Origin of the sequence: Citrobacter telavivensis (genome assembly GCA_009363175.1) — a bacterium.
Taxonomy (GTDB): domain Bacteria; phylum Pseudomonadota; class Gammaproteobacteria; order Enterobacterales; family Enterobacteriaceae; genus Citrobacter_A; species Citrobacter_A telavivensis.
In genome coordinates, this window is record CP045205.1 from 399,673 (window position 1) to 456,664 (window position 56,992).

General features: G+C 54.1%; 56 protein-coding genes and 1 other annotated feature (3 of these 57 only partly in view). Of the genes, 21 read left to right on the plus strand and 35 right to left on the minus strand.

Annotated features, from left to right (window positions below; genetic code table 11):
* Nucleotides 1-22: the 3' portion of a hypothetical protein gene (locus GBC03_04090; protein ID QFS69448.1), read on the plus strand. It extends 272 nt beyond the left edge of the window; only the last 22 of its 294 coding nucleotides appear in the window; its start codon lies beyond the left edge, outside the window; it ends in the stop codon at nt 20-22.
* A gap of 35 nt (nt 23-57) precedes the next feature.
* Here the strand turns inward: GBC03_04090 and GBC03_04095 are convergent, their stop codons facing one another.
* Nucleotides 58-1,014 (minus strand): LacI family DNA-binding transcriptional regulator, encoded by a 957-nt coding sequence (locus tag GBC03_04095; protein ID QFS73909.1) that lies wholly within the window; start codon nt 1,012-1,014, stop codon nt 58-60.
* A 292-nt stretch (nt 1,015-1,306) separates the two neighbouring features.
* Between GBC03_04095 and GBC03_04100 the strand changes: the two genes are divergently transcribed.
* From GBC03_04100 to GBC03_04120, 5 genes are all read left to right on the plus strand, one after another.
* On the plus strand, nt 1,307-1,621 hold the full coding sequence (locus GBC03_04100) for a PTS sugar transporter subunit IIB (GenBank protein ID QFS69449.1): 315 nt from the start codon (nt 1,307-1,309) through the stop codon (nt 1,619-1,621).
* 12 nt (nt 1,622-1,633) lie between these two features.
* Entirely contained in the window at nt 1,634-2,965 is a 1,332-nt protein-coding gene (locus GBC03_04105) for a PTS sugar transporter subunit IIC (GenBank protein QFS69450.1), read from the plus strand.
* A gap of 20 nt (nt 2,966-2,985) precedes the next feature.
* Nucleotides 2,986-4,368 (plus strand): family 1 glycosylhydrolase, encoded by a 1,383-nt coding sequence (locus GBC03_04110; protein ID QFS69451.1) that lies wholly within the window; start codon nt 2,986-2,988, stop codon nt 4,366-4,368.
* Between the two features lie 12 nt (nt 4,369-4,380).
* Nucleotides 4,381-4,683 carry a PTS N,N'-diacetylchitobiose transporter subunit IIA gene (locus GBC03_04115; protein QFS69452.1) on the plus strand — a complete coding sequence of 101 codons (303 nt, stop codon included), beginning with the start codon at nt 4,381-4,383 and terminating at the stop codon, nt 4,681-4,683.
* Between the two features lie 202 nt (nt 4,684-4,885).
* On the plus strand, nt 4,886-6,265 hold the full coding sequence (locus GBC03_04120) for a carbohydrate porin (GenBank protein QFS69453.1): 1,380 nt from the start codon (nt 4,886-4,888) through the stop codon (nt 6,263-6,265).
* 157 nt (nt 6,266-6,422) lie between these two features.
* Here GBC03_04120 and nepI read toward each other — a convergent pair whose 3' ends face one another.
* On the minus strand, nt 6,423-7,616 hold the full coding sequence (gene nepI, locus GBC03_04125) for a purine ribonucleoside efflux pump NepI (protein QFS69454.1): 1,194 nt from the start codon (nt 7,614-7,616) through the stop codon (nt 6,423-6,425).
* Nucleotides 7,617-7,828: 212 nt separating this feature from the next.
* On the opposite strand from nepI, the gene GBC03_04130 reads away from it, so the two are divergent.
* Together GBC03_04130 and GBC03_04135 are read left to right on the plus strand one after the other, a co-directional pair.
* The gene (locus tag GBC03_04130) at nt 7,829-8,188 is read left to right on the plus strand and encodes a type II toxin-antitoxin system RelE/ParE family toxin (GenBank protein ID QFS69455.1); all 360 of its coding nucleotides are present in this window, start codon (nt 7,829-7,831) and stop codon (nt 8,186-8,188) included.
* On the plus strand, nt 8,172-8,495 hold the full coding sequence (locus GBC03_04135) for a helix-turn-helix domain-containing protein (protein QFS69456.1): 324 nt from the start codon (nt 8,172-8,174) through the stop codon (nt 8,493-8,495). Before GBC03_04130 ends, GBC03_04135 begins: the two co-directional genes overlap by 17 nt.
* A gap of 67 nt (nt 8,496-8,562) precedes the next feature.
* Here GBC03_04135 and GBC03_04140 read toward each other — a convergent pair whose 3' ends face one another.
* Nucleotides 8,563-9,015 (minus strand): DUF1198 family protein, encoded by a 453-nt coding sequence (locus GBC03_04140; GenBank protein ID QFS69457.1) that lies wholly within the window; start codon nt 9,013-9,015, stop codon nt 8,563-8,565.
* Between the two features lie 52 nt (nt 9,016-9,067).
* Complete coding sequence (locus GBC03_04145) at nt 9,068-10,402, minus strand: NCS2 family permease (protein QFS69458.1); 1,335 nt, start codon at nt 10,400-10,402, stop codon at nt 9,068-9,070.
* A gap of 175 nt (nt 10,403-10,577) precedes the next feature.
* Here GBC03_04145 and adeD point away from each other — a divergent pair, with 175 nt between their 5' ends.
* Nucleotides 10,578-12,344, plus strand: coding sequence for an adenine deaminase (gene adeD / locus GBC03_04150; GenBank protein QFS69459.1), 1,767 nt, complete (start codon nt 10,578-10,580; stop codon nt 12,342-12,344).
* 78 nt (nt 12,345-12,422) lie between these two features.
* Here adeD and uhpT read toward each other — a convergent pair whose 3' ends face one another.
* The 7 genes from uhpT to rbsK form a co-directional block, all read right to left on the minus strand.
* On the minus strand, nt 12,423-13,814 hold the full coding sequence (uhpT, locus tag GBC03_04155; protein QFS69460.1) for a hexose-6-phosphate:phosphate antiporter: 1,392 nt from the start codon (nt 13,812-13,814) through the stop codon (nt 12,423-12,425).
* 142 nt (nt 13,815-13,956) lie between these two features.
* Nucleotides 13,957-15,285 carry an MFS transporter gene (locus GBC03_04160; protein QFS69461.1) on the minus strand — a complete coding sequence of 443 codons (1,329 nt, stop codon included), beginning with the start codon at nt 15,283-15,285 and terminating at the stop codon, nt 13,957-13,959.
* Between the two features lie 9 nt (nt 15,286-15,294).
* The gene (uhpB, locus tag GBC03_04165; GenBank protein QFS69462.1) at nt 15,295-16,797 is read right to left on the minus strand and encodes a signal transduction histidine-protein kinase/phosphatase UhpB; all 1,503 of its coding nucleotides are present in this window, start codon (nt 16,795-16,797) and stop codon (nt 15,295-15,297) included.
* Nucleotides 16,797-17,387: a transcriptional regulator UhpA gene (gene uhpA / locus GBC03_04170; protein QFS69463.1), complete on the minus strand. Its 591-nt coding sequence runs from the start codon at nt 17,385-17,387 to the stop codon at nt 16,797-16,799. The genes uhpB and uhpA overlap by 1 nt, the downstream gene beginning before the upstream one ends.
* 153 nt (nt 17,388-17,540) lie before the next feature.
* Entirely contained in the window at nt 17,541-18,554 is a 1,014-nt protein-coding gene (locus tag GBC03_04175; protein ID QFS69464.1) for a DUF4432 family protein, read from the minus strand.
* An 11-nt stretch (nt 18,555-18,565) separates the two neighbouring features.
* On the minus strand, nt 18,566-19,879 hold the full coding sequence (gene fucP / locus GBC03_04180) for an L-fucose:H+ symporter permease (protein QFS69465.1): 1,314 nt from the start codon (nt 19,877-19,879) through the stop codon (nt 18,566-18,568).
* Between the two features lie 27 nt (nt 19,880-19,906).
* Entirely contained in the window at nt 19,907-20,827 is a 921-nt protein-coding gene (rbsK, locus tag GBC03_04185) for a ribokinase (GenBank protein ID QFS69466.1), read from the minus strand.
* 326 nt (nt 20,828-21,153) lie between these two features.
* Here rbsK and GBC03_04190 point away from each other — a divergent pair, with 326 nt between their 5' ends.
* On the plus strand, nt 21,154-21,939 hold the full coding sequence (locus GBC03_04190) for a DeoR family transcriptional regulator (GenBank protein QFS69467.1): 786 nt from the start codon (nt 21,154-21,156) through the stop codon (nt 21,937-21,939).
* 1 nt (nt 21,940) lies between these two features.
* Here GBC03_04190 and ilvN read toward each other — a convergent pair whose 3' ends face one another.
* The 3 genes from ilvN to ivbL form a co-directional block, all read right to left on the minus strand.
* Nucleotides 21,941-22,231, minus strand: a complete 291-nt coding sequence (gene ilvN, locus GBC03_04195; GenBank protein ID QFS69468.1) for an acetolactate synthase small subunit — start codon at nt 22,229-22,231, stop codon at nt 21,941-21,943.
* A 3-nt stretch (nt 22,232-22,234) separates the two neighbouring features.
* A complete protein-coding gene (gene ilvB / locus GBC03_04200; protein ID QFS69469.1) occupies nt 22,235-23,929 on the minus strand; it encodes an acetolactate synthase large subunit in 1,695 nt (564 codons plus the stop codon).
* 107 nt (nt 23,930-24,036) lie between these two features.
* Nucleotides 24,037-24,135 carry an ilvB operon leader peptide IvbL gene (gene ivbL / locus GBC03_04205; GenBank protein ID QFS69470.1) on the minus strand — a complete coding sequence of 33 codons (99 nt, stop codon included), beginning with the start codon at nt 24,133-24,135 and terminating at the stop codon, nt 24,037-24,039.
* A 524-nt stretch (nt 24,136-24,659) separates the two neighbouring features.
* Here ivbL and tisB point away from each other — a divergent pair.
* The 3 genes from tisB (at nt 24,660) to emrD (ending at nt 27,064) form a co-directional block, all read left to right on the plus strand.
* Nucleotides 24,660-24,749, plus strand: coding sequence for a type I toxin-antitoxin system toxin TisB (gene tisB, locus GBC03_04210; protein ID QFS69471.1), 90 nt, complete (start codon nt 24,660-24,662; stop codon nt 24,747-24,749).
* 117 nt (nt 24,750-24,866) lie between these two features.
* On the plus strand, nt 24,867-25,700 hold the full coding sequence (locus GBC03_04215; protein QFS69472.1) for an EamA family transporter: 834 nt from the start codon (nt 24,867-24,869) through the stop codon (nt 25,698-25,700).
* A 179-nt stretch (nt 25,701-25,879) separates the two neighbouring features.
* Nucleotides 25,880-27,064 carry a multidrug efflux MFS transporter EmrD gene (gene emrD / locus GBC03_04220; protein ID QFS69473.1) on the plus strand — a complete coding sequence of 395 codons (1,185 nt, stop codon included), beginning with the start codon at nt 25,880-25,882 and terminating at the stop codon, nt 27,062-27,064.
* Here the strand turns inward: emrD and GBC03_04225 are convergent.
* Both GBC03_04225 and dsdC read right to left on the minus strand, forming a co-directional pair.
* The gene (locus tag GBC03_04225) at nt 26,991-28,040 is read right to left on the minus strand and encodes a cellulase family glycosylhydrolase (GenBank protein ID QFS69474.1); all 1,050 of its coding nucleotides are present in this window, start codon (nt 28,038-28,040) and stop codon (nt 26,991-26,993) included. The two genes, emrD and GBC03_04225, sit on opposite strands and share 74 nt — an antisense overlap.
* Nucleotides 28,041-28,096: 56 nt before the next feature.
* Complete coding sequence (dsdC, locus tag GBC03_04230; GenBank protein ID QFS69475.1) at nt 28,097-29,053, minus strand: DNA-binding transcriptional regulator DsdC; 957 nt, start codon at nt 29,051-29,053, stop codon at nt 28,097-28,099.
* A 230-nt stretch (nt 29,054-29,283) separates the two neighbouring features.
* Between dsdC and dsdX the strand changes: the two genes are divergently transcribed.
* Nucleotides 29,284-30,621: a D-serine transporter DsdX gene (gene dsdX, locus GBC03_04235; GenBank protein ID QFS69476.1), complete on the plus strand. Its 1,338-nt coding sequence runs from the start codon at nt 29,284-29,286 to the stop codon at nt 30,619-30,621.
* 17 nt (nt 30,622-30,638) lie between these two features.
* Complete coding sequence (gene dsdA, locus GBC03_04240; GenBank protein ID QFS69477.1) at nt 30,639-31,961, plus strand: D-serine ammonia-lyase; 1,323 nt, start codon at nt 30,639-30,641, stop codon at nt 31,959-31,961.
* Here the strand turns inward: dsdA and GBC03_04245 are convergent.
* The 5 genes from GBC03_04245 to GBC03_04265 all read right to left on the minus strand — a co-directional run bounded on the left by GBC03_04245 (nt 31,958) and on the right by GBC03_04265 (nt 36,809).
* A complete protein-coding gene (locus tag GBC03_04245; GenBank protein QFS69478.1) occupies nt 31,958-33,061 on the minus strand; it encodes an anaerobic sulfatase maturase in 1,104 nt (367 codons plus the stop codon). The genes dsdA and GBC03_04245 overlap by 4 nt on opposite strands.
* A gap of 14 nt (nt 33,062-33,075) precedes the next feature.
* Nucleotides 33,076-33,438, minus strand: coding sequence for a DUF202 domain-containing protein (locus GBC03_04250; GenBank protein ID QFS69479.1), 363 nt, complete (start codon nt 33,436-33,438; stop codon nt 33,076-33,078).
* Nucleotides 33,428-33,775 carry a DUF202 domain-containing protein gene (locus GBC03_04255; GenBank protein QFS69480.1) on the minus strand — a complete coding sequence of 116 codons (348 nt, stop codon included), beginning with the start codon at nt 33,773-33,775 and terminating at the stop codon, nt 33,428-33,430. Before GBC03_04255 ends, GBC03_04250 begins: the two co-directional genes overlap by 11 nt.
* A 92-nt stretch (nt 33,776-33,867) precedes the next feature.
* A complete protein-coding gene (locus GBC03_04260) occupies nt 33,868-35,190 on the minus strand; it encodes a 6-phospho-alpha-glucosidase (protein ID QFS69481.1) in 1,323 nt (440 codons plus the stop codon).
* On the minus strand, nt 35,187-36,809 hold the full coding sequence (locus tag GBC03_04265) for a PTS alpha-glucoside transporter subunit IICB (GenBank protein ID QFS69482.1): 1,623 nt from the start codon (nt 36,807-36,809) through the stop codon (nt 35,187-35,189). Before GBC03_04265 ends, GBC03_04260 begins: the two co-directional genes overlap by 4 nt.
* Before the next feature lie 222 nt (nt 36,810-37,031).
* Between GBC03_04265 and GBC03_04270 the strand changes: the two genes are divergently transcribed.
* Nucleotides 37,032-37,748, plus strand: a complete 717-nt coding sequence (locus GBC03_04270; protein QFS73910.1) for a UTRA domain-containing protein — start codon at nt 37,032-37,034, stop codon at nt 37,746-37,748.
* Nucleotides 37,749-37,750: 2 nt separating this feature from the next.
* Here the strand turns inward: GBC03_04270 and GBC03_04275 are convergent, their stop codons facing one another.
* From GBC03_04275 to ibpA, 3 genes are all read right to left on the minus strand, one after another.
* Nucleotides 37,751-39,412 carry a putative transporter gene (locus GBC03_04275; protein QFS69483.1) on the minus strand — a complete coding sequence of 554 codons (1,662 nt, stop codon included), beginning with the start codon at nt 39,410-39,412 and terminating at the stop codon, nt 37,751-37,753.
* Between the two features lie 263 nt (nt 39,413-39,675).
* The gene (gene ibpB / locus GBC03_04280) at nt 39,676-40,104 is read right to left on the minus strand and encodes a heat shock chaperone IbpB (GenBank protein QFS69484.1); all 429 of its coding nucleotides are present in this window, start codon (nt 40,102-40,104) and stop codon (nt 39,676-39,678) included.
* Nucleotides 40,105-40,214: 110 nt separating this feature from the next.
* The gene (gene ibpA, locus GBC03_04285) at nt 40,215-40,628 is read right to left on the minus strand and encodes a heat shock chaperone IbpA (GenBank protein QFS69485.1); all 414 of its coding nucleotides are present in this window, start codon (nt 40,626-40,628) and stop codon (nt 40,215-40,217) included.
* Nucleotides 40,622-40,696: a sequence feature (ROSE (Repression Of Heat Shock gene Expression) occurs in the 5'-region of heat shock genes and acts as an RNA thermometer to modulate expression.), on the minus strand. It overlaps the preceding gene by 7 nt.
* Before the next feature lie 241 nt (nt 40,697-40,937).
* Here ibpA and GBC03_04290 point away from each other — a divergent pair.
* Nucleotides 40,938-41,270 carry a YceK/YidQ family lipoprotein gene (locus GBC03_04290; protein QFS69486.1) on the plus strand — a complete coding sequence of 111 codons (333 nt, stop codon included), beginning with the start codon at nt 40,938-40,940 and terminating at the stop codon, nt 41,268-41,270.
* Here GBC03_04290 and GBC03_04295 read toward each other — a convergent pair whose 3' ends face one another.
* Nucleotides 41,271-42,497, minus strand: a complete 1,227-nt coding sequence (locus GBC03_04295) for a DUF3748 domain-containing protein (protein ID QFS69487.1) — start codon at nt 42,495-42,497, stop codon at nt 41,271-41,273. It abuts the gene before it with no gap.
* 99 nt (nt 42,498-42,596) lie between these two features.
* Here GBC03_04295 and GBC03_04300 point away from each other — a divergent pair, with 99 nt between their 5' ends.
* Complete coding sequence (locus tag GBC03_04300; protein ID QFS69488.1) at nt 42,597-43,703, plus strand: FAD-binding protein; 1,107 nt, start codon at nt 42,597-42,599, stop codon at nt 43,701-43,703.
* Here GBC03_04300 and GBC03_04305 read toward each other — a convergent pair.
* From GBC03_04305 to dnaA, 10 genes are all read right to left on the minus strand, one after another.
* Entirely contained in the window at nt 43,700-45,037 is a 1,338-nt protein-coding gene (locus GBC03_04305) for an MFS transporter (protein QFS69489.1), read from the minus strand. The two genes, GBC03_04300 and GBC03_04305, sit on opposite strands and share 4 nt — an antisense overlap.
* 113 nt (nt 45,038-45,150) lie before the next feature.
* Nucleotides 45,151-46,299: a galactonate dehydratase gene (gene dgoD / locus GBC03_04310; protein ID QFS69490.1), complete on the minus strand. Its 1,149-nt coding sequence runs from the start codon at nt 46,297-46,299 to the stop codon at nt 45,151-45,153.
* Nucleotides 46,296-46,913, minus strand: a complete 618-nt coding sequence (locus GBC03_04315) for a 2-dehydro-3-deoxy-6-phosphogalactonate aldolase (protein ID QFS69491.1) — start codon at nt 46,911-46,913, stop codon at nt 46,296-46,298. Before GBC03_04315 ends, dgoD begins: the two co-directional genes overlap by 4 nt.
* A complete protein-coding gene (locus tag GBC03_04320; GenBank protein QFS69492.1) occupies nt 46,897-47,775 on the minus strand; it encodes a 2-oxo-3-deoxygalactonate kinase in 879 nt (292 codons plus the stop codon). Before GBC03_04320 ends, GBC03_04315 begins: the two co-directional genes overlap by 17 nt.
* A complete protein-coding gene (locus GBC03_04325; protein QFS69493.1) occupies nt 47,772-48,461 on the minus strand; it encodes an FCD domain-containing protein in 690 nt (229 codons plus the stop codon). Before GBC03_04325 ends, GBC03_04320 begins: the two co-directional genes overlap by 4 nt.
* A gap of 248 nt (nt 48,462-48,709) precedes the next feature.
* Nucleotides 48,710-49,522 carry a sugar-phosphatase gene (locus GBC03_04330; GenBank protein QFS69494.1) on the minus strand — a complete coding sequence of 271 codons (813 nt, stop codon included), beginning with the start codon at nt 49,520-49,522 and terminating at the stop codon, nt 48,710-48,712.
* Nucleotides 49,523-49,736: 214 nt separating this feature from the next.
* On the minus strand, nt 49,737-52,151 hold the full coding sequence (gene gyrB, locus GBC03_04335) for a DNA topoisomerase (ATP-hydrolyzing) subunit B (GenBank protein ID QFS69495.1): 2,415 nt from the start codon (nt 52,149-52,151) through the stop codon (nt 49,737-49,739).
* Nucleotides 52,152-52,179: 28 nt separating this feature from the next.
* The gene (gene recF, locus GBC03_04340; protein QFS69496.1) at nt 52,180-53,253 is read right to left on the minus strand and encodes a DNA replication/repair protein RecF; all 1,074 of its coding nucleotides are present in this window, start codon (nt 53,251-53,253) and stop codon (nt 52,180-52,182) included.
* Nucleotides 53,254-53,382: 129 nt separating this feature from the next.
* Nucleotides 53,383-54,483 (minus strand): DNA polymerase III subunit beta, encoded by a 1,101-nt coding sequence (gene dnaN / locus GBC03_04345; GenBank protein ID QFS69497.1) that lies wholly within the window; start codon nt 54,481-54,483, stop codon nt 53,383-53,385.
* Between the two features lie 4 nt (nt 54,484-54,487).
* Nucleotides 54,488-55,897 carry a chromosomal replication initiator protein DnaA gene (gene dnaA / locus GBC03_04350; protein QFS69498.1) on the minus strand — a complete coding sequence of 470 codons (1,410 nt, stop codon included), beginning with the start codon at nt 55,895-55,897 and terminating at the stop codon, nt 54,488-54,490.
* Nucleotides 55,898-56,504: 607 nt separating this feature from the next.
* Here dnaA and rpmH point away from each other — a divergent pair.
* On the plus strand, nt 56,505-56,645 hold the full coding sequence (gene rpmH, locus GBC03_04355) for a 50S ribosomal protein L34 (protein ID QFS69499.1): 141 nt from the start codon (nt 56,505-56,507) through the stop codon (nt 56,643-56,645).
* Between the two features lie 16 nt (nt 56,646-56,661).
* Nucleotides 56,662-56,992: the 5' portion of a ribonuclease P protein component gene (rnpA, locus tag GBC03_04360; GenBank protein QFS69500.1), read on the plus strand. The gene runs 29 nt beyond the window's last position; only the first 331 of its 360 coding nucleotides appear in the window; its start codon is at nt 56,662-56,664; its stop codon lies beyond the right edge, outside the window.
* On the plus strand, nt 56,985-56,992 hold the 5' end (the start) of the coding sequence (gene yidD / locus GBC03_04365; protein ID QFS69501.1) for a membrane protein insertion efficiency factor YidD. Its footprint extends 250 nt past the window's final position; only the first 8 of its 258 coding nucleotides appear in the window; its start codon is at nt 56,985-56,987; its stop codon lies beyond the right edge, outside the window. Before rnpA ends, yidD begins: the two co-directional genes overlap by 37 nt.

Here is a 56,992-nt window from a genome sequence, read left to right on the forward strand (position 1 = left end):
GGTGGAATGCCCGGACATGTAAGCGTGAAGCCCGCGCTTCACGCCCGATGATAAACTTTACCGCTGACGCACATCCGGGATGATTAAGTCGCCGCGCAGCACATACGATCCCAACATACTTTGCGTTTTTTCGTTCAGCCAACTGACAATCCGCGCCGCCATCGCATCCATAGAGTATTCGATTGCCGGGATGGTCGGGATCCCCGGCAGATGCAGCGAGCCGGCGAGGCTGAAGATCATAATGTCTTCCGGAACCGACTTATTAAACGCCTGCAATTGCGGGATCACCCGCTGAGCCTGCTGCTCATCCGCCACCAGCAGCGCGTTAAAGTTAAGCGTGGAAGCGTTATTTAACAGCTCCTGTAACGCCACCGAGGAAGAGGTCGCTTCCATAAAGACCAGGTTGCGATTAAACGGCAGGAAGTTCTTCTCCAGCGCATGTTTGTAACCGAGCAGCACCTGTTCGCAGAACCCCATGCCTTCAGGATGGATGAGGGCTATCTGCCGACGATTTTGGCTAATCAGATAGTTACAGGCCGTTTCGGTGGCAAAGGTGTGGTCAAACTGAATGCTGGTCACGTCGTCGCCTGCCTCCAGACAGTCCACCAGAATGACGTTCTCCTGCGTGATATGCAGCGGAAAACGCGCACCAATAATCAGCACATCGTCACACAAGCCGCAGCTTAACTCATCGAGGGCGCTCATCACCTCCGCTTTGGTATTGGCGAAACGAAGCAACAAATGTTTCTGATGCTGACTCAGGTGCTTTTCCAGCGCGTAAAGGTAGCCCGTCGTCTGGTTGATGTTGTCCTGCGCGCAAATCACGCCTATGCAGCCGGTGGACTGACTGAGCAGCGACTGGGCAATCACATTCGGACGATAGTTCAGCTCATCCACCGCCTTTAACACGGCAAGACGACTGGCTTCCTTCACACCACGCGATCCGCTCAACACGCGCGACACCGTGGCTTTAGACACGCCAGCCAAACGCGATACATCGTTGATAGTAGACATCATTCTCCCCTGACAGAGCCTGCCTGGCTCCTTCAATCCTGAGTTTAACATTGGCTTAAATATTCGCCACCAGCAGTATAGCGTTTTCCTTTTTTCATGGAAACCGATTTTCCGTTTCCACTCAAAAAGCGTGAAATAGCGACGAAACCGTGAGCCAAATCCAAATAATTAGCCTTATAAGAATAAGATCTTGACGGTTGTCACAGTTCCGTTTGCTTCGTATGGAAACCGGTTTCCGTATGATATCAAATCAGACTCGCAATAAGTTTTTACATTTTGAGGATGGTTAATAATGTTCAGGATTATGTTGTGTTGCTCTGCAGGGATGTCCACCAGTCTGCTGGTTCGTAAAATGGTCGAAGCCGCAGAAGAGCGGAAGCTGCCAGTACAAATTGATGCATATGGCGTTTCCGAATTTGACATTCAGTTTCCAAACTACCAGGTGGTGTTACTTGGCCCCCAGGTAAAATACATGCTTAACACGCTCTCAGAGAAGGCTGCCACCCAAAACATCCCCGTAAAAGCCATTGATATGCAGGATTACGGAATGCAACGCGGTGACAAGGTGCTGGATTTTGCTCTGTCGCTGATTGAAGCGGCACATTAGAAAGGTGTCATTATGAGTTCGTTATATCAGTCAATGGTTGCTGTCATAGAACAATCCATCACGCCTCTTGCCGGTAAACTGGGCCAGCAGAAATACGTGATTGCGATTCGTGATGGTTTTACCGCGGCGCTGCCGTTTATGATCATCGGCTCGTTCATGCTGGTGTTTATTTTTCCGCCGTTCTCTGCCGAAACCACCAACAGCTTTGCCCGTGGCTGGCTCGATTTTTCCGCCACATACCGTGAACAACTGATGCTGCCGTTTAACCTCAGTATGGGCGTTATGACGTTCTTCATCTCCGTGGGCATTGGCGCCAGTCTGGGCCGTCAGTTTAATCTCGATCCGATTATGTCCGGCCTGCTGGCGTTTATGGCCTTTTTACTGGTCGCCGCACCGTATGCCGACGGTAAAATCTCCACGCAGTACCTTTCCGGTCAGGGGATCTTTACCGCACTGATTACCGCCATCTACTCCACGCGCGTCTATGCCTGGCTGAAGCAGCACAACATCACAATCCGTCTGCCGAAAGAGGTTCCGACCGGCGTCGCCCGTTCGTTTGAGATCCTCATTCCGGTTCTGGTGGTCATTGCGACACTGCATCCGCTGAACCTGTTTATTGAAGCGCAGACCGGAATGATTATTCCGCAGGCGATTATGCATCTGCTGGCACCGCTGGTTTCAGCGTCTGACTCCCTGCCGGCGATCCTGCTTTCGGTTCTGATGTGCCAGATTTTCTGGTTTGCCGGTATTCACGGCTCGCTGATCGTCACGGGCATTATGAACCCGTTCTGGATGGCAAACCTGTCGGCAAACCAGGCTGCTCTCGCGGCGGGTGTCGCCCTGCCACACGTTTATCTGCAAGGTTTCTGGGATCACTACCTGCTGATCGGCGGCGTGGGCTCTACTTTACCGTTGGCCTTCCTGCTGCTGCGCAGTCGCGTTACCCATCTGCGGACGATCGGCAAAATGGGGATCGTCCCTAGCTTCTTTAACATTAATGAGCCTATTCTGTTCGGTGCGCCGATCATCATGAACCCGATGCTGTTTATCCCGTTCGTCTTCGTGCCCATGATCAACGCCGTACTGGCATACGCTGCGACCCGTCTGGGCTGGCTGGATCAGGTAGTATCACTGACGCCGTGGACCACGCCCGCACCGATTGGCGCATCGTGGGCGGCAAACTGGGCCTTTAGTCCGGTGGTGATGTGCCTGATCTGCATGGTGATGTCGGCGCTGATTTACCTCCCGTTCCTGCGCGCTTACGAACGCTCTCTGATGAAAACAGAAGAGCAAAAAGCCCAGGACGCCGTCTCCGTGGCGAACGCTGCCCGTAGCAACTCATAATGAATCAAGGAGTCAGAACAATGAGATACCGTTTTCCTGAAAACTTCTGGTGGGGCAGTGCCTGCTCAGCGCTGCAAACCGAAGGGGATAGCCTGAACGGCGGCAAAAGCCAGACCACATGGGATGTGTGGTTCGACCGCCAGCCAGGTCGTTTCCATCAGGGGGTTGGCCCGGCGAACACCTCGACGTTTTATCAGCACTGGAAACAGGACATCGCGCTGTTGAAGCAGTTAAAACATAACAGCTTCCGCACCTCGTTAAGCTGGTCACGTCTGATTCCTGATGGTACGGGCGAGGTGAATCCTGAGGCGGTGGCGTTCTATAACAACGTCATTGACGAACTGCTGGCGCAGGGCATCACGCCGTTTATCACGCTGTTTCACTTCGACATGCCGATGGTGATGCAGGAGAAGGGCGGCTGGGAAAACCGTGACGTCGTGGAGGCCTTTGGCCGCTACGCGCAGACGTGTTTCAAATTGTTCGGCAACCGCGTTAAGCACTGGTTCACCTTCAACGAGCCGATTGTGCCGGTGGAAGGCGGCTATCTGTATGACTTCCATTACCCGAACGTAGTGGATTTCAGGCGCGCAGCGACCGTGGCGTATCACACCGTGCTGGCGCACTCGACGGCGGTTCGCGCTTATCGCGCGGGCAACAACGATGGCGAAATTGGCGTGGTGCTCAACCTGACGCCTTCCTATCCGCGCTCACCGCATCCGGCGGATGTGAAAGCCGCACACTATGCGGATCTGCTGTTTAACCGCAGCTTCCTCGATCCGGTGCTGAAAGGGGAATATCCGGCGGATCTGGTGGCATTGCTGAAAGAGTACGATCAGTTGCCAGCCTGTCAACCGGGTGACGCACAGCTGATTGCCGATGGCAAAATCGACCTGCTGGGGATTAACTACTACCAGCCGCGTCGGGTGAAATGCCGTGATACCGCAGTCAATCTGAATGCGCCCTTTATGCCGGAGTGGTTGTTTGATTACTACGAAATGCCAGGCCGCAAAATGAACCCTTATCGCGGGTGGGAAATTTATGAGCCGGGTATTTACGATATTATTACGAACCTGCGTGATAATTACGGCAACCCGCGCTGCTTTATTTCTGAGAACGGAATGGGCGTAGAAAACGAACAGCGTTTTATTCAGGATGGGCAAATTAACGACAACTACCGTATTGAGTTTGTTTCTGAACACCTTAAATGGCTACATAAAGGGATCAGCGAGGGCTGTCAGTGTCTTGGCTACCATATGTGGACGTTTATTGATAACTGGTCATGGCTCAACGGATATAAAAACCGCTATGGCTTGGTACAGTTAGATTTAGACACGCAAAAACGTACGGTGAAAAAGAGCGGCGAGTGGTTCGCTAATACCGCCGAACACAACGGATTCGATTAAGAGATACAGACAATGATTGCATTAGAAGAAGCAGTAATGGACATTATCGTCAATGCCGGACAGTCCCGTAGTCTGTGCTTCGAGGCGCTGCACGCCGCGCGTGCAGGCAACATTGACGAGGCGAAAAGCCTGCTTCGGGAGGCTGACGGCTACGCTCGTCAGGCTCACCACATGCAAACCAAATTGATCGAACAGGATGCCGGGGAAGCCCGGCAACCCATGACGTTAATTATGGTGCATGCGCAGGATCACTTAATGACGTCGCTGTTAGCCCGCGAACTGTCAGAAGAAATTATTCATCTCTATCAACGCTAATTTAAATTAAATAATAAACGGAGACGTCACTACGATTAAATAAATACTACCTGTACCTCTATCTATAAATAACAGATCAACTTGTTTTGGTGATAGCGAATTACACCGAGGCGGGATGGTTATTATCTTAAAATAAATTAATGCGCACATCTATTCAGAATGCTTAATGCAAACTGAAGGATAAAACGTAAATGAGATAACCATGAACATGATAAAAAAACTTCCATTAGCCATGGCGGTCGTGGCCGCGCTTTGCCCGATTTCTGTACTCGCACAGGAATTTACTCAGGAACAAATCGACGCCATCGTCGCCAAAGCCGTAGATAAAGCCCTTGCGGAACGTCAGGCGAAAATGGACGCTGCTGTGGCGAAAAAAACCGATGTCATTAACGAGCCGCAAAGCGCCGCACAGTCACCCGACATGGCCATCCCGTTCGGTGTGAAATTCAGTGGCTATGCGCGTTATGGCGCGCAGTTCCAGAGTGGCGATCAGAAATACGTGGGCGTTGATGGTTCCTATAACGGTGCATCCGCCATTGGTCGTCTGGGTAACGAAGGCAACGGCGGTGAATTCCAGCTCTCCAAAGCGTTCAAAGGCGACAACGGCGCGATCTGGGATATCAACGTGATGATCGACCACTGGGGCGACGAGGTGAACCTCAAAAAAGCTTACGCGGGAGTCACCAACGTCCTGGAATCCAACCCGAACGCCTATATCTGGGCCGGTCGCGACTTCCACCAGCGTCCGCAACAGGGGATCAACGACTACTTCTGGATGAACCACGACGGCCAGGGTGCCGGGGTGAAGAACTTCGATATTGGCGGCATTCAGTTTGACGTTGCCACCGTAGCTGCCGTTGAATCGTGCAGCCCGGAAGTGATGGAAGATGAAGCCAACCCGTCACGCATTACCTGTACCGGCGGTTCCGGCACGGGTGATAAAGGGAACTACGCCGTTACCTCAAAAATTCACGGCATGAAACTCGGTCCGTTGGATCTGGAAATCTACGCCAACTACGGCTTTGACTCGAAAGCCGTCGACACCGACGATCGCCTGAAGGCCTGGCAGGGCGCGTTTGTGGTGAGTCATACCAATGACAGCGGCGTCAACAAAGTGATCGCCCGTTACTCTGATAACTCCGACAACAGCGTCTACAACAAAACCGACGACCTGACCGCGATTTACGCCAGCTTCGAAGGAAGCCACAAGTTTACGCAGCAGGCGCAGGTTGAATACCTGCTGGCATTCCATGACTACGATAACAGTGCTGACCAGAGTGAAAATCGTAAGAACTACGGTGCCATTGTACGTCCCATGTACTTCTGGAACGACGTGCACTCCACCTGGCTGGAAGCGGGCTATCAGCGTGTCGATTATGACAACGGCGGCGATAACAAAGGCTGGAAGCTGACGCTGTCGCAGAACATGTCGATTGCGATGGGGCCTGAATTCCGTCCAATGCTGCGCTTCTATGTCACCGGCGGCAAAGTGGATAACGACCGCACCGCACGCGTGAACGGCACAGATGACGAAACGCTGGACGATTTCAACGTCGGCGCGATGTGGGAAGCGTGGTTCTGATTGGCAATATCGCGTTATGCCTGATGGCGCCGTTAACGCCTTATCCGGCCTACAGTCACGTAGGCCCGGTAAGCAACGCGCCACCGGGCATAATGCCGGATGGCGGCGTTAACGCCTTATCCGGCCTACGTGAAGGAACCCTCAATGAGGGTTGAGGTCATTGCATACCCTTTATGCGAACTTTCGCTGCCACCAGAAGCGCCGTCAGCAGCATCAGGCTGCCGGAAAGCATCAGGGGCGACAGCAGGCCAAGGTTATCGAGTGCATAGCCTCCCACCGCGGCCCCACAGGTATTGGCAAGCTGGATCACGGCGACCTGGACGGATCCAGCCTTTTCTGCCTGATCGGCGAGCGATCGGGTGATCCACGTCGACCATCCCACCGGCACCAGCGCAAACGCCAGCCCCCAGATAATTGCAATGCTTGCCGCAACAATCTTGTCGCTGCCCCACAGCATCAGCACCAGCGCGCTCAGCGCCAGCACCAGCGGCGCACCGGCTAATGCCAGTTTGACAGAGCGTTTGAGAATCAAGGACGACAGCGACGTGCCGACAAAACTGGCAATACCAAAGCTCAACAGCACCAGCGTCAGGCCATCGACATCAAAGCCCGCCAGATTCATATATATCGGACGGATGTAGGTGAAGAACGCAAACTGCCCGGCAAAGGACATAAAGATGGCAATCATCCCCGCCATCACGCCCGGACGATTCAGCAGGCTGAACATGTTTTGCTTCTGATGCGAAGGCTCGCCGGGCAGCGGCGGCAACGATTTCACCAACCAGATAATACACAGCACGCCCATCACCGCCGCCGCGTTAAAGACATTACGCCAGCCAATGATCCCCCCCAGGAAACTACCCAGCGGCGCGGCAATAACCAGCGCGATAGAGACGGATCCGAAAATCACCGACAGCGCTTTCGGTACCGTACGCGGCGGAACCAGCCGCATGGTCAGCGAGGCCGACATCGCCCAGAATCCGCCCAACGCCAGTCCCAGACAGGCGCGTCCCACCAGCAGTAACGCGAAGGAATTGGCAAAAGAGACCAGCAGGCAGGAGAGGGTCAGCAACACGGAGAACAGAATCACTACGTAGCGACGGTCAGTGGCCTGAATGATCTGCGTGATAAACAGGCTGGCAAACATGGCGACAAACGCGGTCACGGTCACCGACTGTCCGGCTACGCCTTCAGAAATGCCCAGGTCCTGCGCCATCGGCGTCAACAGACTGACGGGTAAAAACTCGACGGTGATCAGGCAAGCCACACAGAACGCCACGGCAAATACTGCCGACCAGTTTGGGCGAGCGACAACGTCAGCGTGGGTTTTCTCTTCGATACATTCACTCATTTTGCTATCTGCGTCGATTTCTTGTGGGGAAGCTACGCAGTGTAACATTTTAAATGTGACGTATTTAACGTTTTGGCTACTTTCTTCGTTTGCATTGCCGCTTTCGAGAAGGTTCGCAAATGTGAAATATCTACCGCAAAATTTATTTATCATCGTATTGAAACGCATAGTATGCCACCAGGTGCTATACTTACGGTTACAGGATGTCTCCGATGCGTGTATTCAAAACCAAATGGTTTTCCAGGGAAGCAAAATCCCATGCCATCAAAGATGATGAGTTATGCCAGGCAATTGAAGCCACTTTACAGGGGCAGGCAGACGATCTGGGAGGCGGCATTTTTAAAAAGCGTCTGAACCAGAACCGTGACCGCGCGATTATCCTCGCGAGGGGTGGCAACCACTGGTTTTACACGTTTTTGTATGCCAAACAGGACATGACAAATATCACTATCAACGAACTGGCGGGCTTTCGTGAGTTAGCAAAACATTACGCTCGTCTGACTGATGACAACATTACGGCATTGATTAAGAGTAAAGAACTGGTGGAGGTCTGCGATGACTATAAAAAATAACTTTAAAAGCCCAGCCTTCGAAGCCATCCACAGCGCAGCATCCGGGTTATATAACGTTGAGGCGATCCCTCAGGAAACGATGCGCAATTTCGACAAAGCCTGCCTGAGCCAGGTCAACGCTCTCCTGCCGCTTGAAATTAAAGCACTACGCGAGAAATTCAACGTTAGCCAACCCGTGTTCGCACATTACCTGAACACCAGCGTGTCCACCGTGCAAAAATGGGAGAGCGGCGCGAAACGCCCCAGTGGGATGTCTCTCAAACTGCTGAGCGTTGTCCAGAAGCATGGATTAAAAGTTCTGGCGTAACCGCGAATGGCGTAATTCATGATGAATATCGTCGGCTCAGTTAACGACATTCATCGTCTATATTGTCTTAGTGCAGCCAGTGCACGCCGTCTTCGGGTTGAAAAAAGGCGTTGTAACGCATCTGGAACGCATTAATGTCCTGCATATCCGGATCGGCCTCACGTAAGAAACCGAGTGCCAGACGCACCTGCGCGTCGGTGATCGGCGCGGCCAGCCGGGCCTTTTGCAGCAGGCGATGCCACTGCAACAGATTCTGCTCGCTGCCGTCCACAATGACACTTTGCCAGATCAACAGGACCTGAGCGGCGTTTTGCAGATGCGACTCGTCGGGGCGGTGGAGATACTGCAAAAATGCCTCTCCCTGCGCTTTTCCCATCTGATCGATCATCGATTCTACCGCCACCACATCAATATTCAGGCGCTCGCTCAAGCGGCGAATCGCCCGCCGGGATCCGGAAGTAAGGATCCGAAACCCGACAACAAACACCACCGCCAGTGTGGCCAGCATTATCCAGACCATGAGTTCTCCTGCTTTATCCGCGCTCATGATATCTGGAAACGGCCCACGAATACTAATCCACCAGAATGATTTTCAGCGCGAAAAGCGCCGCGACCGTAATGACGCAGAGGTTTAACTCCCGCCAGCGTCCGGTAAACACTTTCATAATGCAGTAGGACATAAAACCAAGCGCAATCCCCTCGGTAATGGAGAAACTAAAAGGCATCATCACCGTGGTGATAAACGCAGGCACCGACTCGGTAAAATCATCCCAGTTAACGCGGGAGAGGCTGGAGGTCATCAGCACACCGACAAAAATCAGCGCCCCTGCCGTTGCATAAGCGGGAACCATACCCACCAGCGGAGAAAAAAACATCACCAGCAGGAAAAGCACGCCCACCACCACCGCCGTCAGACCGGTGCGCCCGCCAACCGCCACGCCCGAGGTGCTCTCAATGTAGGCCGTCACGGAAGAGGTGCCGATAAACGCCCCGGCAACCGAGCTTACACTGTCGACATACAGCGCCCGCCTCATGCTTGGAAACTTACCGTCGCTACCGATTAACCCGGCTTTATCCGTCACACCAATTAGTGTTCCTGATGAATCAAACAAATTGATGAGCATGAATGAAAAGATAATCCCGGCCAGGTTAAGCGATAATGCACCGCGTAAATCCACCTCACCTATCACCCCGCTGATACTGGGAGGCACAGAATAGATGCCGCTAAAATGGACATCACCGAAAAACAATCCACAACAGGAGGTGACAACAATGGAAACCAGCACCGCTGCATGAAACTGACGCGATGACAGCACGGTAATAATAAAGAAACCTAAAATACCCAGTAATACACTGTGGGAACTTAAGTCACCAATGGTCACCAGCGTGTCTTTATTCGCAACAATAACGCCCGCATTTTTTAACCCCATCAATGCAATAAATAAGCCGATACCGCTGGTAATGCCGATACGTAAATTAATCGGAATATTGGAAATCATCCAGTAACGAATGCGAAAAAGCGTGAGTAAAAAGAGTCCGACCGCGCCCCAGAATATGGCCCCCATTCCCGTTTGCCAACTCACCCCCATCGCCCCCACTACCACAAAGGCAAAAAACGCGTTCAATCCCATCGCCGGGGCTAATGCAACAGGAAGGTTAGCGACCAGGCCCATCGCGATACTGCCGATGCCGGCGATCAGGCATGTGGTGACAAACACCACTTTGGGATCCATCTGTGCGGCCCCGAGTATTTGCGGGTTCACGAACACAATGTACACCATCGTTAAAAAAGTCGTCATCCCGGCAATCGTTTCTGTCCGCACGTCGGTGCCATGCTGGCGCAGTTTAAATAATCGCGAAAGATGATTTAAATCATTTCTCGCGTCATCACTGACATCAGTATTCATCTTTTTTATCCATTAATGAAGATATAATCAGGTCTCATTTAAAACATCTCCCATATTTAATTCAGTGATTGCAATCACAATGCCAATGCCCGTTAATCGATAAGCTTTAAATAATCACCCGGCATTTCTTTATGATAAATAATAATCAAATTGATAAAATCAAAATGAGAAAAATATGAACAACGGCATAAGTCATAAATTTCATTATATTAGCCGTCAGGAACGGCAGAAATTATTAGCGGTTGCGCGCGGTGAAGCCGTCGCCGATTATATTATTGATAATGTCATCCTTCTCGATATTATCAATGGCGGGGAAATGACGGGTCCCATCGTGACCAAAGGACGACATATCGCGGGCATCGGCGCAGAGTATCGTGACGCCCCGGCATTACGGCGTATCGATGCCCACGGCGCAACGGCCGTTCCCGGCTTTATCGACTCACACCTGCACATTGAATCCAGCATGATGACGCCGGTCACATTTGAAACCGCAACGCTGCCGCACGGGCTCACCACCGTTGTTTGCGATCCGCATGAAATCGTCAATGTGATGGGCGAAAAGGGATTTTCCTGGTTTGTCCGCTGCGCCGAACTGGCGAAGCAGAATCAGTATCTTCAGGTGAGTTCCTGCGTTCCGGCCCTGAAGGGATGTGATGTGAATGGCGCGCGTTTCTCCCTCGACCAGATGCTGACCTGGCGCGATCATCCACTGGTGGCCGGACTGGCGGAAGTGATGGATTATCCTGGCGTCATTGTCGGACAAAATACGTTGCTCGACAAAATGGATGCCTTCCGCCATCTGACGCTGGACGGCCACTGTCCTGGACTGAGCGGTAAGGCGCTCAACGCCTACATCGCCGCCGGGATAGAGAACTGCCACGAGAGTTACGCCCTGGAGGAGGGGCGCCGCAAACTGCAACTTGGGATGGCGCTGATGATCCGCGAAGGGTCCGCCGCCCGCAACCTCGACGCGCTGGCACCGCTCATCAACGCCTTCAACAGCCCACAGTGCCTGCTCTGCACCGACGACCGTAATCCCTGGGAAATCGCTCATGAAGGGCATATTGATGCACTGATTCGCCGACTGATTTTACACCATAACGTCCCGCTACACGTCGCTTACCGCATCGCCAGTTGGTCAGCAGCACGCCATTTTGGCCTGCACCATTTAGGCTTACTGGCCCCCGGAAAACAGGCGGATATCGTCCTGCTCAGCGATGCCCGCAACGTGGCGGTACAGCAAGTGTTTGTCAAAGGGGAACCCATTGATGCCGAACGCCTGAAAGCCGGGGAACCGGCAAGGCTGGCGCAAACCGTTCCGCCCTATGGCAATACCATTGCGCGGCACCCCGTCTGCGCCGATGACTTTGCGCTGCATTTCACCCCCGGCAAACGCTATCGGGTGATTGATGTTATCCCTAACGAACTGGTGACGGGTGCCAGTGCCTGCATGTGCACCGCCGGGGGCTTCGATCGCCATGATATTTGCTATATCGCCGTGCTCGAGCGCTACGGTCAGCAGTCGGCCCCGGCCTACGGTTTATTAGGCGGATTCGGCCTGCGTGAAGGCGCGCTGGCGGCAACGGTCAGCCATGACAGCCATAATATTGTGGTGATCGGTTGCAGCGCTGATGAAATGGCGCTGGCGGTTAATCAGGTGATTGAAGATGGCGGCGGGCTCTGCGTCGTGCGTAACGGTCAGGTGCAGTGCCATTTGCCGCTGCCGATTGCCGGATTAATGAGTACCGACACCGCCGATTCGCTGGCTGGACAAATCGATGCGCTCAAAACGGCGGGTCTCGAGTGTGGCACGCTGCCCGATGAGCCTTTTATCCAGATGGCGTTTCTCTCCTTACCGGTGATCCCCGCACTAAAACTCACCAGCCAGGGACTGTTTGACGGTGAAACGTTTACCTTTATCTCTCCGGAGATTGCTGACTGATTTCAGAATGCCGTCGCCAGAAACAGGCATAAAAAAAGCCCAGCGCACAGGCTGGGCAACATGTTACCCACTACACACTTAAGCGGTTCTTAACTGCTGAATTTTTCTTTCCCGGCGAATTTTGCGTTCTTCCATGACCGCGACCATGGCCATCAGGCAGATGCAGCCAATCGCGGCAGCGTCCAGAGCAGCAAAGGTGCCCGCCCAACCGGTCAGACCAAACACGGGCGTACCGTCAGCAATCATCCCCAGGCCTAACTTGGCAAAGCTATCGCCAATCAGATAGGCAAAGGTGCCTTTGATACCATCCGCTGCGCCAATGGCTTTTTTCGGGACAAAGCCCACCGCCGCTACGCCAATCAGCAACTGCGGACCAAACACCAGGAAACCGAGCGCAAACAGTGACGCGAGATAGACATACTGATTGCTGGCATGCTGATAGACGCCAAGCGTCGCGATGATCAGTGCCAGCGCCACACAGGCCACCAGCGCCCGTCGACCGTTCGCCAGATCCGAGAGCCAACCCCACAGCAGCGTCCCCACCAGCGCGCCCACCTCAAACAGAGTAAAGCCCTGAATGGCCACCGCTTTGGACAGTTTCAGCTCCTGGAAAGCGTACACCGTCGACCACTGGTCGATACCGATACGCACCACGTACAGGAAGATGTTGGAGAAACACAGCAGCCAGATGACTTTGTTTTTCAGCACATATTCAACAAAGATCTGCCATTTGGTCATGTCATTTTCTTCAGTCTCTTTATCCTCTTCGCTGATCTCTTCGCCGAATAACTCTTCAGCTTTACCGAGACCGTAAGATTCCGGCGAATCGCTACCGAATCGCAGACCGATAAAGCCGACAATCAGGGCGATAATCGACGGGAAGATAAACATCCCAATCACGTGCCCGTCGAACAGGACGTTCGCACCGAACAGCGCCACGCCTGCCGCGCCCGCGCCGCCCAGGTTATGAGAGATATTCCAGAAGCCGAGAAAGGTGCCGCGCTTACGGCGAGGCGTCCATTTTGTGATAGTGGAATAGCTGCACGACCCGCCGGTACTCTGAAAGAAACCGCTCAGGGCATAGAAGGCGATCATCAGGAACAGGCTCACCGAGCCGGTGCCCATGCTGGCGCTGAAGCCGAGCATACAAATCGCGGAGAGGATCAGCATAAGCGGCAGGAACTGCTTGGTGTTTTTGCCGTCAGCGTAATAGGAGACCAGCGTTTTACCCACGCCGTAGGTAATGGAGAACCCCAGGCCAATCATCCCCAGTTGCGTCATGCTCAACCCGTAGGTGGAGATCATGTCATTCTGGGCGATGTTAAAATTCTTGCGGATCAAGTACATGGTCAGATAGCCGATAAAGACCACCAGATAAGACTGCATGAACGGTTTGAACCACATCTTGCGCCGCACATCGAGCGGCAGATCCAGGGTGGGTTTACGCACCTGGTTTAGAAAGGCCAGCATAGGACACTCCCGAGTTCATTTTTATACCTGCGAATAGCAGGCATTGTAAAAATCAGTCGGGAGACACGCCTGAGACAGCGTCCAGGCGAAACCGGGAAAATGTCTTAGTTTTGCCCCACTCGCGGTAAAAAAGTGAGCTACATCACGCTTCACTGGCCTCGCGCGGGGCCTGGGCGTTGAGGAACGGCAGTAATAACAGGGCAGAGATGCCGGCGGCGATAGCAATAACAACGAAGAAACCGGTCCAGTGCCAGGTTTCCATCACCTGTGCCAGCGGCCAACCGGAAAGCGAGGCGCCGAGATAGGCAAACAGCCCCACAAACCCGGTCGCCGCGCCCGCCGCCTCTTTGTGCGAGCACTCCGCCGCCGCCATTCCGATCAGCATCTGCGGGCCAAAGACAAAGAATCCGGTAGTGAAAAAGCAGGCAGCCTGCATCACGTAACTGGCAAACGGCATCAGCCACAGCGAGCCGACCGAAAGCAAAATCCCGGCGGCAAAAATCAGGTTCATCGGCCCACGGTTACCGTTGAACAGTTTGTCCGACCCCCAGCCTGCCACCAGTGCGCCGATAAATCCGCCCAGTTCAAACATCGTCACCGCCATATTGGCAGCCACCAGATCGACGCCCAGCGTCTCGGACATATACAGATTGCCCCAGTCGTTGATGGCCGCACGCACCACGTATACCAGCACATAACAGAGCGACAATAGCCAAATGTAAGGATTGAACAGCACGTATTTGGTGAGGATCTCTTTGCGGGTCAGTCCTGCACCTTCCTGCTGCTGGGCGATTTCCAGCGCATCGTGCTGCCAGTCGCCTACCGGCGGTAATCCCACGGCCTGCGGACGGTCGCGCAGCCGCCAGCAGAGAAAAAACCCGATGACAATCGCCAGCGTTCCGGCCATCATCATCCCGGCACGCCAGCCATAGTGCAGCGCCACAGCGGCCATGACGATCGGGATCAGCGCGCCGCCAACGTTGTGCGCGGTATTCCAGATAGCCCACCAGCCACCGCGCTCGTTACGGGAATACCACGCCGTCAGCAGACGGGCGCACACCGGCGCGCCCCAGCCCTGGAAGAAGGCGTTCAGCGCCCACAGCAGGGCAAACGCCCAGAGCGAGGTGGAGAAACCAAACAGAATGTTGACGATACCGGTGGCAATCAGCCCGATCCCCATGAAATAGCGAGCGTTGGAACGATCGCTGACGATGCCGGAAACAAATTTCGACACGCCATAGGTGATGTAAAACAGCGTCGCCAGCAGGCCAATATCGCTACGGCTTAATACACCGCTGACGAGAATGTCCGGCACGGCAGCGTTAAAACTTTTACGGGTGAAGTAGAACAGGGCGTAGCCCAGCCAGATGGTCAGCAGGATATGACGACGCCAGTAGCGGTAGCGTTCGTCAATCTCGCGCTTGTCCGTTAACTGCGGCGCATTCGCCGGTGCTTTGAAGAAGGTCAGCATCGCCGCTCCTTAAACGTAACGCAGGGGCAACGAGACGCTGACTCGCGTACCGTGGGTGCAGGAAATCGTCAGTGAACCGCCGAGCGCCGTCACGCGCTCGCGCATCCCGGTCAGGCCAAACCCCTGCTGGCCGGAGCCCGGCGGCAAACCGCTACCGTCATCCTCAATTACCAGCATCAGCCGCTCGTCCTGCTGCCAGCCCTGCAGCGTCACCGCGCTGGCATTGGCGTGTTTCACAATATTGTTCAGCCCTTCCTGGCAGACGCGAAACAGGGTGACGCGCTGACTTTCGCTGAGCGCCGTCTCGTCGATTCGCCAGTCGAGATGGCTGACGATGCCGCGGCTTTCCAGCTCCATTTCCCGCATCAGCGAACGGATAGCGTGTTCCAGCGTTAAATCGTCCAGTTGGCGCGGACGCAGGCGTCCCAACAGGCGCCGCACGGAATCATAAACGCCAAGCGAAAGCTGTTCGATAAGTTGACCGCTCTGCTTCACGCCGCCGTTTTCCACCGCCAGCCGCTGTACAATCCCGGCCTGGGTACGGATGGCGGTGATGGTCTGTCCGATATCATCGTGCAACTCACGCGCCACGTCGCGGCGCACACTCTCTTCGGTTTCCAGCAGGCGCTCCGCCAGCCGATGATTACGCGCCAGTTCGTTTTGCAGTGATTGATTCAACTCACGCAGACGCTGAATGCCTGCGCCAAGCAGTAGCCCGGTCAGGCTTTGCGCCAGCAGAGAGAGCAGTAAATCTACGGGATGATCGTGCCAGGTCTGGCTGGCAATTAGCGCAATGGCGTTCATCAGCGTTGCGATCAGTGCCCCCTGCCAGCCATAGTGCCAGGCCAGCGCGATAATAGGCAGTGCCAGACAGAAGGGGGTAAACCGCGAAAGCTCGGCGGGCAATCCCAACTGGAGCCACAGGCTGACGCTGAACAGCAGCAGATACCAGATCAGGTGCCGACCGCGCCAGTTCACCGGTTGCGACACCAGCGCCGGGCCCAGTGGCAACCAGGTGGTACTGGTCAGATAGTGCCAGAACACCAGGCAGATAGGCGCCAGCGTTAATCCGCCGGTCAGGGTCAGCAGCAGCGCATTCCACGCCGCTTCCCCCTGTCCCAGCCAGGGCAGCGACTGCAACAGCGCCGCCGCCGTCAACGCCGCTCCCTGAAGCAACAACGTCCGCCAGTCGCGCTGATGGCGATAGCGGGAGATCAGCGCCACGGGCAGCAGGGTCAGCAAACTGCCGATCATCAAAAGAGGCAGATGCGCCAACGCCACTTCCTGCGCCAGCCAGAAGGTGAGTAGCCATTCCGCGCCCAACAAAACCGGCCAGTAGCCGCGCGGACATTGCAGCATCAGCCCCAGACGCAAACCAAACGGGAACAACAGTACCGCCAGTTCCGGGCGCTCAACCAGGTGCAGGCTGATGCTCCACAGACAAAACCAGGCGGCAGAGAAGATAAAAAAACAGGCGAGAACGGTGATTAACCGAGAGAACAGGGTTTTCATTACCAGCCGTCAAACATGCGCCGCGCCAGCTCAACGTCATTGCTGACACCCAGTTTTTCCATCAGGTTAGCGCGATGGACGTGCACCGTTTTCGGCGAGAGCCCCAGCTCGGCGGCGATCTCTTTCACCGCCATCCCCTGCGCCAGCTTTTCCGCCACCTGACGCTCGCGTCGGGTCAGCGGATCCTGACGTCCGGCCGCCAGTTTGACGGCAATTTCTGGCGTCAGATAACAACCTCCGGTTGCCACCGTATGCACCGCCGCGATCAGTTCATCCGGACTACAGCGTTTAGAGAGAAAACCGCGCGCCCCGGCGTTCAATGCCTGTTCCACCAGCGCCGGGCTATCGTGAACAGAAAGCATGATGGTCGCCATCCCTTTCGGTAACTGGCTTAATAGCTCCAGCCCGGATATGTCCGGCATTGAGATGTCGCAAATGCACACCTGAACGCCGCGTCCCGGTAATCCTGCCAGCGCCTCACGCCCCGAGCCAAACTCGGCAACAACCTGCAAATCCGCCTCCAGCCCCAGCAGTTGGGCAAAGCCGGAGCGAACGATAAGGTGGTCGTCTATAAGGGCAACGGTGATCATGGTTCTGTCCTGGCGCGTGCAACGGCCTGATGGCGCTACGCTTATCCGGCCTACAGGCAGATACCGCTGTAGGCCGGATAAGGCGTTTACGCCGCCATCCGGCGAAAGCGCTTACCTTAACGATAAGCGCGTTGCTGTTCAAGCCTTGAGCGTTCAGGCGATGCCGGTGGTGACCGTAAATGTCCGGGTTTGCTGCGGTTGAACCTCAATCAGCGTGCCGTTTCGCTGGGCGGCAAGAAATCCTTCCGGACGGCAGGTGGCAGGCAGGGCAAATGCCGCGACCTGCTGATCGCCGTTATACAGGATCCAGCGGGTTACGTAGTTGAGTTCCGAACTGGCGAAACGGGTAACAAACGTGGTGCCATCCGGGGCGATCATGCGGAATTCGGGTTTATCCGTATACCTGTCCAACTGGTCGGCAAAGAAGACGATTTCTGGATCGTAGAAGTTGGGTTCATTGAGCGTCGCCAGCGACGCTTCGCCTTGTAAGATCCGTTGATTAAATGCCAGCCACTGTTCGGTGGGTTTCACATGCGCCGGGACCGATTCGCGAAGCCGCAGCGCCTCATCCGGAATATTCTGGCTGAACGTCGCCTCTGGCACATATGCATAGTTCATGTGGCACATGTACTGCAGCGGCATCGCGACAGACGCGAGGTTAGTGACGGCCATCTGGATATCAAACAGCGCGCTCGCTTTATGCATCACCACCGCAGGCTGCGCCTGATAATGATGACCGAATCCCATCACATACTCGTAGCGTCCGGTCACGCGCAGGCTGTCGCCGTCCAGTTCCAGCCAGGCCTCGTCCATCGCAGCACAGGCCATTTCACCGTGTAACGGGTGAGTATCTTCCGGCGACGGGCAGCCATTGGCCAGCAGTCCTGAATGGAAGGCAAAACAGCCATAGGTCGCCACCACTTCCGCTGCGGGTTTCGGCTGACGGAACATGTTGCGCATGGTCAGATCGTGGCCGTCAAACTGCGCGTCCCAGAGAATCTGCCCCATCCAGGGCAGAATCACCAGATGACCACGACTGTTCTGCACCTTCAGCCCTTCCACACCGCTGGCATAACGAAAGGCGGTAACCGTGAAATCACTGTTCTCCAGCAGGATTTGCGGATGTTCACTAAAGAGCGTCCGCCACAGCGTGATACGTGTTGTCATAATCGTTCTCCTCAGGAAGCGGTCGCTTCAGCCAGGCTGCGCACTTTGCTTTCGCGCCAGAAGTAGATCCCCACGTAAACGAAACACAGCATGGAGACAAGGAACGAGAGTTGCAGCGAGTGGAACATATCCGCCACATAACCCTGAATCGCCGGGACCACGGCGGCGCCAACGATGGCCATCACGATCACCGCGCCCGCCATTTCGGTATGTTCGTTATCCACCGTATCCAGCGTGCCGGCATAAATAGTCGCCCAGCAGGGACCAAACAGAATGCTCACCAGCACTGCGACGTACACGGCGCTAAAGCTCGGCGCCAGCGAAACATAGGCAAGGAACAGCGCGCCGATGACGGAGTAAAGAATCAGCACTTTTTCCGGGTTAAAGCGGGTCATCAGGATGTTGGCGATAAACTTACCGATAAAGAAGCAGGCAAAGCTATAGACCATGAAGTTAGAGGCATCACGCTCGTTGATATCGCCCAACTCCAGCGCCAGACGGATGGTGAATGACCACACGGCCACCTGCATCCCCACATACAGGAACTGCGCCACAATACCGCGGCGGAAACGGGCATTGCTGGCCAGATAGCGCAACGTGTCCATCGCCGACGGGCGTTTATGGTTGGCGGTTTGCGCCACTTTGCAGGTCGGGAAGCGGGTTAACAAAAACAGCACCATCACCACCACCAGAACCATAATCATGTACTTATACGGCTCAAGGGTGTTTTCCAGCATCAGCACTTTAAAGTTATGGATCTGCTCGGCATTCATTCCCGCCATCTGTTTTTCCAGGCTGTCGCCTTCGGAAAAGACCAGATATTTCCCCAGCAAAATGCCGGACGCCGCGCCAATCGGATAAAACGTCTGGCTGATATTCAGGCGTAAGGTGGCATAGGCTTTTGGGCCGATCATCGAACTGTAGGTGTTCGCTGCGGTTTCCAGGAAGCTCAGACCAATCGCAATCGCGAAGATCGCGGCAAGGAACATGGTGTAGGTCGCCATGTGCGAGGCCGGGAAAAAGAGCGTACAGCCGACAATGTACAGCGTCAGGCCGGTTAATATCGCCACTTTATAACTGGTTTTTTTAATCACCAGAGATGCCGGGATCGCAATTAAGAAATAACCGCCATAAAAGGCGCTCTGAACTAATGCTGAGGCAAAGTTACTGAGTGAAAATACACTTTTAAATTGCGTAATCAGAATATCATTTAATGCGGCTGCGCATCCCCATAATGGGAATAAACAGGATAACAAAATAAACTGGAACAGAGGGGTCTTATTCAGATACCCATCGGGCATCTGAATGATGTTTTTATCGTTCATAGTGCTACCTTTTACAGTGCAGAAGTATTATTCGTTTAGGGTAAGAAATTCATTAAATTGTTCGATACTCGGATAAGAGGATTGTGTGCCTTTCCCGGTCACGCTAAACGCAGCGAAAAGGACGGCTTTCTTCATTGCGGCTTCGACATCTCCGCTCTGAACGTAGTAATGGGCAAAGCAACCAATAAAGGCATCGCCTGCGCCACTGGTATCAACAGCATTAACGCGAAACGCCGGAACATGCACTTCCTGATCGCGCGTCATCCAAAGCGCACCTTTTTCACCCATGGTCACAATAATATTGTTTAACCCTTTATCCACCAGGGAACGGGCGGCGGCGCAAATATTGTCATACGACTCCACTGGCATACCGGTTAATATTTCCAGTTCGGTTTCGTTCGGTACAAAGAAATCACATTTACAGGCATAGGACATATCTAATTCACGCAATGCCGGTGCGGGATTTAATAATACTTCGATGCCATGCTTTTTGCCGAACTCAATGGCGTGGTAAACCGTCTCCAGTTGAACTTCCAGTTGCAGAACAATAAGCTGACATTTTTTTAAATCTTCCGCAGCGCGATCGATATCTTCCGGGGAGAGAAACTTGTTCGCCCCTTTAATAATAAGAATGCTGTTACTGGAGTTCGCATTCACAAAAATCGGTGCCACGCCGCTACTGGTGCACGGGACTTTTTCGACATAGGTGGTGTTGATGCCCCAGGATTCGAGATTGCGAATGGTGTTATCCGCAAAGATATCGTCGCCGACTTTGGTCAGCATCAGCACTTTGGAGTTGAGTTTCGCCGCCGCAACGGCCTGATTTGCGCCTTTACCACCGCAGCCGATTTTAAACGCCGGCGCTTCCAGGGTTTCGCCTTCTTTGGGCATCTGGTTGGTATAAGTGATGAGATCCACCATGTTGGAGCCAATAACCGCGATATCCATTTTACACCCTCTAAGAAACAATCACATAACAATGATAATAAAATAACATTATCATGTTACTTTCGTATCATTTGTGACTACGATCGCGATTGGAAGATCATTTCCTTGTTTATTTATTGCCCACCTCATGATTCACTGTTACCTATCAACAGCATCTAAACTGTTACAATTAACTGAAATTAAACCAGTTACAATCAAAAAAACGCGAACAAACGCGCTTTTAATTCCCGCCAGCCAGACGTATAGTAATGCAGCAAGATGATGTTCCGAGAGACACAAAAATGTTACTCATGGAACATTCGCAACATGAATCGCGGAGAAGGTGAATGGAAACCAAACAAAAAGAACGTATTCGACGTCTGATGGAACTATTGAAGAAGACCGACCGCATCCATCTGAAAGACGCCGCACGGATGCTGGAGGTTTCCGTGATGACCATTCGCCGGGATCTCAGCCAGGATGACGAGCCGCTGCCCCTGACGCTGCTCGGCGGCTATATCGTGATGGTCAGCAAACCCACCGCGCCAGCTAACGTCCCCCAGCCAGCCAACAAGACCCATCATCGCGACGATTTACCCGTCGCTATCCTGGCGGCCGGTCTGGTGAGCGAAAACGATCTGATCTTTTTTGATAATGGTCCGGAGATGCCGTTGGTGATCGGTATGATCCCGGACGAGATCGCCTTTACCGGGATCTGCTACTCGCACCAGGTTTTTATCGCGCTCAATGAAAAGCCCAACGCCACGCCGATCCTCTGTGGTGGAACGTATCGGGCGAAGAGCGACGCATTTTACGATGCGAATAACCCATCACCGCTGGATTCCCTGAATCCGCGAAAAGTGTTTATCTCCGCCAGCGGCGTACACGAACACTTCGGCGTCAGTTGGTTTAACCCGGACGACCTCGCCACCAAGCGCAAAGCAATGGAGCGCGGACTGCGTAAAATTTTACTGACGCGTTACGCCCTGTTCGATGAGGTCGCCCCCGCCAGCATTGGTCCGCTTTCCACCTTTGATGTCCTGATATGCGATCGTCCGCTACCGGCAGATTATGCCACCCACTGCCGGAACGGTTCCGTCAAGGTGATCACCCCTGATTCAGACGGCGATTAAGTTACTCAAAGAACACGGCAATTTTGTTGAACATTGTGGGGTCTGACTGATTACGCACCACTCTCACCACATCTTCCAGCTTATCGATTTGGCTAATCATCTGCTCCAGACGCTGATCGTCGTTGACCAGTAGCCAGATACGGCTCTGGTCGCTGCTTTGAATCGGCAGACAGAGGATCCCCTCGACGTTAAATGCACGGCGGGCGAATAGCCCGCAAACGTGGGTCATCACGCCTGGGTGGTTGCGGACGGTGAGTTCCAGAATGACGTTCTCATGTGATTGTTTCTGCATAGTTTATTCCCCCACCATCTCAGTATTTGCCGCGCCTGGCGGTACCATTGGATACACTTTTTCTTCCGCATCAATGCGGACATGGATCAGCGCCGGCCCCGGTCGGCTGATGATCACCTGCAATGCCGCCTGTGGGTCAGCTTCGTTATTCAGATCGCAGGTTTGCAAACCGAATCCGGCAGCAATCTGCATAAAGTTGATTGTCCCCGGATACGTCGCGGCAAAAACGCCCTGCTTATAGAACAGGCTCTGCTGCTGATGCACCAGCCCCAGCGCTTCGTTGTTCATCAGAATGATTTTCACATCCAGCTGATTTTCGCTGGCGGTCGCCATCTCCTGAATGTTCATCATCAGACTGCCGTCGCCGGAGAAACACAGTACTTTCTTATCCGGGTTCGCCAGCGCTGCGCCAATCGCTGCCGGCAGACCAAATCCCATGGTGCCCAGACCGCCAGAAGTCAGCCACTGGCGAGGACGGTTCAGCGGATAGGCCTGCGCTGCCCACATCTGATGCTGGCCCACGTCGGTAGTGATAATCGCGTTATCGTCCACGCAGGCCGCTACCGCGTTGATCAGGCCGTAGTGGCACAGCGGGTCGCTCTCCTGCGGGATAGCGCACGGGAATTCACGTTGCAGATCGCTGACCAACTGGTGCCACTCAGCGCGCGGGTTTGCGTCGATTTGCGGAATCAACTGGGCCAGTACCTCATCCACGTCAGCCTGAATAGCGATATGCGGCTGCTTGATTTTGCCCAGCTCCGCACGGTCGATATCGACATGGATGATTTTGGCATTCGGGCAGAACTGCTCGGTTTTGCCAATCGCCCGGTCATCAAAACGCGCGCCCAGCACCACCAGCAGATCCGCCTCTTGCAGGATGAAGTTAGTGCTGCGCGCACCGTGCATCCCCAACATGCCTAACGACAGCGGATGCGCCTTCGGCAGCATTCCCAGCGCCATCAGCGTCATGGTGGTCGGCAACTGCGCCTTTTCCGCCAGCTCACGCACCCGCTGCGGCGCATTAATCACCCCGCCGCCGAGGTACAGCACCGGACGCTGTGCGGCGTTAATCATCTCGGCCGCTTCACGAATGCTCTCTGCGCTGAATTCCGGCGTCGCCATTTTCTGTGCCGGTTCTGGCATCTCATCAATCTCGAGAACCGCCATCTGGATATCCTTAGGTATGTCTATCCACACCGGGCCAGGACGTCCGGATTGAGCGAGACGAAATGCGTCGCTCATCACCTGCGGGAGTTCATCGATATGTCTGACCAGATAGTTATGTTTAGTGATGGGGATAGAGATGCCGTAGGTGTCCACTTCCTGGAAGGCGTCGGTGCCGATCATTGAGGCCGGAACCTGCCCGGTGATACACACCATGGGGATAGAATCCAGCCGCGCATCGGCGATGGCGGTCACCAGATTGGTTGCGCCCGGCCCGCTACAGGCCATGCACACCGCCGGTTTACCGTCAGTTCGCGCCATACCCTGCGCAATGAACCCCGCACCCTGCTCGTGGCGCGCCAGAATATGGCGGATTTGCGTGCTCTGACTTAAGGCATCATAGACGGGAAGAATCGATCCACCCGGAATGCCAGTGACAATCTTAATGCCCTGACGTTCCAGAAAATGAACGATAAATTCAGCGCCGGTAAAACGCGTACGCTGGGATGTTGATGTTGTGCCCGAACTTGCCATACTCCAGTCCTTTTGTTCTGGGCCGACGCTCCGGGCAGGTCTCTTAAACGAAAAACCCCGCCCGGTTTGCGCCGGCGGGGTTTTGGAATCGTGTGTTGTTCCGGACCCTACGGCGCATTGCCGACGACCACCACCACACGCACGACGACCGCTGCGCAAGATGGCGCAGTTTTTAGTAGGGTCGACGTCAGCATGGAAGAGTTCATTAGGGACCTTGTCTGTTTAATGATTAACAGGATTTATACAAGCACAGCTTTCATAAGCTGACAACGGAAAAATTTTCATCTGCGTAAAAATGCGTCGACGATCACGTTTCACCAGGAAAAAGCGGCCAAAACAAAAAACCCCGCCGGAGCGAGGTTTTTTCAGCGTTATGCGGTTGGTAGTCGCAAAGCACACTGTGTTATGTCAACAGCAAAAGTATACGCGTTCTGCGAAGAACACGCAATTTCGGCACGGATTTTGACGCTTTTGAGTATGGATCAGAAGTTCGGCACTGTCCATAAATACCTGTTCATTTATACAGTGTTTATCTATAATGTCTCAGTACGCAATGTGTTAGGTGGGGCCGCATCGTAAACCGGCGCAACAAAGTCCTGGCTGAAACGGGTGGTGCCGTCAGCGCCTTAACCCCCCCGGTGAGCACACTGTGTTATGTCAACGAAGGTGCTGGTAGCAGGCGGCGGAAAGGTACGTCAGCACCGTGCTCCTTTGCCAAAAGGAGACGCGTATGAGCCTCGTGGATATCGTTATTCTTATCCTGAAACTCATCGTTGCAGCCATGCAACTGCTTGATGCTGTTCTGAAATACCTGAAGTAATTCAGATTCAAGTCGCACCAAAGGGGAGCGGGCAACCGCTCCCCTTTTACATCGACTGATGCTTGCGCGGTGATGATATGTTACATTTTTATGACATTTCCTGGTGACGTCTACGCTATGACCCTTTCCGTTTTCTGCATCTTGCTATTCGCCGCGCTGCTGCACGCCAGCTGGAACGCCATTGTGAAAGCCGGAAACGACAAGCTCTACGCTGCCATCAGCGTCAGCGGTTCCGCCGCCATCATGGCGCTCCTGTGCCTGCCCTTTGCACCACAACCCTCGACCGCCAGCATCCCGTTTTTAGCCGCCTCGACCGCATTACAGGTGGTCTACACCGTGCTGGTCGCCAGAACCTATACCGTCTCCGATATGAGTCAGACCTATCCGCTGATGCGCGGGACGGCGCCGCTACTGGTGGCTATCATTAGCGTACTGTTTCTTGGCGATAGCCTGTCCACGCTGGCCTGGACGGGAATTGCAGTGATCTGCGCCGCCATCCTCGGTATGGCTTTTAACGGTCGGGCCCGTTCGCAGCAGGGCATTGTGCTCGCGCTGATTAACGCCTGTTTTATCGCCGGGTATACGCTGGTCGACGGCACCGGCGTCAGACTGTCGGAAACCGCGCTGGGATACACGCTCTGGACCTTCTTTTTGAACGGCTCCTGCCTGCTGGGATGGGCGATGGTTGCCCGTCGCCGGGAAGCATTGCGCTATCTGACGCAGCACTGGAAAAAGGGAATTTTTGGCGGCATTGCCACAATGGGCTCTTACGGACTGGCGCTCTGGGCGATGACCCTCGCGCCGCTGGCGGTGGTCGCTGCACTGCGTGAAACCTCAATCCTGTTCGGCGCGCTTATCGCCTGGTTGCTGCTGAAAGAACGGGTCGCAGGATTGCGCCTCGTGGCTGCTGGCGGGATTGCGGCAGGCGCGATACTGCTGCGTTTGTCCTAGAACACACTCTCGGCAACATTTGTTGCCGCTTTTTGTTTACATATCCTGCCGTTCAGCCCTTTTCCATTCCCGCCTGCCATCTGGCCTTCTTTTTTTAGTGTGGTAGATTTCACTCGCATTTATGGGAATGCGCAGCACCTTATTCTTATTTTTTCTCTTTTTAAAAAGTATTCAGCGAAATGAAAAGGCAGAGAAACGTCAATTTGTTGTTGATGTTGGTATTACTTGTGGCTGTGGGTCAGATGGCACAAACCATTTATATCCCTGCCATTGCCGACATGGCACGCGAGCTAAACGTTCGCGAAGGGGCCGTGCAAAGCGTGATGGCAGCCTATCTGCTGACCTATGGCGTATCGCAACTGTTTTATGGCCCGCTTTCCGACCGCGTCGGACGCCGTCCGGTGATCCTCGTCGGGATGTCGATTTTTATGCTCGCCACGCTGGTCGCCATTACGACTCATAGCCTGACGGTGCTGATCGCCGCCAGCGCATTGCAGGGGATGGGGACCGGTGTCGGCGGGGTGATGGCGCGAACCTTGCCGCGCGATCTGTACGAAGGCACGCAGCTGCGCCACGCCAACAGCATGCTGAATATGGGCATCCTGGTCAGTCCGCTGCTGGCACCGCTGATTGGCGGGCTGCTGGATACGATATGGAACTGGCGCGCCTGTTACGTCTTCCTGCTCGTGCTCTGTGCGGGGGTCACCTTCAGCATGGCGCGCTGGATGCCGGAAACACGTCCCACTGGCGCACCGCGCACGCGGCTGATGACCAGCTATAAAACCTTGTTTGGTCACAGCGCCTTTAACTGTTATCTGCTGATGCTGATTGGCGGACTGGCCGGTATCGCTGTATTCGAAGCCTGTTCCGGCGTGCTGATGGGCGCGGTGTTAGGACTGAGCAGCATGGTGGTGAGTATCCTGTTTATCCTGCCGATCCCGGCGGCGTTTTTCGGTGCATGGTTTGCCGGTCGCCCGAATAAACGCTTCTCTACGCTGATGTGGCAGTCAGTGGTGAGCTGTCTGCTGGCAGGGCTGATGATGTGGATCCCCGGCTGGTTCGGCGTGATGAACGTCTGGACGCTGCTGATCCCCGCCGCGCTGTTCTTCTTCGGCGCCGGGATGCTGTTCCCGCTGGCGACCAGCGGCGCGATGGAACCCTTTCCGTTCCTCGCCGGTACAGCGGGCGCGCTGGTGGGCGGTCTGCAAAATATTGGTTCCGGCGTACTGGCATGGCTTTCCGCTATGCTGCCGCAGACCGGGCAGGGCAGTCTCGGCCTGCTGATGACGCTTATGGGACTACTGATTTTACTGTGCTGGTTACCGCTGGCGGCGCGTTTTTCACACCAGGGGCAGGCGATTTAATGACCGTATGGCCGGGCGTTTCGCAGTCCGGCGCAATCATCGCCATTAACAGCGGCTCGAGCGCGGGCCGCCACGCGCCTTCCTCCCCATCGTAAAACTGCGTATCGGCGTTGATCGCGTAGGGAATTTTCACCTTCTTCAGCTCACATGCCATGAACGTGGCAAAAGCGAGCTGTGAAGAGGACGGAGGATTCTTGCTGGTTTCTCCCGTGGCCCATCCGCCAACCCAACTGACATGCCCGCTTTTTTGCTGCCAGTGCACAGCAGTGTTGATGCGCGCGCGAATTGCCGCTTTCTCTGCAGCCGTACCCGACGTCCAGGGGTATTTGCCGTTATTTTTCACCGGCCCCCACGGGAAGATATGCCATTGCGCCAGGACATAGCTCTGGCTCTGCGGTGGCAGCCTGAGATTGGGCAGATCTTCCGGTGCGGCACGCAGACGAGGCGCAACAAAAATCATCCGTTGCGGGTCGATGGCGTGGATAGTACGAATGGTTTTGTCATACACCCGGTTCAGGGACGTCAGATTATGATTCAGCTTACCGGCCGGTTCGTAAATCAGATCAAACCCCAGCAGCGGCGCGCTGTGGGCAAAATAGTGCGCCACCGCGACCCACCAATTGATCACCTCTTTTTCATTGCTCGCACTGGGGTCATTTTTATACTCGTCCGCCTGAAAAGCGATAATCGGGATCACGCCGTACTGCTCGCAGGCCTCCACCAGCTTGCGCAGATGAATAAGCCGCGCCTCCGTGGGTTCTCCGCTTACCCGAATACGCACATGAGCGATCCCTTTCGCCTTGAAGTCCCGCACCACCAGCGGGTCGAACTCCCGGATACCTTGTTCAGTGCGCGCCCAGTCGACGTCCATTCCCACACCAAGTTGCTGCGCATAATGTGCCGCCGTCAGCGGCGATTGTGCTGCCCCCAGGGCGAAACTGACAAACACAAAGAGCGAGACAAGTGGTTTAATCACGATGACCCTCAGCAATTTTGCAGGCGCAATATCACGTATTTAGCACGCTTTTTTATTTACCGTGTAGCAGTTTCGCTTCTGGAAAACGACTTCGCCTGCTCATGCAGCCAGTTGATAAAGGCCTCAATTTTCGGCCATTGCCTGCCGGGTAACGTCGTCATGTAGTAATGCTGGTGACAGGTCAGCGCCATCTCACCAAAAGGCGCAACCAGCTCACCGCTCTCCAGTCGCTTTTGTACCAGCCGTCTGCGTCCCATTGCCACGCCGATATGGTTCATGGCAGCAATCACCGCTAAATCTGAACGATCAAAGCCAATTCCCGACGATGTCGGCAGATTCACTGCAAAATGTTGCGCCCAGCTATGCCACTCGTCGGTCCCTGAATCATTGCTCCAGGCCTGACGATCGTGCAACAGCGTACAATGTGGCAGATTCACCAGAGACCCCATTAAATCAAAGCGTTGAGCATAATCCGGACTACAGACGGGAAGAATCGCCTCGTCCATTAAGAAGTGATGCTCCAGTTGGGCCGAAGGCGCATCGTCAAAGTAGAGCGCCAGATCGACCCCGGCGCGCTGCAGGTTCACATTGTCGTTACCCGTTAATATGGTGAGCGAAATCGACGGATAGCGGCGGGTAAAGTCACCCAGCGCAGGCACCAGCCAGCACTGCGCGATAGACGGGCGAGAATAGACGGTCAGCGTCCCGGAAAGCTCCTGATTTTTGATATCGAGGATCTCCTGGTTCAGCGTATCCAGCGACGATTTCAGCGCCCAGAACACCCGCTTACCTTCATGGGTGAGTTCCACTTTGCGGTGCGAGCGCACGAAAAGCTGGATCCCCAACTCCTCTTCCAGTTGGTTAATGCGGTGGCTGATGGCACTGGGGCTCAGCGATAACTCGTCTGCGGCCATCGCAAACGACTGATGCCGGGCCGCTACTTCAAATGTGTACAGTTTGGATAATTGCCAGCCGTTCAGGAGGTGGTTTCTGACTTCGCGAAGGGGTTCCATGAGTACCTCGGTGACTTCAGCTTCAGTCCGGCGAAGTGTAAAAAAAACCGCAGAAAAAATCAGCACAAAGATGAATGAGAGTGAACCATATCGCAAAATTGAGCGAATATTCGATGCAAATCACCTCTTTGATTCAATCTGATTCATGTGAACGAGGATTTATATCGTTTGTCAGCCCACGCCGAATTTTTGTCCAATAGGGGCAGGTAAATCACAGGGCAAGGTGAGATATGCACTCTCAAATCTGGGTTGTGAGCACGCTGCTAATTAGCATTGTGTTAATTGTACTGACCATCGTGAAATTCAAATTCCACCCGTTCCTGGCACTGCTGCTCGCCAGTTTCTTTGTCGGGACCATGATGGGCATGGGCCCGCTGGACATGGTCAATGCCATCGAAAGCGGGATCGGCGGTACGCTCGGCTTCCTCGCCGCGGTCATCGGTCTGGGTACCATTCTCGGTAAAATGATGGAGGTTTCCGGCGCGGCGGAACGCATCGGCTTAACGCTACAGCGCTGCCGCTGGCTCTCCGCTGACGTCATTATGGTGCTGGTGGGGTTGATTTGCGGGATTACGCTGTTCGTTGAAGTTGGCGTGGTGCTGTTGATTCCCCTGGCGTTCTCCATCGCGAAAAAAACCAACACCTCACTGCTGAAACTGGCTATCCCACTGTGTACCGCGCTAATGGCCGTTCACTGCGTCGTGCCGCCGCACCCGGCCGCGCTGTTTGTTGCCAATAAACTGGGTGCGGATATTGGTTCGGTGATCGTCTACGGCCTGCTGGTTGGCCTGATGGCCTCACTGATAGGCGGCCCGCTGTTCCTGAAATTTCTCGGTAATCGCCTGCCGTTCAAACCGGTTCCCGCTGAGTTTGCAGACCTCAAAGTACGCGAGGAGAGTACACTGCCATCGCTGGGTGCAACGCTGTTTACCGTCCTGCTGCCGATTGGTTTGATGCTGGTGAAAACCGTGGCTGAACTGAACATGACCAAAGGCAGCACGCTGTACACCCTGCTGGAATTTATCGGCAACCCGATCACTGCCATGTTTATCGCCGTCTTTGTGGCGTATTACATTCTCGGTCTGCGCCAGCATATTGGCATGAGCGCACTGCTCACCCATACCGAAAACGGTTTTGGTTCCATCGCCAATATTCTGTTGATTATCGGGGCGGGCGGCGCGTTCAACGCCATCCTCAAGAGCAGCGGTCTGGCAGACACGCTGGCGGTGATCCTCTCCAACATGGACATGCACCCGATTCTGCTGGCCTGGCTGGTCGCGCTGATTCTGCACGCGGCGGTCGGTTCTGCCACGGTGGCGATGATGGGCGCCACGGCGATTGTCGCGCCGATGCTGCCGATGTATCCCAACGTCAGTCCGGAGATCATCGCCATTGCCATTGGTTCTGGTGCCATTGGCTGCACGATCGTTACCGACTCCCTCTTCTGGCTGGTTAAGCAGTACTGCGGCGCCACCCTGAATGAGACGTTCAAATACTATACGACCGCGACATTTATCGCCTCGGTTATTGCACTGGCTTGCACATTCCTGCTTTCCTTTATCATCTAAGCGCAAAGAGACGTCCTATGGAAAACATACAAAAACTTATCGCCCAGTACCCTTTGGTGGAGGATCTGGTGGCTCTGCGAGAAACGACCTGGTTCAACCCGGGAACCACCTCTCTGGCGGAAGGTTTACCTTATGTGGGGCTGACGGAACAAGACGTTAAGGATGCCCACGCCCGTCTGGCGCGCTTCGCACCGTATCTGGCCAAAGCCTTCCCGGAAACCGCAGCAACCGGGGGGATCATTGAATCTGAGGTCGTCGCCATTCCGGCCATGCAACAACGTCTGGAAAAACAGTACGGACAGAAAATCAGCGGGGAAATCCTGCTGAAAAAAGACTGCCATTTGCCGATTTCCGGCTCGATTAAAGCGCGCGGCGGCATTTATGAAGTCCTGACGCACGCCGAAAAACTGGCGCGGGAAGCCGGTATGCTGACCCCCGAAGAGGACTACAGCGTTCTGCTTTCTCCGGAATTCAAAGCCTTTTTTAGCCAGTATAGTATCGCTGTGGGTTCAACCGGCAACCTGGGGCTGTCTATCGGTATTATGAGCGCCCGCATTGGCTTTAACGTCACGGTGCATATGTCTGCTGATGCCCGTGCGTGGAAAAAAGCCAAACTGCGCAGCCACGGCGTTACGGTTGTTGAGTACGAAGAAGATTATGGCGTGGCGGTTGAGCAAGGCCGCAAGGCTGCACAGTCCGATCCGAACTGCTTCTTTATCGACGATGAAAACTCCCGCACGCTGTTTTTAGGTTATGCGGTTGCCGGGCAGCGTCTGAAAGCGCAATTCGAACAGCAAGGCCGCGTGGTGGATGCCAATCACCCGCTGTTTGTTTATCTGCCGTGCGGAGTGGGCGGTGGCCCCGGCGGGGTAGCGTTTGGTCTGAAACTGGCATTTGGCGATAACGTGCACTGCTTCTTCGCTGAACCGACCCATTCTCCGTGCATGCTGCTGGGCGTGTATACCGGCTTGCATGATGGCATCGCCGTACAGGAAATCGGTATTGATAACCTGACGGCAGCAGATGGTCTGGCGGTCGGACGTGCATCAGGTTTTGTCGGCAGAGCGATGGAACGTCTGCTCGACGGGTTGTATACCTTAAGCGATCGGTCTATGTACGACATGCTGGGCTGGCTGGCGCAGGAGGAGAACATTCGTCTGGAACCGTCAGCCCTGGCGGGAATGGCCGGGCCTCAGCGCGTCTGCGCATCCGCTGACTATCAGCAGATGCAGGGCATCAGCGCTGAGCAACTCAATAATGCCACGCACCTGGTCTGGGCAACGGGCGGCGGCATGGTGCCAGAAGCAGAAATGGCGCAATACCTGGCGAAAGGGCACTAACGTCCTGTGCGCAGCATCGCCATCAGCTCTGTCGGTGAGCGATGCTGCCTGATCAGATCGCGCATCACGCGCATGTGCGGCGCGGTATAATCGATAAATGCACGGTATCCTGCGCACAGCACGCTTTTCCCACTCTCATCCCGATGTTTTGGACAGTCGCCATGACAAAAGCGCAGCAGCGAGCAGGCCTGACACGCTGCGCTTAACGTGGACCTTTTTAACTCCCCAAAAGCTTTCGCCTGCGAACTGGCATTGAGCGTTTTTAGCGAGGTGTGATGAATGTTACCCAACCGGTATTGCGGATAGACATAATGATCGCATTGATACAAATCACCATTGGCCTCCAGCGCAAAGGCGTGACCGCAGTCCTGACTTAACGTACACATCTGCGACGGATAGCCGCACCATACGCCCAGCATCGAATCAAAGAGCTGGATGTACACGTGACCTATATCTTCCCGCACCCAGATATCGAACACCGCGTTAAGAAATTGACCCCACGCCTGCGGCTCGACCGATTCCGCCGTCAGCCTGCCATGCTCATCCAACTCAACGAGCGGAATAAACTGCAAAAAAGGTGTCTCAAGCTGGCGAAGATAGTGGTACATCCGCTCCGGCTGACCGCTGTTGAGGCGATTCACCACCACCAACAGGTTGAACTCCACACGGTATTCGACCAGTTTTTGCAGCGTATTGACAACGTTGTGATGGGTTGGATTTCCGCGACGGCTGACCCGAAAGGCATCATGTAAATCGGCGGGGCCGTCCAGTGAGAGTCCCACCAGCCAGTTGTTGTCGCGCAAAAAGCGGCACCATGCGTCATTGAGCAAAATACCGTTGGTCTGAAAAGCGTTCTGGATCTGTTTTCCCGCGCCGAACTGCTTTTGCAATTCCACCACGCGATGAAAAAAATCCAGACCGCAGAGCGTCGGCTCCCCACCTTGCCAGGAAAACAGGACATCCTGCCCGGGCTGTGCGGCAATATGCTGCTGAATAAACGTCGATAACGTTGCGTCATCCATAACCGGGTGGACGGGTTTATCAATGTAGAAGCAGTAACGACAATCCAGGTTACAACGTGAACTGGCCGGTTTGGCCATGACCTGACATCCTGTCATGCAAAATTTCCGATAGAGAGGATAAGTTGGCGAACGTGCGTTACAGCAAACAGTATTGCGAGAGATAACACCGCGAGGGAGATCATAAATTTGTCACGAACCGCGCGAGATTGGGAAAAATCAAGAAGCGAGACATCCATCAGATTACGCTTGCGGGTATAGCGCCAGAGAATGAGGCCCACGATGGCCAGTACCACAATCGAGACCCAGAACAGGAATCCCGCCTGATGCCAGTGATGTTTCACCGCCAGCGCCATCAGCGCGCCATAGCCCAGCAGTGTGCGCAACCATGCCAGCGATGTGCGCTCCGGTTGCAGCCCCGGATCGGTCATGCGACGGGCCTTACGGCTATCCGGCATACAGCACCAGCGCCATCACGACGATCGCCACCATTGTCAAAATTAGACTGATAACCAGCAGACTGCGGGTATAAGGTAAATCTTCCTTCAGCCGCATCGCCTTTTCATTGCGTAACCAGCGCAGATAACCGTAAATCGCCAGGCCGCCAGCGAACAGACAAAGCAGCAGCGCCAACAGTTCGCGGATCACCGGCGTGGCGAAGTCCGGTGCCAGTTGGTCAAGCCCGACGCCTGCGGCCAGAAAACCCAGCGCAGTACGAATCCACGCCAGATAGGTACGCTCGTTTGCCAGCGAGAAACGGTAATCCGGTGATTCTCCGAGGCGAGAAAGTTTCATGAATATTCCTTGTCGGGCTGCAGGCAGGTTCCAGAATAGCCTAAATCGAAAAGAACGAGGAGACCGGCATCGTCCGATGCCGGTCAGGAGGTTTAATGTAATTCCGGCCAGTAGCCTTTATTTGCCTCAATTAAATCATCGAGAATGACTTTCGCCACAGACGCGCTGGGTACCGTTTTAGATAAGGTGATCGCCTGCCAAAGCTTCTGGTAAGAACGTTGTTCCCAGGCATCCACCACCAGTTTTTCAACCGCCACCTGCTGACTCATAAGCCCTTTCTGGAAGTGCGGAATATCGCCTACGGTTAACGGTTCCGGGCCGTTATGTCCCACCAGGCATGGAATTTCTACCATTGCCGTCTCATCAAAGTTATGAATTGCCCCATTGTTCGGCACAATCAGTAGCATCCGCTCCTGAGTATTAAAAGCGATAGCTGCCGCCAGATCGACAATGTAGGAAGCATGTTCATCAATCTCCAACTCACCCGCTGAAGAGTCACCGGCATTGATAATCGCCCGACAGGCGCTGAAGACATGCTTCTCACGGTGATCCATCACTTCGTTGGCGCGGGTGCGTTCCGGGTTGGAATGCGCCACCACATAGTCCGGGAAGAGATAATATTTCAGGTACGTGTTCGGCATCGTTTGCGGATCGAGCGCCTGCACATCTTTGGCTTTGGCAAACGTGTCATTCCAGCTTGCTTCGGTATGTACATCGTCAGAAGGCGGCACATAGCCATTTTTCGCCACATATTCACGTAATTTTGGCATCAGATCGTTTCCGTACAGATCTTCAATCGACGTCCACCAGCCAAAATGGTTCAGACCATAGTAACGAACACGCATCTGTTTACGATCTTTAAGCCCAACAATCTGCGCCATGCGCCCTTCAATCCCGATCGGCATATCGCAGATATTGAGAATTTTGGCATTCGGTCGCAAGCGACGGGTCGCTTCCGCCACAATCGCTGCCGGGTTGGAGTAGTTCAGCATCCAGGCATTGGGCGAGTATTTTTCCATATAGTCCACCAGTTCCAGCACGCCGCCGATTGAACGCATGCCATAGGCGATCCCTCCAGGCCCACACGTTTCCTGACCCAATACGCCATGACGCAACGGGATTTTTTCGTCTTTTTCGCGCATCGGGTATTTCCCTACGCGAATGTGCGCCATCACGAAATCCACATCGGTAAAGGCGGCTTCGGGATCGGTGGTGTAACTAAACGCAATCTCCGGTGCCTGCTCTTTGAGAATGATTTTGCACGCCTCGGCAATGACCTCCTGACGCACCCCGTCATTGTCATAGAATTTCAGCGAACGCAGGGGAAACCTGTCCTGATTTGCCAGCAACATCAGTACGATACCTGGCGTAAACGTACTCCCGCCGCCCGCGATTACCACCGAGAATTTTTTCATGATACTGCCTCCGTCATGGGGATATGTTCGTTTGATAAAGAAGATTTCATTAGCGTTTCGAGCTGGTCACGAACCTGAGGAACATGCAGGCCGACAATCACCTGAATACCGTTACCGCGACGCACAACACCGTGTGCGCCGAGCGCTTTGAAGACGTCATCACTTTGAGTTTTTGCCATGTCAATCAGTGCGATACGTAACCGGGTGGCACAGTTGTTAATACTTTCAATGTTGGCTGCGCCACCGAGCGCCTGTAGCAAACCGGCAGCCTGACCCAATGGGTTATCAGAAGCGGCCGCGGCGCTGGTTTTACCGCGCGCGGCCTGGTAATCCGCTTTGCTGTAGAGTTTGATCTCGCTCTCTTCACGACCCGGTGTTTTCAGGTTGAAACGCAGGATCAGCGCACGAAAGATGACGAAGTAGAGGGCCGTAAAACAGATGCCAACGGCAATCTGGATAAACATCATTGACGCATGGTTATGGAACATCGGTATCCAGTTCTGTGGCAGGAACTGATCCAACAGACCACCACCAAAGTTGCCCACCACGCCGCACATGTACATGACTGTCGCCATCGAGGCTGCCAGCACCGCGTGCACGGCAAAAAGTAACGGCGAGATAAACAGGAAGGTAAATTCCAGTGGTTCGGTAATCCCCACCAGCATGGCTGTTAGCGTCGCAGGGATAAGTAAACCGGCCACTTTTACACGGTTTTCTGGGGTGGCGGTAAAGTAGAGCGCCAGCGCAATCCCTACTGAACCAAAGACTTTAGAATTACCGTGTAGCGCAAAGCCACCTTCCGGGAACAGGGTTTTCAGCGGTTCAGTACTCTGACTGAATTCCTGCAAATGCTGAGCCCAGTAGACCTGAATGCCACTTTCCACCACTGCCGGACCAAAAATGAACGGACCATAGACAAAGTGGTGTAAACCAGTTGGGATAAGGATGCGTTCGAGGAAAATATAGACCCATACACCAAGGGCTCCGGCAGAACGTAAAAACGCCTGCAGTGATTCGATGCCCATTTGTACTTTTGGCCACCCCAGTAGAGTTAGCCAGGCGCAGGGAATCATCACCAGAAAAGCAATGATGACGACAAATGAGGTTCCCTGGAAAATCCCCAGAAATACAGGCAGTGGTTTATCAAAAAAACGGTTATGGAGCGCGGTGACAATACCTGAAATGGCAATGGCGCCAATAATGCTGGTATCAAGCGTTTTAATCCCGGCCATCATGGTCAAACCGCTACCCGCTGTCGGGTCTACACTAAAATCGACACCAAAAAAATGGCCCCAGGTCATCCCCATCGCATTGATAAAGTAATTCCATGTCAGGAAGCTGACCAGTACTGCGAGGCAGGCACGTCCCTGGGCCTGTTTTGCCAGACCAATAGGCAAACCGACGGCGAAAATCAACGGCATATTGCGGAACACCGCCCATCCGCCTTCTTCAATAATGGTGACGATTTGTGCAAAAAGACTGTTGGGATCGGTGAGCGCTTCCCCCACAAAAAGTGGGTTACGGAGCATGATTGCAATACCCACCACAATACCGGCAAAAGGAAAGAGCAGTACCGGGGTGAACATCGCGCCACCAAAACGTTGTATTTGACTGAGCATTTTCACATCCTCATATAACAGCCAGTAGGGAGAGGCCTTTTTTGTAGTGATTGCTGGCCTGACACGAGAATAGAAAGTTGCGATCCTCAGGACATGACATGCCGCGACGATTCGTGATCGCTTTCATGGTTTTAATTTCATCAATGAGGTCTACTTTTTAAATAAAAATTAGACATCTGAACGTTTTGACTACGGTGTTTAAAGGGAAAAAGAGGTCTGGTGGTGATCTATAAATCGATAGCAGAACGACTACGAATTCGCTTAAATTCTTCTGATTACAACATCGGAAGTCCGTTGCCGGGTGAAAAAAAGCTCGCCGTCGAGTTTGCGGTCTCGCGAATGACGATCCGTAAAGCGATTGACGTGCTGGTGGAGTGGGGTTTAGTCGTGCGCCGTCACGGTAGCGGAACCTACGTGGCGCGCAAAGATGTCCATCATGAAACCTCCAACCTGACCGGGCTGGCGGAAGTACTGAAGCGACAGGGGAAAGAGGTGACCAGTCAGGTGCTGGTTTTCGAAGTCATGCCTGCGCCACCGGCGATTGCCAGCCAGCTACGCATTCAGATAAACGAACGCATCTATTTTTCACGCCGCGTACGCTATGTTGAGGGTAAGCCCTTAATGCTGGAAGACAGTTATATGCCGGTAAAACTCTTTCGCAATCTTTCGCTTGCCCATCTTGAGGGATCAAAATTCGATTACATTGAGAAAGAGTGTGGGATCACGATCAGCGGTAATTATGAAAGTCTGTCACCTGTACTTGCGGATAAACAGCTTTCAACCCAAATGAATGTGCCGGAGCAGACACCGCTGTTACGGATTACGTCACTGTCATACAGCGATAGCGGAGAGTTTTTGAATTATTCGGTGATGTTCAGAAACGCCAGCGAGTATCAGGTGGACTACCATTTACGGCGCGTCCACCCGGACTCAGCCTGAGATTAGCCCATTCCCCAGAAAATCACCGCCAGCAACTGCGGGGTGATAATGCGCAGGAACATCACCAACGGATACACCGTCGCATACGACAGCGCCGCCGCGCCGCTGGTGGCATGCAGGTTATTAGCAAATGCCAGCGCCGGCGGATCGGTCATCGAACCGGCCAACATCCCGCACAGCGTCAGGTAATTCATTTTGGCGAAAATACGAGCCAGTAAACCTACGGTGATAAGCGGTATAGCAGTAATAAAAATACCGTAGCCCACCCAGCTCAGACCATCCCCCCGGGTCAGCGTATCGATAAAGTCACCACCCGATTTCAGTCCCACCACGGCAAGGAACAGCACAATTCCCAGTTCACGTAACGCCAGGTTCGCGCTCGGCGGCATAAACCAGTACAGCTTACCAATGCTACCAATACGCCCCAGAATCAATGCCATAATCAGCGGCCCGCCCGCCAGGCCCAGCTTTAACGCCACCGGGAAGCCGGGAACAAAGAGCGGAATGGATCCAAGCAACACCCCCAGACCGATACCGATAAACACTGGCAGCATCTGCACCTGCTGCAGTTTTTGCTGGGCGTTACCCACAACATTGGCAACCGCATCAATCGAGGTCGGTCGTCCCACCAGATTGAGGATGTCACCAAACTGCAGACTGGCATCGCTACTGGCTACCAGTTCAACGCCCGCACGGTTCAGTCGAGAAATCACCACGTCGTAACGCTCTTTAAAGTGCAAATCGCGGATACGTTTGCCGAGCACTTTTTCGTTGGTGACCACGACGCGTTCGACGCGCAAATCGGTTCCCCGGGTCGACAGTGACGTATCCACCTCCTGACCAATCACCAGTTGCGCGTTGTGCAGATCGCCCGGTTGCCCCACCAGGTGCAAAAGGTCGCCCATCTGGATCACGGTTCCCGGCGACGGCACCATCAGCGTCTCTTCACGCTTCAGTCGTGAACAGATAATTTTATCGCTGTTGAGGATAGGCACATCCTGAATCGCCATATTGTTCAGGTTGGGGTTCTCAACGCGGATATTGATAGTCTGAATCAACGAATGCCCGTTAGTGAGCGTCGATTCATGCTCCCGCGCTTCTGCTTCCACATTCACACGAAATATCATTCGCATCAGCCACATGGTCAGCAAAATACCGCAAATCCCAAATGGATACGCCATCGCGTAGCTCATCCCCATCTGGTCAACCAGTTCCATTGGTGTGCCCAGATCGCGCAGGATTTGTTGTCCGGCACCCAGTGCCGGGGTATTGGTGACCGCACCGGAGAAAATCCCCAGCACCACCGGCAGCGGAATGGCGAAAACTTTATGCAGGATTGCGGTGACCAGCCCACCCATGATGACGATCAGAATCGCAAACAGGTTGAGACGCAGACCAGAAACCCGCAGCGAGGCAAAGAACCCCGGTCCAACCTGAATCCCAATGGTGTAAACAAAAAGAATCAGGCCAAATTCCTGGATGAAGTGCAGCATATCACCGCTCAGCGTCACCCCAGCCTGATCAACGAAGTGGCCGACGATGATACCGCCGAATAACACGCCGCCGATGCCAAAGCCGACACCCCGCACCTTGATATTGCCGATCCATAATCCGACAACCGCCACCAACGCCAGAACGCTGACCGTCAATGCTATATCACTCATTTTTTTGTTCCCTGTGAATAACATTTCTATTTAAGTGGATTATGACTGAACCGTTCAGGCATATATGCAGGCTGGCGCACATTCTGATGCTGAAACGACGCTAAAGCGCCCTTCTGATGGGCGTTCCCCCCCCTTTTTCCTCATCAAAACCTGAAGTTGCTGAATGCTTTCTTCAGGCAATGGCATCACTACCCGAATCCGATGTTGTCTTCGCGCACAAAAAAGCCCCGTCATTTCTGGCGGGGCAAAGGCAAGGAGCTAAATTAGCTATTTAATGCGGGGCGTTCGCTGATAGCGATACGTTGCGGTGCAACGGTTTCCGGGACATTACGGGTTAAATCGATATGCAACAACCCGTTGGTAAATGTCGCGCCGGAAACCTCCATGTTTTCAGCCAGGGTAAAGCTCAGGCTGAACGACTGGGTGACCAGTCCCTGATGCAACCATTTGGTCTCTTTTTCAGGCTGCTGCGGCGTGCCCTTAACGGTCAGGCGGGTGCCTTCCAACTGAATATCCAGGTCTTCCTGACGGAAACCAGCCAGCGCAAGCGTAATGCGATAGTGATTATCGTCACTTTTTTCAATGTTATAGGGTGGGAAGCTCTGGCTTTCACCGGTGTTTTGTAACGCGTTGGCCAGTTTGTCAAAACCGATCCATTGACGCAGCAGTGGGGATAAATCGTAGTTACGCATAATTATAATCTCCTTCTAAGAAGCGAGTGATATCTGCAAATCCGTAGATTCGCATCGGCTCCCTGTCGGCAAGCCTGGGATAACAGGCCGCGCAGCGCGGCCCGACAGAATTAATTGATTTCGATACGGCGCGGTTTGTTCGCTTCCGGAATTACGCGCTCGAGATCGATGTACAGCAGACCATTGACCAGATTCGCGCCGCGAACATGGATGTTCTCAGCTAACTGGAACTTACGCTCAAAGTTGCGTTCCGCGATGCCCTGGTAAAGGTAAGTCCGTTCTTTTTGCTCGTCCGCATGCGCGCCTTTCACCACCAGCAGGTTGTCCTGTGCGGTAATTTCCAGCTCACTTTCTGCGAAACCGGCAACGGCAATGGCAATGCGGTAATGATTTTCGTCTACCAGCTCAACGTTATACGGAGGGTAGCCGCCATTACTCTGGCTCTGGTTGTTTTCCAGCAGGTTAAACAGGCGGTCGAAACCAATAGCAGAACGGTACAGCGGGGATAAATCAAAGTTACGCATAATCAATAGCTCCTGAAATCAGCGAGAATGTCATTGACCTTCCATCATGGACAGGCCGGGTAGTCAGAACACCCATCAGGCGTGTTCTTCATTTGTCTACACCATCAAAATGGGTCTGATTGCGAACTTTTCAAGCATCCCTGGCGGACTTTTTTTGCAGTTTGCTGTCTATTGCATAGACTGGGTGGGAGAGCACTAAAGGTTAAAGTGCGATAGCCGCCACAGTGCGACGTGATGAGGATGTTATTTCTGGCAAGGGATCGCTATAACTCATCAGGCAAACACCGATGATCAACAGATGAATAAATCATGATAAGAAATGTGTTGTTAACGCTGATGATGTGCAGTGGGATGGTTTTACTGAGTGGTTGCTCCAGCGTAATGTCACATACCGGTGGTAAAGAGGGAACTTATCCTGGCACCCGCGCCAGCGCCGCTATGATAGGGGATGACGATACCAATTGGGGTACTAAATCGCTGGCCATACTGGACATGCCCTTTACTGCAGTAATGGACACACTCCTGTTGCCGTGGGATCTGTTCCGTAAAGATAATTCGGTCAGATCGCGTGTCGAAAGAAGCGAGGAGAGAACACAGATAACCAACTCCGTAATCCCTCCTGCGAAAATGCCCGCCCCCTGATTACCGCCCGGTTTCTGTCATCCACAACTGACGGAAACCGTCTACCTCTTCCATCCACGCGACAAATCGACCATCAGGCGAGAAAACCACGGCATCCGCTGAGGGCGGGGTACCGTGGTTCTGCGTTGAAAACGTAATGTCTCCAGTGTGCGCATCGCAGCAGGCAATGCGATTATCCAGCACAAATCCCAGCCATTTCCCTGTCGGATGCCAGTTGAACGCGGACTGAATACCCGTAGCGTGATGGGTCAACTGGCGGGGTTCACCGCCCTGAGTCGAAATCAACCACAGTTGCACAATACCCACGTCATCGCGCATCAGAAACGCAATCTCCGTCGCCTGCGGATTACAGCGCACCCAGTGGCGCGGGACAGTCGTCAGCCCGGGGAAGCGGCGTGCATGGGTAAACGTCAGTCGACGCTGGACAACCCCGCGCGGCGGAGAGGGCAGGGTTGCGTCGGTGCCTTCCAGGGGAGTCACTCCGGGCGTTTTCCAGCCCGCCTCATCCTGCGGGAGTTCTACCAGAAACAGTTCAGGCACTTTCTCGCCGTTTTCAGACAGCGTGTCGCCGATAAACGCCAGCGCATGATTCCCCACCCAGCCCTCTTCATAGGCGCGAGAGATCTCATCGCTGCCAGGCGTGGGTTCGGGCGTCGTCTGGCTGACCAGCACGCACCAGTGACTGCCGCTGTACTCTCTTGGGTGCTGCGCCGATACCGTTACCGGTCCATAAGGCACTGCGACGCCAACGTTACGTAAATCCAGCGCCAGATCGCGTTCATGCATCACATGGTCGTTGTAGGTAAAGCTGACGAACTCGCCATTCGGGCTGAAAACGTGAACATGACTGCCGCCGCGCAGTGCACCCGGCGTGTAGGGCGAAGTGATATCCATCGCGTCCAGATTTGTCACTTCTCCCTGTTCGGCAATCACGCCGCGACGATGATGAAAGTCGTATTGCCACGTCGCGTCCGGGTTTTCAGGCCCATGAATAAATACATATTTCTCGGTCTGCGGATGCACGGTTACCACGCCGACGTGCGCCCCCAGCGTCGCGCGATAAATCACCTCCAGCTCACCGGTATGAACATTCACCCGTTCAATGGTTTCGCCGGTGAAAGAAGCCCCTGACGGACGGACGTCAAAAACCAGCCAGTGGCTGTCCGGCGTCCAGGTCCGGGTATTGGTAAGCTGATGATTACGCGGCGTAAAGGTGATTTGCTTCATGAGATGCTCGGGTCGAGAACAATTTCATCAATCATACTTCACAAGGACTTCACTTTCAGGCTTTAGCGTAGTGCCATCTTCATTTTTGCGGACAAAGAGATGGAACATTTCGACGTAGCGATTATCGGTCTCGGCCCGGCCGGCGCAGCGCTGGCACGTAAATTGAGCGGCAGGATGCGCGTGCTTGCGCTGGATAAAAAACGGCAGTGCGGCAACGAGGGGTTCACCAAGCCCTGCGGCGGTTTACTGGCACCGGACGCGCAGCGTTCGTTTATTCGCGATGGGATCACGCTACCGGTGGACGTCATTGCTAACCCGCAGATTTTCAGCGTTAAAACGGTGGATGCCGACGCATCGTTGACGCGCAATTACCAGCGCAGCTACATCAATATCAACCGTCATGCCTTTGATTTATGGATGAAATCACTGATCCCGGATGAGGTACAGGTGTACCACGACAGCCTGTGTCGAAAAATCTGGCGAGAAGAGGGGAAGTGGCACGTGATTTTTCGTGCCGACGGTTGGGAGCAGCAGATTACCGCCCGTTATCTGGTGGGTGCCGACGGGGCAAATTCTCTGGTACGTCGTTATCTTTATCCGGACCATCAGATTCGTAAATATGTCGCCATCCAGCAGTGGTTCGCGGAACGTCATCCGGTCCCGTTTTACGCCTGCATTTTCGATAACGCCGCGACGGACTGTTACTCCTGGAGTATCAGTAAAGACGGTTATTTCATTTTTGGCGGCGCGTATCCCATGAAGGATGGCCAGGCGCGCTTCGAAGCGCTGAAAGAGAGAATGACTGCGTTTCAATTCCGCTTCGGCACACCGGTAAAAAGCGAGAAATGTACCGTGCTCTTTCCGTCGCGCTGGGCGGATTTCGTCTGCGGCGAAGAAAACGCGTTTCTGATTGGCGAGGCGGCCGGATTTATCAGCGCCAGTTCACTGGAAGGGATAAGCTACGCCCTGGATAGCGCGGAGATCCTCAAGTCCGTACTGATAAAAGATGCGCCGGAGATGAACCGCGCTTACCGGAAAGCCACTCGCAAACTGCGCTGCAAGCTATATGGCAAGATCCTGAAGAGTCGCTGTTTAACTGCGCCCATATTGCGAAACGCGATTATGCGAAGCGGTATCGCGCATATCCCGCTCAGTCAGGATGACCAGCCCACCGCAACGTCTGGTGGGCTGGCAAAGGAGTATTAACCCACGCGTTTTACATCCCCCACCAACAGGATGTAAGAGAGTGCGCCAATCAGAGCAACGACAGAGATATAGACCAGTGCAGGGCCAAATCCGTAGTCTTGCGCAAGGTAGCCAATCACCAGCGGAACGGTAATCCCCCCCAGTCCGCCAACAAAGTTGAACACGCCTCCGGTCAGACCAATGAGGCGCATTGGCGCCAGCGAAGAGACCAGCGACCAGGTGATGGAGGCAAACCCGTTGCCGAAGAACGCTATCGCCATCAGGGTCATAATCCACACCGGATCGTTGGTGTAATTTGCGCCCATAATGCAGGTAGAGATTAACAGGCCGCAGATAATCGGCGTTTTACGCGCCACGCCAAGGGAGAGGCCTTTTTTCACCAATTTATCCGCCAGCCATCCGGAAAGCAGCACGCCAAAGAATGCCGCCAGGAACGGAACGGTGGTCATAAAGCCCGCCTTCAGCGCGGTAATGCCTTTTTCCTGCGTCAGGTAGTTTGGGAACCACGTCAGGAAGAACCATAACGTAGAGGTGACGGCAAACTGGCCCAGATAAACGCCCACCAGCTTACGGTGAAACACCAGCTTCCAGTCTGCTTTGGTCAGCGGCTGACGCGCCTCTTTCTTAACGGGCGCATCGCCATCCACCAGGCCGCCGCCGTCACGAATATAGTCCAGTTCCGCTTTGGTGATACTTTTGGTCAGACGAGGCGGCTGATACACCTTAAACCAGACAAGTGACCAGATAATGCCGATCCCTCCGGTGACAATGAACACCCAGTGCCAGCTCAGCATCTCCTGAATCCAGATCAGCAGCGGTGTCAGGAACGCCAGGCCGACAAACTGTCCTGAAGTATAAAAACCCACGGCGGAAGCGCGTTCCTGTTCCGGGAACCAGCTCGTCACCATGCGGTTGTTCGTTGGAAATGCCGGGGCCTCGAATATCCCGGTAATTGCACGCAGACCAATCAACGACATCAACCCGGTAGCGAACCCCTGGAAGAGGGTTGCCACCGACCAGCCGAAGATCGCGATAAAATAGGTCAGACGGGAGCCGACGCGGTCAAGGAACCAGCCCCCCGGGATCTGGCATAGCGTATACAGCCAGGCAAAGGCTGAGAACACGTAGCCCATTTCTGCTTTCGTAATGCCAAACTCTTCCTGAATATGCGCCGACGCCACCGCAAGGTTGGCGCGGTCGACATAACAGATGACCACGGTAATAAAGATCATAACCAGCGTCAGGTAACGGCGACGCCCTGTTTTTGCAGCAGTAACTGGAATATCCATCGCAATCTGTCTCCAGATTTTGGGCATAGCGAAGCCGCTCACCATGCCCTGTCATTTACAGAGGGTGTGTTTTTTATTGTTGAATTTAATGCCCGGTGGCGCTGCGCTTACCGGGCCTACAGGGGGTAGGCCGGATCAGCGTAGCGCCATCCGGCGAATTACCACTCCGCTACACTGCCGTCTTCATGACGCCACAGCGGATTACGCCAGTCCGGCGCATTTTTACTCAGCTCAATGACTTTGGCCTCATCAATATCCACGCCAAGTCCCGGCTTCATCAACGGTTTAAAGAACCCGCCTTCCATGTTGAAATCGTCTTTGTTTTTCACAAAGTCGAGCAGCTCCGCGCCCTTGTTATAGTGAATGCCCATGCTTTGTTCCTGGAACACCGCGTTGCGCGAAACAAAGTCGACGTGCAGACAGGCTGCCAGCGCGATAGGACCCAGCGGGCAGTGCGGAGCCAGCGCCACGTCATAGGCTTCCGCCATCGCGGCAATTTTGTAGCATTCCGTGATACCGCCAGCATGTGACAGGTCCGGCTGCAAAATCGCCAGCCCGCCCGCTTCCAGCACCCGTTTAAACTCGAAGCGCGAAAACATGCGTTCACCCGCGGCGATCGGAATATGGGTCTGCTCGGCCAGTTTCGGGTAGTACTCCGCCTGTTCCGCCAGTACCGGCTCTTCAATAAACAGCGGGCGATAGGGCTCCAGCTCTTTAATCAGCACTTTCGCCATTGGCGCGCTGACGCGGCCGTGGAAATCCAGACCAAACTCAATCTCGTTGCCAAAAGCCTCACGGATTTGCGCCACGGTATTCACCGCACGATCGACCGCCCGCGAGTTATCAATCACCCCCATCTCTTCGCAGCCGTTGAGCTTAAAGGTGTCAAAGCCGATATTGCGCAGCTGCTTAATGCCGTCGATCACTTCCGCAGGACGATCGCCGCCAACCCAGCTGTAGGCTTTGATTTTGTCGCGCACCAGGCCGCCCATCAACTGCCAGACCGGAGCATTCAGCACTTTACCTTTGATGTCCCACAGCGCCTGGTCGATACCGGCGATGGCGCTCATCATAATCGGACCACCGCGATAGAAGCCTGCGCGGTACATCACCTGCCACAAATCGTTAATACGCGCCGGGTCCTGACCAATCAGGTAATCACCCAGTTCATGTACCGCCGCTTCAACGGTACGCGCGCGGCCTTCAATCACCGGCTCGCCCCAGCCGACGACGCCTTCGTCGGTTTCAATTTTCAGGAACATCCAACGCGGAGGTAAACGGTACGTGGTGAGTTTGGTTATTTTCATTTCACTACCTCTCGATATGCCTTAACAAATGCCGCCGCCTGCTGTGCGGTACGCGCTACGGACTGTCCGGCACGATACAGATCGCTGCCCAACCCCGCGCCCACACACCCGGCGTTTATCCACTGCGCCAGGTTTTCTGGCGTCACGCCGCCCACGGCGAAGACCGGAGCACTGGCGGGCAATACCGCTTTCAGCGCTTTGATGTAGTCCGGACCAAAGGCCGATGACGGGAAAATTTTCAGCGCCTGCGCGCCGGCGTCCAGCGCGGTAAAGGCCTCCGAGGCCGTCGCGCAGCCGGGACAGACGGTCATGCCGTAACTCACGGCACGACGAATGACTTCCGGCTGAATGTTCGGCGTAACGATCAGTTTGCAACCCATTTTGGCGAGCCTATCAACCTGCTCTGGCTTTAAGACCGTACCTGCGCCAATCAGCGCTTTATCGCCATACGCGTCGACGACCGCCGGAATGCTTTTTTCCCACTGCGGCGAGTTGAGCGGAATTTCCACCGCGTCAAATCCAGCGTCGATCACCGCGCCAACGTGTGCGAGTGCCTCCTCGGGGGTTATACCGCGCAAAATCGCGATGAGAGGGAGATTAGTTTGCCACTGCATGAGCGATGCTCCTTATACCTGCCTGAAATGCCGTATCGCCGGACACAGCACAGACGTTACGCCCAATGGCGTGGAACGCCTGCTGGTAGCGGGACGTCAGCGCTGCACCTGCGACGAGAGTAATGGACTGCGACCCGGCGAATTGTTCACTCATGCTGGCGACTTCTGCGCCAATCAACAGGCCGGAGAGAAATTCGCTGACCTGCTCGCGCGGGAGATGGCCCAGCACGTGAGAGGCGCGGACCTCAAAAAGTTGCGGCAAAACGGCAGCGGCGCGGATCCCACGATCAAGTCCAGCAGTAAATGCGGCAGAAGAAGCCTGCTGCTCCGGTAAACCGGCACCCACCAGCGAGTGTTGCAACAGCAAATGGTGTAATTCGCCGGTCATTACGGTGCGAAAATCATGGATTTGCTGCGCATCAGCCTGCACCCATTTACAGTGCGTTCCGGGCATCACATAGACAGAAGAAGGAGAAAGCGTGCGCGCGCCGAGAAGCTGTGTCTCTTCACCGCGCATCACATTGTGGTTATCATCGCGTGAGACACACAAGCCGGGAATGATCCAGACATTGTCGCTAACGGCGGTTAATTGCTCACCAATGGCAGAGAAATGAGCAGGAACCGGCAGATACGGGGCAATCTTCCAGCCGACGTTGCTACCCACCATCCCTGCCATCACCACCGGTGTGGCGCTGTCGCGCCAGTGCTGTGTGACATCTGCTAACACCGCTTCGGGGGACCTGCCGTTCAGACGCGTAACGCCCGCTTCTGAATGCCTGCTTTCCAGGCATTTGTCGCCCTGATAAAGCCAGGCGCGCAAATTGGTCGATCCCCAGTCAATAGCGATGTAGCGAGATGTCATGTGATTTCCTTCAACCTTCGTGTCGAGCTGGCGATCATGGTCAGGGCCGCCTGCTCTGCCGCATTGCTATCCTGGTGCCGTATCGCATCGAATAGCGCCTTATGTTCCTGGAGCGTTTTTGGCATGTTGGCTTCATCGCCCATCCAGGTCCGTTCAAATACTGCTCGCTGAAGCGAGGTGATCGCCACGCTCAGCTGTTGTAAAACCGGGTTATGCACCGACTGCAATACCGCCTCGTGATAGCGGATATCCGCTTCATTAAAGGCCTCCCGGTCCTGGTTGTTGGCGATCATGTCATTGAGCGCCGATTCAATTTCAGCCAAATCACTCGAGGTCGCACGTTCCGCTGCCCAGCGAGCAATGGCTGGTTCCACCAGGTTTCGGACTTCGCTCATCGCGCTGATTAACCGCGGGTCGTAGTCGTTTTCCAGTACCCATTGCAGTACGTCGGTATCGAGGTAATTCCACTGATTCCGCGGTGTTACAAAGGCACCGCGATAACGTTTCATTTCTATCAGCCGCTTCGCCATCAACGAGCGAAACACTTCGCGAATGATGTTGCGTGAGGTTTCAAACTCCTCACACAGCTCCGCTTCCGCAGGGAGCGCCGCACCCGGTACGTACTTGCCGCTGACAATCTGTTTGCCCAGCGTGATGACAATGCGATCGGTTTTATTGAGAGTCATGGAGAGTCCTTGTGCTCTGGAAGATCCCCTCTACTTTACCGTTATCGCTGAAATTCGCCTCAATTTTGTAGTACTAACGTGATGTCATTCGCCATTCCTTTGCGCACAATGTAGTACAACACAAATGTGTTGTACTACAATTTAGATCACAAAAACGACAATCGGTAATAAAAATGTTATGAGGAGTAAACGACGAGGATAAAAAAACCCGCGATCAACGCGGGTTATGGCAAATCAACCGGGAGGAATTACTTCAGGACGTGCTGCTCAATGGCATACGCGACGCCATCTTCCAGATTCGATTTAGTGACAAAGTTGGCAACCTCTTTCACCGAGGGAATGGCATTATCCATAGCCACACCAAGACCAGCGTACTCGATCATCGCAATGTCGTTTTCCTGATCGCCAATCGCCATAATCTCCTCCGGTTTGATACCCAGCGCATCCGCCAGCGATTTCACACCAGTGCCTTTATTGACGCGTTTGTCGAGGATTTCGAGGAAGTACGGCGCACTTTTCAGCACGGTATACTTCTCTTTCACTTCCGCCGGAATACGGGCGATGGCCCGATCGAGGATCGCGGGTTCATCAATCATCATCACTTTCAGGAACTGCGTTTGCGGATCCATCTTCTCCGCTTCACAGAACACCAGAGGAATGGTCGCGACATAGGATTCATGCACGGTGTAGTAGCTGATATCGCGGTTCGCAGTATACAGCGTGGTACGATCCAGCGCGTGAAAGTGCGAACCCACCTCGCGGGAGAGTTTTTCCAGGTAGCGGTAGTCGTCATAGCTCAGCGCAGTTTGCGCAACGGTACTGCCATCGCCAGCCTTCTGCACCAGCGCACCGTTGTAGGTGATACAGTAATCGCCGGGCTGCTCCATATGCAGTTCTTTCAGATAGCTGTGCACGCCAGCATACGGACGACCGGTGGTCAGCACCACGTTGACCCCTTTTTCACGGGCGGCGGCAATCGCACGTTTAACCGCGGGTGAAATGGTGTGATCGGGCAGCAGAAGAGTGCCATCCATATCGATAGCAATGAGTTTGATAGCCATGAATTCCCCGCATTAAATGAGTCCTGACTCATGCTAACGCGATTCCGCTCAAAAAACAGTAAAAGAGTCGGGGATAAAGGGGGATAGGAAGGGGAATCAGGATTCCCCTTTTGACGATCGATTGTCGGCCTGATAAGCAACGCGCCATCAGGCATAACGCAGAATCTTGCCGGATGGCGGCGTAAAACCGCCTTATCCGGCCTACAGGCATGGATTAAATATCGATATTTGCCGCTTTCAGGGCGTTCTCTTCGATGAAGGCACGACGCGGTTCAACGGCGTCGCCCATCAACGTGGTGAACAGCTGGTCGGCAGCAATCGCATCCTTCACGGTAACGCGCAGCATACGACGACTTTCCGGATCCATGGTGGTTTCCCACAGCTGATCCGGGTTCATCTCGCCCAGACCTTTATAACGCTGGATCGCAAGGCCGCGACGTGACTCTTTCACCAGCCAGTCCAGCGCCTGCTCGAAGCTGGTAACCGGTTGACGACGTTCGCCACGTTCAATAAACGCGTCGTCTTCGATCAGGCCACGCAGTTTCTCGCCGAGTGTGCAAATACGACGGTATTCAGCACCAGTCACAAACTCATGATCCAGCGCGTAATCGGTGTCCACACCATGGGTACGCACGCGAACGATCGGTTCAAACAGATTCTGTTCCGTATTGTGCTGGATATCGAACTTCCACTGGCTACCGTGCTGTTCTTTCTCGTTCAGCTCAGTAATCAGTGTGTTCACCCAACGGGTCACTGTCTGCTCGTCAGCCAGGTTGGCTTCGGTCAGCGTCGGCTGATAAACCAGCTCTTTCAGCAGCGCTTTCGGGAAGCGACGCTCCATACGACCAATCATTTTCTGCGTAGTATTGTACTCAGAAACCAGTTTTTCTAACGCTTCGCCAGACAGTGCCGGCGCGCTGGCGTTGATGTGCAGCGTTGCGCCATCCAGCGCGATGGAGATCTGGTACTGGTCCATCGCTTCATCGTCTTTAATGTACTGTTCCTGTTTGCCTTTTTTCACCTTGTACAGCGGTGGCTGGGCAATGTACACGTGGCCGCGTTCCACAATTTCCGGCATCTGACGATAGAAGAAAGTCAACAGCAGCGTACGGATGTGCGAGCCATCGACGTCCGCATCGGTCATGATGATGATGCTGTGATAGCGCAATTTATCCGGGTTGTACTCGTCACGACCAATACCACAACCGAGCGCGGTGATAAGCGTCGCCACTTCCTGGGAAGAGAGCATCTTGTCGAAGCGCGCTTTCTCTACGTTGAGGATTTTACCCTTCAGCGGCAGAATCGCCTGGTTCTTACGGTTACGCCCCTGTTTTGCAGAGCCGCCCGCGGAGTCCCCTTCCACAAGGTACAATTCAGACAGCGCCGGGTCGCGTTCCTGACAGTCCGCCAGCTTGCCCGGCAGACCCGCCAGATCCAGAGCCCCTTTACGACGCGTCATTTCACGCGCGCGACGAGCCGCTTCACGGGCACGGGCCGCATCGATAATTTTGCCGACCACGATTTTGGCGTCAGACGGATTTTCCAGCAGGTATTCGCTCAGCAGTTCGTTCATCTGCTGTTCTACCGCCGTTTTCACCTCAGAGGAGACCAGCTTATCTTTGGTCTGGGAGGAGAATTTCGGATCCGGTACCTTCACAGACACCACGGCAATCAGACCTTCACGGGCGTCATCACCGGTGGCGCTGACTTTCGCCTTTTTGCTGTAGCCTTCTTTGTCCATGTAGGCGTTCAGGGTACGGGTCATCGCCGCACGGAAGCCAGCAAGGTGCGTACCGCCGTCACGCTGAGGAATGTTGTTGGTAAAGCAGTAGATGTTTTCCTGGAAACCGTCGTTCCACTGCAGCGCGACTTCCACGCCGATGCCGTCTTTTTCGGTGGAGAAATAGAAGATATTCGGGTGGATCGGCGTTTTGTTCTTGTTCAGATACTCAACGAACGCCTTGATGCCGCCTTCATAATGGAAATGGTCTTCTTTACCATCGCGCTTGTCTTTCAGGCGAATGGAGACGCCAGAGTTCAGGAACGACAGCTCGCGCAGACGCTTCGCCAGAATCTCGTATTCGAACTCAATGACGTTAGTAAAGGTTTCATAGCTCGGCCAGAAACGCACCATCGTACCGGTTTTATCGGTATCGCCGGTCACAGCAAGCGGTGCCTGCGGGACGCCGTGCTCGTAGATCTGACGGTGGATTTTGTTATCGCGCTGGATAACCAGTTCCAGTTTCTGCGACAGGGCGTTCACTACGGAGACACCCACACCGTGCAGACCGCCGGACACTTTATAGGAGTTATCGTCGAATTTACCGCCTGCGTGCAGAACGGTCATGATCACTTCCGCCGCCGATACGCCCTCTTCCGGGTGAATACCGGTCGGGATACCGCGTCCATCATCCTGTACGGAGACAGAGTTGTCGGCATGGATGGTGACAATAATATCTTTACAGTGACCCGCGAGCGCTTCGTCGATAGCGTTATCTACCACCTCGAATACCATGTGGTGCAAACCGGTGCCGTCATCCGTATCGCCGATATACATACCCGGGCGCTTACGCACCGCATCCAGTCCTTTCAGGACTTTGATACTGGAGGAGTCATAAGAATTCGACATCAACGTTTCTCGCTCATTTAAACTTGGGTTAATCCGTTATTTTACCCTTTTCCACGGTGAACATCTTCGAATTTTTGTCCGACATGTCCAGAACGTGTTCAGCACTGATTGCGCTGACAAAGACCTGAGATTGTGTCGCTTTTAATCGACTGGCCAGCAGTCCACGACGCGCATCATCAAGTTCAGAGGCAAAATCATCTATCAGGTAGAGACACCGTCGCCCGCTCTCACGGGTGAGGAACTCCCCTTGCGCCAGACGTAAGGCGCACATTAGCAGCTTTAACTGCCCACGCGATAAGGTATCTTCCACCGGCGCACCGTCGGCGCGTATGCGGAAATCCGCTTTATGCGGGCCATGCGCGGTGTAGGTCAACATGCGGTCGCGTTCAAAACCGCGTTCCAGCACCTCGGCATAATCCGTCTCTTTCTCCCAGCCGCGCTGGAAAGAGAAGGAGAGAGAAAATTCAGGAAGAAACTGCTGGCAGGTATCCGCCATATCCTGCGCGATACCGGCGCTGTACTCCGCGCGCCAGGTGCTGATTTGTTCCGCCAGTGGGATCAGTTCTTTATCCCACGGACGCAGTTGCTCGTAACGACTCACCTGGCGCAGCGCCGCATTGCGCTGCCTGAGCAAGCGCTTAAGGTTGCTCCAGGCGGTGAAAAATCCGGCTTCATTGTGAAAGCATCCCCAATCGAGGAATGCTCTTCTGTATTTGGGGCCGCCGTTGAGTAAAGTAAACCCCTCGGGGGTGATCAGTTGCATCGGCATCAATAGCGCCAGTTCCGCCACCTTGTGACCATCGGTACCGTCAATGCGCACTTTGCTGTCACCCAGCTTATCTTTCGTTAACCCAATCGATGTTTCCCGCTCTTCGCCCTGCAACCGCCCGTGAAGCACGAACGACTCCTGCTCGTGGCGAATGACGCGACCAATCTGCAAACTGCGAAACGCACGACCGTGGCCGAGCGTATAGATAGCTTCCAGAACGCTGGTTTTACCGCTGCCGTTAGCGCCAACCAGGAAATTAAAGCCGGGGGATAACGCGAGATCCGCATTTTCGATATTGCGGAAATCTTTGATTAGAAGTCGGGATAGCGACATATCAGCTCATCATCATTCAAGGGGCGCGTCTGCCGTCAGTGCGCAAAAAGCGGAGCGTACGCGAAGTACGTGAGCATTTTGAGCACTGCCGGGAGATGAAATGGCAAGTAAACCAGCCCCTTTCAAATACTACAAGCGCATTGGCATAACAACATAAGCCGCGCTTTGTGATGCCGCATCTTCAATCTGTACGCTGGAAACAGAGTCGGTCAACATGATGCGCACGTTTTCGCACTTCAGCGCATTCAGAACATCCAGCACGTAGCTGACGTTAAAGCCGATCTCCATTTCGGTTCCCGGATAGGTGACGTCCAGAATCTCTTCGGCTTCTTCCTGCTCCGGGTTATTCGCGGTGATTTTGAGCTGATTTTCGCTCACATACAGACGCACGCCGCGGAATTTCTCGTTCGAGAGGATCGCCGCGCGGGCAAAAGCCTGCTTGAGGATATCGCAGCCGGCTTCCAGATGTTTATCCGGATTTTTCGGCAGAACGCGACGGTAATCCGGGAAGCGACCGTCCACCAGCTTAGAAGTAAAGATAAAGTCGCCAACGTGCGCGCGGATATTGTTGCTGCCAATCTGCACGCGCAGCGGGTTATCGCCGCCGTCGAGCATACGCATCAGTTCAATCACACCTTTACGCGGCACGATCACCGAATGGCTGGGCAGCGATTGGCCGATAGGCATAGAGCAGACCGCCAGGCGGTGACCATCGGTCGCCACGGTACGCAACTCTTCGCCTTCGGTCTCAAACAGCATGCCATTTAAGTAGTAACGTACGTCCTGATGCGCCATAGAGAACTGGGTAGCTTCAATCAGGCGCTTCATCGTTGCCTGCGGCAGGGTAAATTCTACCTCACTCTGCCAGTCATCCAGATTCGGGAAGTCGGCGGCAGGCAGCGTGGAAAGCGAAAAACGGCTGCGACCTGAACGCACCAGCATGCGATCGCCTTCCAGTTGGACAGCAATTTCTGCGCCTTCCGGCAGGCCACGGCAGATATCAAAGAACTTCCGCGCCGGGACAGTGGTTGCGCCAGGCTCATGCGGCTGAATCAACGCAACGCGGGCCACCATTTCCATTTCAAGATCGGTACCCGTCAGCGAAAGCGCACCGTCAGCTACCTGCAGCAACAGGTTGCCGAGAATAGGCAGTGTAGGACGACCACCCAGCGGGCCGCTGACCTGCTGAAGCGGCTTTAATAAATGTTCACGTTCAACGGTAAATTTCATAGCGTCACGAAGATAATGTTCTGATTAAGTTTGAGAAATCTTCTTTAATATCATGGCTTTCTTCACGCAACTGCTCAATCTTACGGCAGGCATGAAGCACCGTAGTGTGGTCGCGCCCACCAAACGCGTCGCCAATTTCCGGCAGACTGTGGTTAGTGAGTTCTTTCGCCAGTGCCATGGCCATCTGACGCGGACGCGCTACCGAGCGAGAACGACGCTTGGACAGCAAATCCGCAATTTTGATTTTGTAATACTCCGCCACCGTCTTCTGAATATTGTCGATAGTGACCAGTTTTTCCTGCAACGCCAGCAGATCGCGCAGCGCTTCGCGAACGAAGTCGATAGTAATCGCCCGACCGGTAAAGTTAGCGTTGGCAATCACTCGGTTCAGCGCCCCTTCCAGCTCACGCACGTTAGAGCGTAGCCGCTTGGCAATAAAGAAGGCCACTTCCCCCGGCAGACGAATGTCATTCTCGTCGGCTTTTTTCATCAGGATCGCCACACGGGTTTCCAGTTCTGGCGGTTCGATCGCTACCGTCAGCCCCCAGCCGAAGCGGGATTTCAGACGATCCTCAACACCGTTGATCTCTTTTGGATAGCGATCCGAGGTCAAAATGATCTGCTGATTGCCTTCGAGAAGGGCGTTAAAGGTGTGGAAAAACTCTTCCTGGGATCGTTCTTTATTGGCAAAGAACTGGATGTCATCGATGAGCAGGGCGTCGACGGAACGGTAATAGCGTTTAAACTCTTCGATCGCGTTGTTTTGCAGGGCTTTTACCATGTCCTGTACAAAGCGCTCGGAGTGCATATACACCACTTTGGCATTGGGCTTGCGCGCCATAATACCGTTTCCCACCGCGTGCAACAGGTGGGTTTTACCCAGACCGGTGCCGCCGTAAAGGAACAGCGGGTTATAGGCGCCGCCTGGGTTGTCCGCCACCTGACGCGCCGCAGCGCGTGCCAGCTGGTTAGATTTACCTTCAACGAAATTATCAAACGTGTGTTTGACGTTGACGTTAGAGCGATAGGTCGGTTCTGCTGGCGCGGGCACATTGTCCCAGCCCGAACGCGTCGAAACAGGCGCTGCGCGCTGTGGCTGCACCTGATGCGTCACCTGAGCCGGTGCGGAAACATTGTTGTGCACGGGCGTCCTCAGCGTCTGACTGACGGGTTTCGTCCCGACCTCAAAACGCAGCTGCGGAGCATCTGCACCGCAGAAGTTATTCAGCAGCCCATTGATATTGTTAAGGTACTTGTCTCTTACCCAATCGAGCACAAAACGGTTTGGCGCATACAAAGCCAGCGTGTTATCGCTCAGTTCCGCCTGCAAAGGGCGTATCCACATACTGAATTCTGTGGCTGGTAACTCATCCTGCAATCGGGCAAGACACTGCTGCCAAAGCGAAAGTGACACGGCGGACTCCACTCGAACAAAAGTCGATAAATGACAAAGGCTGAAACATTCATTGATTGTTGACGCACATCGACTAGACCCTATGCAAAGGGTGACGTGCGAATTGCTATCTGCAATTTTAACCCGATCAGGATCCTTTGAAACGATCGGGACCGCGGATCATAGCGTAAACTGAGCAAGAGATCTTCTGTTTCTCACAGATTCTTCCTGATTTATCCACAGGCCTTCACAGGACCGGATAAGTGTAAACGATCCTGGAGAAGTGCTGCACGATTTCGCCCGCATATTGGAAAAATTAATGAGTAAAGACGCTATACTGCTAAAACGATCTCATAAAGATCCCGAGCGATCCTTGCGCTTTGTTCATCAGGCCGTATAATCTTTCCCCCGTCGCGCGATGCCCGTAACACGGTGTCAACGCTGCCTGATTTTCACGCGAAAAGGTGCGGAAAAAGGCAGGGATTTAAGCAAAGAGAATTGACTCCGGAGTGTACAATTATTACAATCCGGCCTCTTTAATCACCCACACTGTGGCGTAAGTCGTTCGAAACTCGTTCGGGTATACGCAAAAGTCAGTGAATTTATTCAAGTTTAGGTAGAAATCGCCATGAAACGCACTTTTCAACCGTCTGTACTGAAGCGCAACCGTTCTCACGGCTTCCGTGCTCGTATGGCTACTAAAAATGGTCGTCAGGTTCTGGCACGTCGTCGTGCTAAAGGCCGCGCTCGTCTGACCGTTTCCAAGTAATAAAGCTAACCCCTGAGTGGTTAAGCTCGCATTTCCCAGGGAGTTACGTTTGTTAACTCCCAATCATTTCACATTCGTCTTCCAGCAGCCACAACGGGCTGGCACGCCGCAAATCACCATCCTCGGCCGCCTGAATTCGCTGGGGCATCCCCGTATCGGTCTTACCGTCGCCAAGAAAAACGTTCGACGCGCTCATGAACGCAATCGGATTAAACGTCTGACGCGTGAAAGCTTTCGTCTGCGTCAACACGAGTTGCCAGCAATGGACTTCGTGGTGGTGGCGAAAAAAGGGGTTGCTGACCTCGATAACCGTGCTCTCTCGGAAGCGTTGGAAAAATTATGGCGCC

What these genes read in the sequence shown, in the direction of transcription:
- GBC03_04095 (QFS73909.1), bottom strand. Translation starts at nt 1,014, where the DNA reads ATGTCTACTATCAACGATGTATCGCGTTTGGCTGGCGTGTCTAAAGCC.
- GBC03_04100 (QFS69449.1), top strand. Translation starts at nt 1,307, where the DNA reads ATGTTCAGGATTATGTTGTGTTGCTCTGCAGGGATGTCCACCAGTCTG.
- GBC03_04105 (QFS69450.1), top strand. Translation starts at nt 1,634, where the DNA reads ATGAGTTCGTTATATCAGTCAATGGTTGCTGTCATAGAACAATCCATC.
- GBC03_04110 (QFS69451.1), top strand. Translation starts at nt 2,986, where the DNA reads ATGAGATACCGTTTTCCTGAAAACTTCTGGTGGGGCAGTGCCTGCTCA.
- GBC03_04115 (QFS69452.1), top strand. Translation starts at nt 4,381, where the DNA reads ATGATTGCATTAGAAGAAGCAGTAATGGACATTATCGTCAATGCCGGA.
- GBC03_04120 (QFS69453.1), top strand. Translation starts at nt 4,886, where the DNA reads ATGAACATGATAAAAAAACTTCCATTAGCCATGGCGGTCGTGGCCGCG.
- nepI (QFS69454.1), bottom strand. Translation starts at nt 7,616, where the DNA reads ATGAGTGAATGTATCGAAGAGAAAACCCACGCTGACGTTGTCGCTCGC.
- GBC03_04130 (QFS69455.1), top strand. Translation starts at nt 7,829, where the DNA reads ATGCGTGTATTCAAAACCAAATGGTTTTCCAGGGAAGCAAAATCCCAT.
- GBC03_04135 (QFS69456.1), top strand. Translation starts at nt 8,172, where the DNA reads ATGACTATAAAAAATAACTTTAAAAGCCCAGCCTTCGAAGCCATCCAC.
- GBC03_04140 (QFS69457.1), bottom strand. Translation starts at nt 9,015, where the DNA reads ATGGTCTGGATAATGCTGGCCACACTGGCGGTGGTGTTTGTTGTCGGG.
- GBC03_04145 (QFS69458.1), bottom strand. Translation starts at nt 10,402, where the DNA reads ATGAATACTGATGTCAGTGATGACGCGAGAAATGATTTAAATCATCTT.
- adeD (QFS69459.1), top strand. Translation starts at nt 10,578, where the DNA reads ATGAACAACGGCATAAGTCATAAATTTCATTATATTAGCCGTCAGGAA.
- uhpT (QFS69460.1), bottom strand. Translation starts at nt 13,814, where the DNA reads ATGCTGGCCTTTCTAAACCAGGTGCGTAAACCCACCCTGGATCTGCCG.
- GBC03_04160 (QFS69461.1), bottom strand. Translation starts at nt 15,285, where the DNA reads ATGCTGACCTTCTTCAAAGCACCGGCGAATGCGCCGCAGTTAACGGAC.
- uhpB (QFS69462.1), bottom strand. Translation starts at nt 16,797, where the DNA reads ATGAAAACCCTGTTCTCTCGGTTAATCACCGTTCTCGCCTGTTTTTTT.
- uhpA (QFS69463.1), bottom strand. Translation starts at nt 17,387, where the DNA reads ATGATCACCGTTGCCCTTATAGACGACCACCTTATCGTTCGCTCCGGC.
- GBC03_04175 (QFS69464.1), bottom strand. Translation starts at nt 18,554, where the DNA reads ATGACAACACGTATCACGCTGTGGCGGACGCTCTTTAGTGAACATCCG.
- fucP (QFS69465.1), bottom strand. Translation starts at nt 19,879, where the DNA reads ATGAACGATAAAAACATCATTCAGATGCCCGATGGGTATCTGAATAAG.
- rbsK (QFS69466.1), bottom strand. Translation starts at nt 20,827, where the DNA reads ATGGATATCGCGGTTATTGGCTCCAACATGGTGGATCTCATCACTTAT.
- GBC03_04190 (QFS69467.1), top strand. Translation starts at nt 21,154, where the DNA reads ATGGAAACCAAACAAAAAGAACGTATTCGACGTCTGATGGAACTATTG.
- ilvN (QFS69468.1), bottom strand. Translation starts at nt 22,231, where the DNA reads ATGCAGAAACAATCACATGAGAACGTCATTCTGGAACTCACCGTCCGC.
- ilvB (QFS69469.1), bottom strand. Translation starts at nt 23,929, where the DNA reads ATGGCAAGTTCGGGCACAACATCAACATCCCAGCGTACGCGTTTTACC.
- ivbL (QFS69470.1), bottom strand. Translation starts at nt 24,135, where the DNA reads ATGAACTCTTCCATGCTGACGTCGACCCTACTAAAAACTGCGCCATCT.
- tisB (QFS69471.1), top strand. Translation starts at nt 24,660, where the DNA reads ATGAGCCTCGTGGATATCGTTATTCTTATCCTGAAACTCATCGTTGCA.
- GBC03_04215 (QFS69472.1), top strand. Translation starts at nt 24,867, where the DNA reads ATGACCCTTTCCGTTTTCTGCATCTTGCTATTCGCCGCGCTGCTGCAC.
- emrD (QFS69473.1), top strand. Translation starts at nt 25,880, where the DNA reads ATGAAAAGGCAGAGAAACGTCAATTTGTTGTTGATGTTGGTATTACTT.
- dsdC (QFS69475.1), bottom strand. Translation starts at nt 29,053, where the DNA reads ATGGAACCCCTTCGCGAAGTCAGAAACCACCTCCTGAACGGCTGGCAA.
- dsdX (QFS69476.1), top strand. Translation starts at nt 29,284, where the DNA reads ATGCACTCTCAAATCTGGGTTGTGAGCACGCTGCTAATTAGCATTGTG.
- dsdA (QFS69477.1), top strand. Translation starts at nt 30,639, where the DNA reads ATGGAAAACATACAAAAACTTATCGCCCAGTACCCTTTGGTGGAGGAT.
- GBC03_04245 (QFS69478.1), bottom strand. Translation starts at nt 33,061, where the DNA reads ATGGCCAAACCGGCCAGTTCACGTTGTAACCTGGATTGTCGTTACTGC.
- GBC03_04250 (QFS69479.1), bottom strand. Translation starts at nt 33,438, where the DNA reads ATGCCGGATAGCCGTAAGGCCCGTCGCATGACCGATCCGGGGCTGCAA.
- GBC03_04255 (QFS69480.1), bottom strand. Translation starts at nt 33,775, where the DNA reads ATGAAACTTTCTCGCCTCGGAGAATCACCGGATTACCGTTTCTCGCTG.
- GBC03_04260 (QFS69481.1), bottom strand. Translation starts at nt 35,190, where the DNA reads ATGAAAAAATTCTCGGTGGTAATCGCGGGCGGCGGGAGTACGTTTACG.
- GBC03_04265 (QFS69482.1), bottom strand. Translation starts at nt 36,809, where the DNA reads ATGCTCAGTCAAATACAACGTTTTGGTGGCGCGATGTTCACCCCGGTA.
- GBC03_04275 (QFS69483.1), bottom strand. Translation starts at nt 39,412, where the DNA reads ATGAGTGATATAGCATTGACGGTCAGCGTTCTGGCGTTGGTGGCGGTT.
- ibpB (QFS69484.1), bottom strand. Translation starts at nt 40,104, where the DNA reads ATGCGTAACTACGATTTATCCCCACTGCTGCGTCAATGGATCGGTTTT.
- ibpA (QFS69485.1), bottom strand. Translation starts at nt 40,628, where the DNA reads ATGCGTAACTTTGATTTATCCCCGCTGTACCGTTCTGCTATTGGTTTC.
- GBC03_04290 (QFS69486.1), top strand. Translation starts at nt 40,938, where the DNA reads ATGATAAGAAATGTGTTGTTAACGCTGATGATGTGCAGTGGGATGGTT.
- GBC03_04295 (QFS69487.1), bottom strand. Translation starts at nt 42,497, where the DNA reads ATGAAGCAAATCACCTTTACGCCGCGTAATCATCAGCTTACCAATACC.
- GBC03_04300 (QFS69488.1), top strand. Translation starts at nt 42,597, where the DNA reads ATGGAACATTTCGACGTAGCGATTATCGGTCTCGGCCCGGCCGGCGCA.
- GBC03_04305 (QFS69489.1), bottom strand. Translation starts at nt 45,037, where the DNA reads ATGGTGAGCGGCTTCGCTATGCCCAAAATCTGGAGACAGATTGCGATG.
- dgoD (QFS69490.1), bottom strand. Translation starts at nt 46,299, where the DNA reads ATGAAAATAACCAAACTCACCACGTACCGTTTACCTCCGCGTTGGATG.
- GBC03_04315 (QFS69491.1), bottom strand. Translation starts at nt 46,913, where the DNA reads ATGCAGTGGCAAACTAATCTCCCTCTCATCGCGATTTTGCGCGGTATA.
- GBC03_04320 (QFS69492.1), bottom strand. Translation starts at nt 47,775, where the DNA reads ATGACATCTCGCTACATCGCTATTGACTGGGGATCGACCAATTTGCGC.
- GBC03_04325 (QFS69493.1), bottom strand. Translation starts at nt 48,461, where the DNA reads ATGACTCTCAATAAAACCGATCGCATTGTCATCACGCTGGGCAAACAG.
- GBC03_04330 (QFS69494.1), bottom strand. Translation starts at nt 49,522, where the DNA reads ATGGCTATCAAACTCATTGCTATCGATATGGATGGCACTCTTCTGCTG.
- gyrB (QFS69495.1), bottom strand. Translation starts at nt 52,151, where the DNA reads ATGTCGAATTCTTATGACTCCTCCAGTATCAAAGTCCTGAAAGGACTG.
- recF (QFS69496.1), bottom strand. Translation starts at nt 53,253, where the DNA reads ATGTCGCTATCCCGACTTCTAATCAAAGATTTCCGCAATATCGAAAAT.
- dnaN (QFS69497.1), bottom strand. Translation starts at nt 54,483, where the DNA reads ATGAAATTTACCGTTGAACGTGAACATTTATTAAAGCCGCTTCAGCAG.
- rpmH (QFS69499.1), top strand. Translation starts at nt 56,505, where the DNA reads ATGAAACGCACTTTTCAACCGTCTGTACTGAAGCGCAACCGTTCTCAC.